Source organism: Pseudomonas mucoides (assembly GCF_015461845.1).
In the GTDB taxonomy this organism is placed as follows: domain Bacteria; phylum Pseudomonadota; class Gammaproteobacteria; order Pseudomonadales; family Pseudomonadaceae; genus Aquipseudomonas; species Aquipseudomonas mucoides.
On record NZ_JACOPW010000012.1, the window covers coordinates 1 to 54,507 of the forward strand.

General features: G+C 53.5%; 64 protein-coding genes and 1 pseudogene. 7 read left to right on the forward strand and 58 right to left on the reverse strand.

Annotation, left to right across the window (positions count from 1 at the left end; genetic code table 11):
• The 7 genes and pseudogenes from H8F22_RS32780 to H8F22_RS30790 all read right to left on the reverse strand — a co-directional run.
• A pseudogene (locus H8F22_RS32780) lies at positions 1-473 on the reverse strand (hypothetical protein); the annotation flags it as partial.
• Positions 474-754: 281 nt separating this feature from the next.
• The gene (gene ssb / locus H8F22_RS30765) at positions 755-1,306 is read right to left on the reverse strand and encodes a single-stranded DNA-binding protein (RefSeq protein WP_169904124.1); all 552 of its coding nucleotides are present in this window, start codon (positions 1,304-1,306) and stop codon (positions 755-757) included.
• Between the two features lie 102 nt (positions 1,307-1,408).
• Positions 1,409-1,822, reverse strand: a complete 414-nt coding sequence (locus tag H8F22_RS30770) for a hypothetical protein (protein WP_169904123.1) — start codon at positions 1,820-1,822, stop codon at positions 1,409-1,411.
• Positions 1,823-1,878: 56 nt separating this feature from the next.
• Positions 1,879-2,406 (reverse strand): HD domain-containing protein, encoded by a 528-nt coding sequence (locus H8F22_RS30775; protein WP_169904122.1) that lies wholly within the window; start codon positions 2,404-2,406, stop codon positions 1,879-1,881.
• Positions 2,399-2,974, reverse strand: a complete 576-nt coding sequence (locus H8F22_RS30780) for a hypothetical protein (protein ID WP_169904121.1) — start codon at positions 2,972-2,974, stop codon at positions 2,399-2,401. The genes H8F22_RS30775 and H8F22_RS30780 overlap by 8 nt, the downstream gene beginning before the upstream one ends.
• A 436-nt stretch (positions 2,975-3,410) precedes the next feature.
• On the reverse strand, positions 3,411-3,641 hold the full coding sequence (locus H8F22_RS30785; RefSeq protein ID WP_169904120.1) for a hypothetical protein: 231 nt from the start codon (positions 3,639-3,641) through the stop codon (positions 3,411-3,413).
• Between the two features lie 557 nt (positions 3,642-4,198).
• Positions 4,199-4,732, reverse strand: coding sequence for a hypothetical protein (locus tag H8F22_RS30790; protein WP_078465916.1), 534 nt, complete (start codon positions 4,730-4,732; stop codon positions 4,199-4,201).
• 1,008 nt (positions 4,733-5,740) lie between these two features.
• Between H8F22_RS30790 and H8F22_RS30795 the strand changes: the two genes are divergently transcribed.
• Positions 5,741-6,214, forward strand: coding sequence for a hypothetical protein (locus H8F22_RS30795; protein WP_078465917.1), 474 nt, complete (start codon positions 5,741-5,743; stop codon positions 6,212-6,214).
• A 62-nt stretch (positions 6,215-6,276) separates the two neighbouring features.
• Here the strand turns inward: H8F22_RS30795 and H8F22_RS30800 are convergent, their stop codons facing one another.
• Positions 6,277-7,650, reverse strand: a complete 1,374-nt coding sequence (locus tag H8F22_RS30800) for a hypothetical protein (protein WP_169904119.1) — start codon at positions 7,648-7,650, stop codon at positions 6,277-6,279.
• A gap of 81 nt (positions 7,651-7,731) precedes the next feature.
• On the reverse strand, positions 7,732-8,379 hold the full coding sequence (locus H8F22_RS30805; protein ID WP_169904118.1) for a hypothetical protein: 648 nt from the start codon (positions 8,377-8,379) through the stop codon (positions 7,732-7,734).
• 170 nt (positions 8,380-8,549) lie between these two features.
• Between H8F22_RS30805 and H8F22_RS30810 the strand changes: the two genes are divergently transcribed.
• Entirely contained in the window at positions 8,550-9,242 is a 693-nt protein-coding gene (locus tag H8F22_RS30810) for a YcbK family protein (RefSeq protein ID WP_228759025.1), read from the forward strand.
• Between the two features lie 3 nt (positions 9,243-9,245).
• Here H8F22_RS30810 and H8F22_RS30815 read toward each other — a convergent pair whose 3' ends face one another.
• The 11 genes from H8F22_RS30815 to H8F22_RS30865 all read right to left on the reverse strand — a co-directional run bounded on the left by H8F22_RS30815 (position 9,246) and on the right by H8F22_RS30865 (position 18,894).
• A complete protein-coding gene (locus H8F22_RS30815; protein ID WP_078465920.1) occupies positions 9,246-9,908 on the reverse strand; it encodes an OmpA family protein in 663 nt (220 codons plus the stop codon).
• Between the two features lie 130 nt (positions 9,909-10,038).
• Positions 10,039-11,640: a DUF4942 domain-containing protein gene (locus H8F22_RS30820; RefSeq protein WP_169904117.1), complete on the reverse strand. Its 1,602-nt coding sequence runs from the start codon at positions 11,638-11,640 to the stop codon at positions 10,039-10,041.
• 59 nt (positions 11,641-11,699) lie between these two features.
• A complete protein-coding gene (locus tag H8F22_RS30825; RefSeq protein ID WP_228759026.1) occupies positions 11,700-12,197 on the reverse strand; it encodes a hypothetical protein in 498 nt (165 codons plus the stop codon).
• A 481-nt stretch (positions 12,198-12,678) separates the two neighbouring features.
• Positions 12,679-14,172, reverse strand: coding sequence for a UvrD-helicase domain-containing protein (locus H8F22_RS30830; RefSeq protein WP_169904115.1), 1,494 nt, complete (start codon positions 14,170-14,172; stop codon positions 12,679-12,681).
• A 109-nt stretch (positions 14,173-14,281) separates the two neighbouring features.
• Positions 14,282-15,160 carry a hypothetical protein gene (locus H8F22_RS30835; RefSeq protein WP_169904114.1) on the reverse strand — a complete coding sequence of 293 codons (879 nt, stop codon included), beginning with the start codon at positions 15,158-15,160 and terminating at the stop codon, positions 14,282-14,284.
• Positions 15,161-15,220: 60 nt separating this feature from the next.
• Positions 15,221-15,595 carry a hypothetical protein gene (locus H8F22_RS30840; RefSeq protein WP_169904113.1) on the reverse strand — a complete coding sequence of 125 codons (375 nt, stop codon included), beginning with the start codon at positions 15,593-15,595 and terminating at the stop codon, positions 15,221-15,223.
• 52 nt (positions 15,596-15,647) lie between these two features.
• Positions 15,648-16,298: a hypothetical protein gene (locus H8F22_RS30845; RefSeq protein ID WP_169904112.1), complete on the reverse strand. Its 651-nt coding sequence runs from the start codon at positions 16,296-16,298 to the stop codon at positions 15,648-15,650.
• A gap of 381 nt (positions 16,299-16,679) precedes the next feature.
• Entirely contained in the window at positions 16,680-17,504 is an 825-nt protein-coding gene (locus H8F22_RS30850) for a hypothetical protein (protein ID WP_169904111.1), read from the reverse strand.
• A 12-nt stretch (positions 17,505-17,516) separates the two neighbouring features.
• On the reverse strand, positions 17,517-18,125 hold the full coding sequence (locus H8F22_RS30855; RefSeq protein WP_169904110.1) for a hypothetical protein: 609 nt from the start codon (positions 18,123-18,125) through the stop codon (positions 17,517-17,519).
• Positions 18,126-18,188: 63 nt separating this feature from the next.
• On the reverse strand, positions 18,189-18,521 hold the full coding sequence (locus H8F22_RS30860; protein WP_078465926.1) for a hypothetical protein: 333 nt from the start codon (positions 18,519-18,521) through the stop codon (positions 18,189-18,191).
• Positions 18,522-18,588: 67 nt separating this feature from the next.
• The gene (locus tag H8F22_RS30865; protein WP_194941083.1) at positions 18,589-18,894 is read right to left on the reverse strand and encodes a hypothetical protein; all 306 of its coding nucleotides are present in this window, start codon (positions 18,892-18,894) and stop codon (positions 18,589-18,591) included.
• 870 nt (positions 18,895-19,764) lie between these two features.
• Between H8F22_RS30865 and H8F22_RS30870 the strand changes: the two genes are divergently transcribed.
• Positions 19,765-20,220 (forward strand): type 2 periplasmic-binding domain-containing protein, encoded by a 456-nt coding sequence (locus H8F22_RS30870; protein ID WP_169904108.1) that lies wholly within the window; start codon positions 19,765-19,767, stop codon positions 20,218-20,220.
• An 80-nt stretch (positions 20,221-20,300) separates the two neighbouring features.
• Here H8F22_RS30870 and H8F22_RS30875 read toward each other — a convergent pair whose 3' ends face one another.
• The 7 genes from H8F22_RS30875 to H8F22_RS30905 all read right to left on the reverse strand — a co-directional run bounded on the left by H8F22_RS30875 (position 20,301) and on the right by H8F22_RS30905 (position 26,247).
• Positions 20,301-21,389, reverse strand: a complete 1,089-nt coding sequence (locus tag H8F22_RS30875; protein ID WP_078465931.1) for a COG3904 family protein — start codon at positions 21,387-21,389, stop codon at positions 20,301-20,303.
• Positions 21,386-21,700, reverse strand: coding sequence for a hypothetical protein (locus H8F22_RS30880; RefSeq protein WP_011923197.1), 315 nt, complete (start codon positions 21,698-21,700; stop codon positions 21,386-21,388). The genes H8F22_RS30875 and H8F22_RS30880 overlap by 4 nt, the downstream gene beginning before the upstream one ends.
• A 1,082-nt stretch (positions 21,701-22,782) precedes the next feature.
• Positions 22,783-23,946 (reverse strand): phosphoadenosine phosphosulfate reductase domain-containing protein, encoded by a 1,164-nt coding sequence (locus tag H8F22_RS30885; protein ID WP_078465932.1) that lies wholly within the window; start codon positions 23,944-23,946, stop codon positions 22,783-22,785.
• A 182-nt stretch (positions 23,947-24,128) separates the two neighbouring features.
• Positions 24,129-24,497, reverse strand: a complete 369-nt coding sequence (locus H8F22_RS30890) for a hypothetical protein (RefSeq protein WP_078465933.1) — start codon at positions 24,495-24,497, stop codon at positions 24,129-24,131.
• A gap of 250 nt (positions 24,498-24,747) precedes the next feature.
• A complete protein-coding gene (locus tag H8F22_RS30895) occupies positions 24,748-25,503 on the reverse strand; it encodes a hypothetical protein (protein WP_011923192.1) in 756 nt (251 codons plus the stop codon).
• 76 nt (positions 25,504-25,579) lie between these two features.
• Complete coding sequence (locus H8F22_RS30900) at positions 25,580-25,969, reverse strand: hypothetical protein (RefSeq protein ID WP_078465934.1); 390 nt, start codon at positions 25,967-25,969, stop codon at positions 25,580-25,582.
• Positions 25,957-26,247: a hypothetical protein gene (locus H8F22_RS30905; RefSeq protein WP_078465935.1), complete on the reverse strand. Its 291-nt coding sequence runs from the start codon at positions 26,245-26,247 to the stop codon at positions 25,957-25,959. The genes H8F22_RS30900 and H8F22_RS30905 overlap by 13 nt, the downstream gene beginning before the upstream one ends.
• 219 nt (positions 26,248-26,466) lie before the next feature.
• On the opposite strand from H8F22_RS30905, the gene H8F22_RS30910 reads away from it, so the two are divergent.
• Positions 26,467-27,624, forward strand: a complete 1,158-nt coding sequence (locus tag H8F22_RS30910) for a replication protein (protein WP_078465936.1) — start codon at positions 26,467-26,469, stop codon at positions 27,622-27,624.
• A 1,485-nt stretch (positions 27,625-29,109) separates the two neighbouring features.
• Here H8F22_RS30910 and H8F22_RS30915 read toward each other — a convergent pair.
• The gene (locus H8F22_RS30915; RefSeq protein WP_011923188.1) at positions 29,110-29,508 is read right to left on the reverse strand and encodes a hypothetical protein; all 399 of its coding nucleotides are present in this window, start codon (positions 29,506-29,508) and stop codon (positions 29,110-29,112) included.
• Positions 29,509-29,527: 19 nt separating this feature from the next.
• Entirely contained in the window at positions 29,528-29,785 is a 258-nt protein-coding gene (locus tag H8F22_RS30920; protein WP_169904106.1) for a hypothetical protein, read from the reverse strand.
• A gap of 396 nt (positions 29,786-30,181) precedes the next feature.
• On the opposite strand from H8F22_RS30920, the gene H8F22_RS30925 reads away from it, so the two are divergent.
• Positions 30,182-30,445, forward strand: coding sequence for a sulfurtransferase TusA family protein (locus H8F22_RS30925; RefSeq protein ID WP_078465938.1), 264 nt, complete (start codon positions 30,182-30,184; stop codon positions 30,443-30,445).
• 80 nt (positions 30,446-30,525) lie between these two features.
• On the opposite strand, the gene istB is transcribed toward H8F22_RS30925, so the two are convergent.
• The 4 genes from istB to H8F22_RS30945 all read right to left on the reverse strand — a co-directional run bounded on the left by istB (position 30,526) and on the right by H8F22_RS30945 (position 34,028).
• Complete coding sequence (gene istB / locus H8F22_RS30930; RefSeq protein ID WP_194941084.1) at positions 30,526-31,269, reverse strand: IS21-like element helper ATPase IstB; 744 nt, start codon at positions 31,267-31,269, stop codon at positions 30,526-30,528.
• A complete protein-coding gene (istA, locus tag H8F22_RS30935) occupies positions 31,259-32,764 on the reverse strand; it encodes an IS21 family transposase (RefSeq protein ID WP_100226550.1) in 1,506 nt (501 codons plus the stop codon). The genes istB and istA overlap by 11 nt, the downstream gene beginning before the upstream one ends.
• Positions 32,765-32,891: 127 nt before the next feature.
• Complete coding sequence (locus H8F22_RS30940) at positions 32,892-33,152, reverse strand: YebG family protein (protein WP_078465939.1); 261 nt, start codon at positions 33,150-33,152, stop codon at positions 32,892-32,894.
• 69 nt (positions 33,153-33,221) lie between these two features.
• Positions 33,222-34,028: an N-6 DNA methylase gene (locus H8F22_RS30945; protein ID WP_169904105.1), complete on the reverse strand. Its 807-nt coding sequence runs from the start codon at positions 34,026-34,028 to the stop codon at positions 33,222-33,224.
• Between the two features lie 193 nt (positions 34,029-34,221).
• Here H8F22_RS30945 and H8F22_RS30950 point away from each other — a divergent pair, with 193 nt between their 5' ends.
• Positions 34,222-34,602 (forward strand): hypothetical protein, encoded by a 381-nt coding sequence (locus tag H8F22_RS30950; RefSeq protein ID WP_078466155.1) that lies wholly within the window; start codon positions 34,222-34,224, stop codon positions 34,600-34,602.
• A gap of 220 nt (positions 34,603-34,822) precedes the next feature.
• On the opposite strand, the gene H8F22_RS30955 is transcribed toward H8F22_RS30950, so the two are convergent.
• From H8F22_RS30955 to H8F22_RS31020, 14 genes are all read right to left on the reverse strand, one after another.
• Positions 34,823-35,311, reverse strand: coding sequence for an Arc family DNA-binding protein (locus H8F22_RS30955; RefSeq protein ID WP_078465940.1), 489 nt, complete (start codon positions 35,309-35,311; stop codon positions 34,823-34,825).
• Positions 35,312-35,475: 164 nt separating this feature from the next.
• Positions 35,476-35,973 (reverse strand): hypothetical protein, encoded by a 498-nt coding sequence (locus H8F22_RS30960; protein ID WP_194941085.1) that lies wholly within the window; start codon positions 35,971-35,973, stop codon positions 35,476-35,478.
• A gap of 648 nt (positions 35,974-36,621) precedes the next feature.
• Positions 36,622-37,149, reverse strand: a complete 528-nt coding sequence (locus tag H8F22_RS30965) for a DUF262 domain-containing protein (RefSeq protein WP_078465942.1) — start codon at positions 37,147-37,149, stop codon at positions 36,622-36,624.
• Positions 37,150-37,209: 60 nt separating this feature from the next.
• On the reverse strand, positions 37,210-37,533 hold the full coding sequence (locus tag H8F22_RS30970) for a hypothetical protein (protein WP_078465943.1): 324 nt from the start codon (positions 37,531-37,533) through the stop codon (positions 37,210-37,212).
• 238 nt (positions 37,534-37,771) lie between these two features.
• Positions 37,772-38,506 (reverse strand): hypothetical protein, encoded by a 735-nt coding sequence (locus tag H8F22_RS30975; RefSeq protein WP_169904103.1) that lies wholly within the window; start codon positions 38,504-38,506, stop codon positions 37,772-37,774.
• A 90-nt stretch (positions 38,507-38,596) separates the two neighbouring features.
• Positions 38,597-39,124, reverse strand: coding sequence for a hypothetical protein (locus H8F22_RS30980; protein ID WP_078465944.1), 528 nt, complete (start codon positions 39,122-39,124; stop codon positions 38,597-38,599).
• A 59-nt stretch (positions 39,125-39,183) separates the two neighbouring features.
• A complete protein-coding gene (locus tag H8F22_RS30985; RefSeq protein ID WP_011923178.1) occupies positions 39,184-40,848 on the reverse strand; it encodes an SNF2-related protein in 1,665 nt (554 codons plus the stop codon).
• A complete protein-coding gene (locus H8F22_RS30990; RefSeq protein ID WP_153045973.1) occupies positions 40,845-41,201 on the reverse strand; it encodes a hypothetical protein in 357 nt (118 codons plus the stop codon). The genes H8F22_RS30985 and H8F22_RS30990 overlap by 4 nt, the downstream gene beginning before the upstream one ends.
• Before the next feature lie 170 nt (positions 41,202-41,371).
• Positions 41,372-41,791 (reverse strand): hypothetical protein, encoded by a 420-nt coding sequence (locus H8F22_RS30995; protein ID WP_169904102.1) that lies wholly within the window; start codon positions 41,789-41,791, stop codon positions 41,372-41,374.
• Positions 41,792-41,861: 70 nt separating this feature from the next.
• A complete protein-coding gene (locus H8F22_RS31000; RefSeq protein WP_078465947.1) occupies positions 41,862-42,845 on the reverse strand; it encodes a hypothetical protein in 984 nt (327 codons plus the stop codon).
• A 68-nt stretch (positions 42,846-42,913) separates the two neighbouring features.
• Positions 42,914-43,414 (reverse strand): J domain-containing protein, encoded by a 501-nt coding sequence (locus H8F22_RS31005; RefSeq protein WP_161952147.1) that lies wholly within the window; start codon positions 43,412-43,414, stop codon positions 42,914-42,916.
• Between the two features lie 35 nt (positions 43,415-43,449).
• Positions 43,450-43,704 carry a hypothetical protein gene (locus H8F22_RS31010; protein WP_078465949.1) on the reverse strand — a complete coding sequence of 85 codons (255 nt, stop codon included), beginning with the start codon at positions 43,702-43,704 and terminating at the stop codon, positions 43,450-43,452.
• A 170-nt stretch (positions 43,705-43,874) separates the two neighbouring features.
• A complete protein-coding gene (locus tag H8F22_RS31015; RefSeq protein ID WP_194941086.1) occupies positions 43,875-44,252 on the reverse strand; it encodes a hypothetical protein in 378 nt (125 codons plus the stop codon).
• A gap of 45 nt (positions 44,253-44,297) precedes the next feature.
• On the reverse strand, positions 44,298-44,759 hold the full coding sequence (locus H8F22_RS31020) for a hypothetical protein (RefSeq protein WP_011923172.1): 462 nt from the start codon (positions 44,757-44,759) through the stop codon (positions 44,298-44,300).
• Between the two features lie 143 nt (positions 44,760-44,902).
• Between H8F22_RS31020 and H8F22_RS31025 the strand changes: the two genes are divergently transcribed.
• Positions 44,903-45,709 carry a cold-shock protein gene (locus H8F22_RS31025; RefSeq protein ID WP_194941087.1) on the forward strand — a complete coding sequence of 269 codons (807 nt, stop codon included), beginning with the start codon at positions 44,903-44,905 and terminating at the stop codon, positions 45,707-45,709.
• Between the two features lie 162 nt (positions 45,710-45,871).
• Here H8F22_RS31025 and H8F22_RS31030 read toward each other — a convergent pair whose 3' ends face one another.
• The 11 genes from H8F22_RS31030 to H8F22_RS31080 all read right to left on the reverse strand — a co-directional run bounded on the left by H8F22_RS31030 (position 45,872) and on the right by H8F22_RS31080 (position 53,829).
• Positions 45,872-46,846, reverse strand: coding sequence for a hypothetical protein (locus H8F22_RS31030; RefSeq protein WP_194941088.1), 975 nt, complete (start codon positions 46,844-46,846; stop codon positions 45,872-45,874).
• A 254-nt stretch (positions 46,847-47,100) separates the two neighbouring features.
• Positions 47,101-47,628 carry a hypothetical protein gene (locus tag H8F22_RS31035; protein WP_153045975.1) on the reverse strand — a complete coding sequence of 176 codons (528 nt, stop codon included), beginning with the start codon at positions 47,626-47,628 and terminating at the stop codon, positions 47,101-47,103.
• A gap of 100 nt (positions 47,629-47,728) precedes the next feature.
• A complete protein-coding gene (locus H8F22_RS31040) occupies positions 47,729-49,669 on the reverse strand; it encodes an AAA family ATPase (RefSeq protein ID WP_194941089.1) in 1,941 nt (646 codons plus the stop codon).
• A complete protein-coding gene (locus H8F22_RS31045; RefSeq protein WP_153045976.1) occupies positions 49,666-50,082 on the reverse strand; it encodes a hypothetical protein in 417 nt (138 codons plus the stop codon). The genes H8F22_RS31040 and H8F22_RS31045 overlap by 4 nt, the downstream gene beginning before the upstream one ends.
• 83 nt (positions 50,083-50,165) lie before the next feature.
• Positions 50,166-50,537, reverse strand: a complete 372-nt coding sequence (locus tag H8F22_RS31050; RefSeq protein ID WP_078465956.1) for a hypothetical protein — start codon at positions 50,535-50,537, stop codon at positions 50,166-50,168.
• A 2-nt stretch (positions 50,538-50,539) separates the two neighbouring features.
• Positions 50,540-51,022 carry a DUF2968 domain-containing protein gene (locus tag H8F22_RS31055; protein ID WP_078465957.1) on the reverse strand — a complete coding sequence of 161 codons (483 nt, stop codon included), beginning with the start codon at positions 51,020-51,022 and terminating at the stop codon, positions 50,540-50,542.
• Between the two features lie 86 nt (positions 51,023-51,108).
• Entirely contained in the window at positions 51,109-51,648 is a 540-nt protein-coding gene (locus H8F22_RS31060; protein WP_078465958.1) for a hypothetical protein, read from the reverse strand.
• 30 nt (positions 51,649-51,678) lie between these two features.
• Entirely contained in the window at positions 51,679-51,924 is a 246-nt protein-coding gene (locus tag H8F22_RS31065; protein ID WP_078465959.1) for a hypothetical protein, read from the reverse strand.
• A 586-nt stretch (positions 51,925-52,510) separates the two neighbouring features.
• Positions 52,511-52,825: a hypothetical protein gene (locus H8F22_RS31070; RefSeq protein ID WP_078465961.1), complete on the reverse strand. Its 315-nt coding sequence runs from the start codon at positions 52,823-52,825 to the stop codon at positions 52,511-52,513.
• 214 nt (positions 52,826-53,039) lie between these two features.
• Positions 53,040-53,483, reverse strand: coding sequence for a hypothetical protein (locus H8F22_RS31075; RefSeq protein ID WP_078465962.1), 444 nt, complete (start codon positions 53,481-53,483; stop codon positions 53,040-53,042).
• Between the two features lie 25 nt (positions 53,484-53,508).
• Positions 53,509-53,829: a hypothetical protein gene (locus H8F22_RS31080; protein ID WP_078465963.1), complete on the reverse strand. Its 321-nt coding sequence runs from the start codon at positions 53,827-53,829 to the stop codon at positions 53,509-53,511.
• Positions 53,830-54,507: the final 678 nt, after the last annotated feature.

Genomic DNA, 54,507 nt, shown 5'->3' on the forward strand with positions numbered 1-54,507 from the left:
GACGCCGGGCACCTCAGACTAACAATGCCACCCCTGCGTCGCTGCGCTCCGACTGCCTGTCCGAATGATCGTGGAACAGGTGTCCGGATCAGCGTGGGCTGAGTGTCCGAATGGCGTGGAATCCGCACTTGGAGAAGAGCTTCTTCAATGCTGCCTCCAAAATCCGATGCCCTGAAGCATTTATTTGGGCGCTCGCCATCCGAGCCATGCCCTTGCTGGATCATGGGCCGGTACCCAATCAGTTCTTTTGACTTGTTGTGAAGCTTTGAGATCCTGCGCATCTCAAAGGCATCCTGATGCTGCCAGCGCTTGGATCGCTCGTGAATAGGGGGACCGCATTCGGCTTCTACTGCCGGCGGATCGTCCACGTCGACTGTATCCGCCAACGGCAGGCAGGCTCGACGACGCATGAAAATGAGGTCGAAACTCGTGGCTGATTGGATTTCAGGCACAGCAGAAGTGGGTTGACGCAATTTTCCAGAATCCATTGGTACTTAGCGGCTCATAACGATCTGGGGTGCCAGGTCGACGGCTCATTTTTGCATGGCGCGATCCTGGTGCCCGGTCGTACCCTTCGTGTAGGGGCACATGAAAATTCTATGGTGAAGCAAGTAGCGTATGTGGCTTGCAAGGCCTTGCACGCCGAATGTTACTGAGACGATACAGCAAACCTGCAGCTATTTTAAGATGGAAAATTCCATAACGGCCACATCCACATCCGGCTTTAAGCAGGTGCAGTATCCACATCAGGACTTTAAACGGGAACGTTTCTAAAGAAACTTTCATCATAGTCAGGCATGTCCTCCATCTGTAGGGGCGGCGGGGTAAAGTCCGCATGCTCAGGTGGGGATTGGTAAGACTGACGATTAGGGGCGGGGTGTCGTTGGCCTTGGGGTTGGGAACCCTGCTGAGGTCTGGACTCTCTCTGAGCCGGCGCGGATGAGGTTCGAATAGAAGCACTCGCACTTTCCACAAAATGGCACTGTCCGTCGAAGTCATCAACGATGATCTCCGTAATCGACTTCTCAACGGAGCCAACAGTGTATTTACGAGATTTAAGCTTGCCCACGACGTAGAGATCTCGGCCCTTGCGGCCACCCTGCGCCACTACGTCAGCGTGCCTGCCCTTCAAAACGATGCGATGCCACTCAGTTTCTTCAACCTTCGAACCACTTTGTTTGTCAGTCCACGACTCGCTTGTAGCCAGGGAAACTACGGTGGTGGAGCCGTTATTGAACTGCTGAACCTTCGGGTCAGAGCCCATTGTTCCGATGATAGTGACAGTGTTAACGCCGCGCTTTGCCATTGTTCGGGAAGACCTTTGAAGACTGATTTAACGCCGAGCGAACCCAGCAATACCCGCTATTCAACCATCGAATAGATCGCAGACGTACTCAAAACGCACCTCTCAAACCAGAATTGGCTGATCAGCCAGCTCGACCAATAACCGGTGTAGAAGGTTGGCGAGATCTCGACGGCGGTCGGCAGTCAAAACCGAACCATCGCCATAAAGCCCTTTGGAGATATGTCGAAGGCGAACAAGCTGTTCAGCTTCAACAAAGAACCCTTCATCTGAAGATTCGTCGGTTGGTGGTTTATAGCAGTCCCTCCAGTGCGTAACACTATCGGTCAGATCAAGGCTGTCCGGACATTCACTAATCCAGCGGCCGGACCACATGTCACCGTCATCGTCATAACGGACGAAACGGGCTACCCGTTGTGAACCCCATTCGAGGAAAACCATGACAGGTACAGATCTCGCGTATAGAAACTCTCTGTCGGGCAGAACCGGCAAGGCGCGAGTTACTTTGTGCCAGGGCATGGGATGAACCTCAAATAAGATGAGATCATCATGCTGCCTATCGACTCGTGCCAGAATCACCCATCCAGAATATTTTGTATCATTTGACTCAGGCGCTCGTGTAGGACTGGGGAGCCCTGGGTTGTCAAAGGCAGGATCAGCTTTTTCTCGCCCGCGTAGGTGAGAGCAAAGGCAGGGGAGCGCTGCTGCAGGTCTGAGAAATTGTGGATGGCATCGGCAAGCCTTAATGACTGCCCATCAGGCGACGCCTTGGACAGGTGCTGGCGGTCGATCGCCTTTCGAACCGCCCTGCTACCATCATTCATTCGACTCGGGTTTGTGACTTCTTTCACGAGCTGAAGGACGGCAGACCCAAGAAGGTCGAGAATCACTCGCTCACGCTGAATGCGAATTTCTTCAGGGCACTCAAGGGTGTCATGGAGATAGCCTGCCGCGATCAGTTCCCAACTGTCTGAGATCTCCGCCAACAAGTTTGCTACCGCAGTAGGGTGTGTGATGTATGGCACATCGGTAGTGTAGTTGCGCAACTCACCCAAATGCCATTCTGTGGCCAGTCCCATCGCAACCTTCAACCGCTCATCCATGGAGGTGAGTGCCTGAAGCATCCAGCACTGGATGGACCCAGTACGCCAGGCAAGGGTAGACCGGTAGATCTGAAGGGTGGTGAGCTTTTACCTTGCAGAAGCCTGCGTTCGCCAGGCCGTTGATGCCCAAGTAGTTATTGGTTTTAAGGCCAAGTCGAATTAGTGAACCTTCCCCACTATATTCGTCGTTGCGGATGATCCGGAACTCAGGAATGCCAATCTGTATGCCGGCGGCCCACCCCCAGGCAGTTGCCTCGCCGTCACCGATCTGGACAACTGCGCGGTCCAGTGGAGAGCCAGGGAAGACATCAATGCCGGAGACCGCGTTGAAAACAGCTCTCTGACCTGCCCCGACATTTCCAGAGAATAAGTGTCGGAACTGTTCAGGAACGGTAGCCAAATGTCCCGCCTCATGCAGGAGAGCAGAAGCTCGGCAGCGAGGATCAACGTTGATTGATCCCGCAGAAATCTCGCAGTGCTGGGCAAACCCAGTAGCTCCAGGTACTAGCCTGACAGTGATGCCAACTTCGTTGAGGAAGTCCATGGTTCGCGTGAGGTACTTGTCCATCTGAAATCCAATGCGCTAGCTAATGAGGCGGGTAAATAGCAACCGCCGTGTTTGACTATAGCGTGGCATGACCTTTGATGTGGCACCACCCTAGTGGGTCAGTGGCACGATGAGGCGATTAAACGGATCAATGCCTCCTCAGGGGGAATAACTTCCCAACGCCGGCCAAGCTTTTGGCCCGCGGTGAACGAGGTGCCCGCGTAGTGCCCTTCCAACCGAGTGATTGTTGTGTAGCGGCGGTGAGCCACGTCCTCGACGCGAAGGAGGGCGTTTTCACCGGGCTGCATAATGTATTCACCGGGACGAAGCTGATTGGTGGATTTGGTCTGTCGCTGAGAGAGGTCTAGGGACATCGATTGAGCACCTGCAGATAACCACGTTATCTAGAGCTTAACTATCAAGTCCCATATTGCACTCCAAAAGAGGGTGCCAAAAATCAGGAGGCTACTGGGGTAACAATGAAATGAAGGCTGGCATAGGCAGAATTACAACTCCAAACCTCCACTCCGGATTTGCTGAAGTAGGCCCACCCATCACGAATCGTCAGGTCAGCTTCAGGCCACACAGAGCTGTGACCATTGATGCCTGCCTTGAGAAATGTAGCCTCTTTGCAGCGGGCCAGGTAGACACCGGCCTTCAGCTTGGTTGGTTCATTGAGTCGACTCATCTTTGGGCTCCACAATCATGCGCTGAATCATACCAGCCGGCGCATGACTGCACAGGGAACGCAATTACAGACAGAACCGCCACTGGAGAAATAAAAGGATGTTGCTTTCGATGATGGCTCACTGGACTCTGCGCCAGAACCAAGGCCGTCCTCAGTAGCTGTACGCTCTTGAGCCTGTGCAGCCAGCTGGGCCATTACCTGATCGGCGAGGTACTCGAGCAACCCCTTGTGAGGCTGGGTATGAGAACCAATTTGATTGGTTGGGTACAAGCTAAATCCTCCATCCGGGCTTTAGACGCTAATGAGAGCATTTGAAACACCAAAGCTGAGTCACCACCTTCCCGATGCCAGGGTATCGGCCGCACAAAGGCATGCCTTAGAAAGTATGATCTAACCTGAAGCAGCTCAGGTTCAGAGCTAGTCTGATAGGCATCAAGGTGTGCCAGAAGCAAAAAACCCCCACAACCTGAATAAGGCTGTGAGGGTCCTCCCTGCTAGATCAATCAATCTCAGTGCTCGGAACTAAACCGTTCAAGGGCCAGAACATTGCACCAATATCAAGCGGCCAGCTTTGTCGGCTGGCTATGCTTGGTTTCAATCTTTTGAAACTCTGCAAGCATCTCGCTATACGTCAAAGACCCACGTTGATGGGCTTCGATGTGCGCTAGGCGCTCGCAACCTTTTTTCCACTCCAGGGTGGCTGACAGTTTGTCGAGAGTGTCTCGTGGCGCGACCCGGGTGAACCCAGATTTAAACGCCTCAAGGACTGCTTCGTCGAGGGTGTCAGTTGAATAATGGGACATCCATCCTATGTCACGGAACGCAGAGTAACGAAAGCGTCCCGCTTCTGAAGCATCCGGCAAGATCAAAGCCCACGAATCCCCCGATTCGTTTTGCAAGATCATGCCGAGGCCAAGCTCATCGAGCTCGACATACACCGCCTGTAAATTCTCGTGTCGAACCTCAATTTCCCGGATTAAGGATTTCTCGAGCGCACAAGGGGTGTCTTTGTTCGATTGGATTGGACGTAACAGTTCGCGCGTAGCCTCGATTTGGTCGAAGTAGTAGTTACGAAAGCTGAATGTGGTCATGGGTACATCTCCGAGGAGGGGCATCCATGCCAGAGCATGAGAATGCCCTGGTGGGGTGGTAGGTACGACTCTGCTTGCCTAGGGCGCGCAGCTTGTTACGGCGCGCAGCGGCCTGATTAAGCAATAGCTGTGGAGCACCCCAACTCATGAGTTTTCATAGGGTTTCTCTCGCCAGTAGAACGGTGGGCACATTACATATACCCGGTGCTCTAAGGCCAGGTTCGGAAGGTGGGAACCAACATTACCTGGCCAAAACCTGGGGATGTCAGGCCTTACCGGAAGGATCCGCTTTTGCGGAAAGGGTGATCTGTATCGCGTAGCCAGCCACAAAAAGAGCATTAGGCGGAAGCCGATCAGATCAGACATTGCGACGGGTCAAGGAGGAACTCAACGGCAAGCCGTTGGGGTCCGCACAGCTGGTGAGCTGTGTTCTGCGCAATGGATTTCTCGTTACCGAGGATTTACCCAAAAGCAATGCAATGAGCAAAGCTCCAAGCTAGGCGCTCATACCTGAAGGAAATGAAAACACCAAGCCTGACGGCAGGATGTGATCTCTACCGTCTGGGGGAAGCACCTTCAAAGAAGGGCAATGCGATCATCACCAACAAAAGTCGATGCGATCTGGATGCGTAGGAAGGTCGAAACCTTGCTACGAATTTAGATTGATCTAGCAGTATCTACGCAAAGGAATGGCAGAAATAACTGACAGTCCAATGAGTCCCTGCAAACCTGACGGATTAACGTCGAGATAGGTAGGGTGCGCAATCAAGGATTGGGCATAGAACGTGATCTTTTTAGCACCGCTCGCTCAGGGCCACAAGTCAAAAAACCACCCCAAAATTCAGTGTAGCGGTGGAATGGCATTCGTTGTCGCACCTGGGGCATGAAGATATTGATATGAAGTTTGACAGGGATACACGGCATTTTGGCGACCATTGCTTGGGTTGGGATAAGGCGCCAATGGGGTTACGCTAGCTCAGCTGCAGCACAATTTCTCAAGGAGCTATCATGGATACATTCAGTGCCGAACCAAAGCCGCCAAAGACAAAGCAATCGATCGCTTGGCTGGTTGCCATCGTAGCTTTCGCTTTGGCGGGATTGGTGCCCATGCCTGTTGGGGCTCAGAATCTTCTGACTCTACTGGGACTCGGAGTCTTTGGCTTTGGGGCTGTGATCGGCATTAAGCACGATAGGGCCCACGCGAAGTGGCTATCAACTCAACCAGCCTCAGTAGATCCAATGCGTGGATCTCCGAAGCTTCCTCACGTCCCCCAACTCATCGCTTTTTTGATTGGGATAGGCTCAATAGGAGCCCTCTGTTATCTGGGGCTCCCACTGAAGGATGGCGGTTTCACCAGCGCAGATTGGTGGCTTCTGCTGCTTAGCATCACTGCCTTGGGAGGGTTTGGTTATGCCTCGAAAATCCAGAAAAAACACAACAAAGCCTATATGGAATGGCGGAATACCAAACATCCCCTCTAAGTGCGGTATCCCTTCGCGAACACATTCAGCTAAGCCCCGCTGGTATACAGCGGGAGCCTTCTTCACGCCGCCACTGACTCAATCATTCCAATAGTTGCCTTGGCGTCTTCCAGCTGCTGGATGATGCGCTCCACGGTGTCGGCTGTGGTCCGATCAGGTCGAAGCTCGCCGAATCGTGGCAGAAACAGGCTGTAGAGGTTTGTTTTCTTGTTGGGCTTGGTGACGTCGTTGAATGTCACCTTGATGATCGAGTCAATGTAGCGCTCAGGATTGTTGAAAATCTCAAGTCGCAATTCGTCCGAAAAGCCTGAAATGTTGACCTCCAGCATTCCGCACTCACTCACGCACTCAAGTGCGCCGAACGTCTTCGCATTTTTACCCTTCCCTTTACTCAACCCCTTCACCCGCAGCTCAGCTGGTGCTTCCATTTTGATCTTGACGCTGAACGGCGAACCACTGGAACCGGTGTCGCGCCAAGGGCCGTCAGGGTGCTTGATGACCGCGCCTTCTTTGCCATTACGGATATACACACCAGAGGCGGCATAGGCCTCGTCCAGCGAGTAAACGACCTGTGTGTGAATCAGCCTCACCTTACCGCCGCCCAGATCCTCGACCACTTTACCGACTTGCGAGAAGCGCTCTGAGTATGGCGTCAGACAGCTACCTCGTCGGGTCAGGGACTCCAACGGCACAACGTCCCAGAGGTACGGCACAGGCACGCAACCAGCTTGGAACGGGGTGCCCTTGTTGACTGACGTAAGCATGCCATTGCCAATCTCACGCGGCAGGATTGCCCCATCTTTTTCCACGAGCATTTCGCCGTGGTACTGGCCGTCAGGCCAGCTGGCAAAGACCTCACCCAGATCACCGTACAGCTCAAGGGGCCACTCGAAACCAGAACGGCTGATGACGGTTGCGCCACCGTTTTTAACGGTGAGGGCAAAAAAGGTACCGTCCGCCTTTTCTTGTAGATAGATTCCTCGCGCCCATGGCCAGCTTTCCAGATCCACATCTGAAGGCAGGCTGCAACGCATGTACGGTACTTCGGGAATGGTAAGCGGCAGAATCTTATTGATTGAGCCCTCAGAGAAACCTGCCCTCGGATCTCGGTGGAGCACTCGCCACAGCAGCTCCGAGGATTCTGGAGTGAGGGTATTCAAAGCCGATTGCACTTCACGATTTGCGGCGTCCCCTGAGAGTTGGCGGGTAGCCAAGCGGTCAAGCATCAGCCAAGTGTCATCGGTGAATACCCCGGTACCGAACACCTCGGAGCGAGCTGGACGCTTGTAGAAGCTGATCAGTGGATTGAGCATGAGCTTCATCACGCGTTGGAATGTTGGGTCAACCATATAAGTTGTCAGAAGCGCCGACTTCTCGAGCTTGCCGCTTACAGCAGCAACGGTATCAAGGGCACGCAGGATTTCGCAGGAGTTCATTTAGGCAGTCTCTTTAGATGATGGGATAGATTTTACGGGTGGCTAGCTGTGCCACCAGCGGGAACAGGGCGTCAAAATTCACTAGGCAGCTCGTGCCAGCAGGCCTGTGTTGATCCCAGTTACTTCAACTTCAGTTCCTACCTGGTGGATTGAACGCAGATGGGCCTTCGCAAACTCCAATCCCGTATCACAGTCAATCGCTCGAACAAAAAGGACGGTGTCGTCGCAATCACCTGGGTAGCGAAGCTGATAGTGGTAAATATCACCCGTAGCATCAGCTATAAGAATGCACTTTTGGTTCAAGCTGAATAATTCAGCATTGGGAGCGAGCAAAGCCGCGATCGCTTCGGCTTCATCCTTGGGGTAATACCCGAGCGTCACTCGAGACTGCCTGCCTGCTGCGTCCTGAAGAGCCACTTCGGTTACACAGCCATACCACTCAACCTGCTCACCACTTGCATGCTCAGCAACCCAGTCCATTGCCGAACAGCTATAAGGCCCATTGGCAATATGGTCCAAGCAACCTTGGTAATCATGGTCTGCGATCAGTAAGAAGCTATCGGTATCGGCAACCAATCTGAAGCCGGGAGCTGTCCCTACATCCATGGCATGGGCATCCAGCAAGGCTTGATCTTGCTCGGGGTGGGCTGACAGGTAGGCGAAATGATTCGGGCCAGCAGGTGTAAGTAGCTGGCCGAGGGTGCGCAGAACTGGATATGGGCGGGACATGAAAAACTCCATATAGGTGGTGGAGCCATCTTATGGATGCCGCCGCGTGCCAGAAGCCCAGCTCAAGCAGAGCAAGGGGAGCTTTGAAAAAGGGCAGGGGGTTTTGAGTCGCGATGTGAAGGATCAAACCATACACTCGCCCCAGAATAAGCCACATGTTGCCTGTTGGTATGAGCCAGAACATCCTCATGAGCCGCCGTAGCATCGTCACTGCGGCGATTGCAGCGCCTCTAGCCATGGCTGCACTACCAGCCTTCGCAAACAATCCAGGTCAACGCGACTGGCGTGCCGTGCTCCTAGACCACGACCGATTCTTGGACCTAGAGCGGCCACAGTCAGGAGAAAAAGCCAGGTTTTACTACTACCGAAAAGGGCAGGGATGGGACCCCCGCGGCTATGCCATCGCTTGCACCATCCTGAGAGACGTTGTCTCGAAGAAAACGGTGCAGATCGATGCCAAGCTCCTTGATCTGTTATGGATCGCAACTGCTTACCTCAGGGTCAAGCAGCTGCCTGCGAAGATCATAGTGACCAGCGGATATCGAACGCCTGAGTTCAACTCGTCCCTAGAGGGCGCCGCCCTCAATTCGATGCATGTGAAAGCAAAAGCAGCTGATATCAGAATTCCGGGTGTGGGAACTGAAGCTCTGGCCAACCTGATCAAGGTGATTGGTGTTGGCGGAGTGGGGACCTACATCTCGAAAAACTTTGTTCACCTAGATGTTGGATCTGTCAGAACGTGGAGGCAGGCATACTATTCGCCCTACGAAGAAAGCTGGCTTGCGGGTTATTCAGCGTTGGATCTTGAAAGCGTGCTGGCCTCGTCAGATACACCTGAACAAGGCCGGATCGTTTACGCCTGATTTTCAGCCTTGCTTGATCTGGATCTCTACCCGGCGGTTTTGTGCGCGGCCTTGAGCAGTAGCATCGGTAGCCACCGGCATGGAAGGGCCGACGCCTCGCACTGCAATAACTTGAGCGGGTACACCAGCGGCATAGAGATACTGGGCTACTGCTTGAGCGCGGGCATAGCTCAGGACATTATTGAACTGACGGCTGCCCGTACCATCTGTGTGGCCAGTGATCTCCAACCGCAGATCTTTCTGGTCTTTCAACGCAGTGGCAATTGCACTAAGGCCTTGGAACGCTGCTGGCTGTAGGTCGGCGGATGCAGTGGCGAAGGCAATGTCTGCTGGGGCTTCAATGGTCATCATTTGACGGCCAGTGACTGGGTCGAGACTGGTCGTTGCATCCATACCCTTCTGGCGAAGCTCTTCTTTCAGCTTCGCCGATCGCTTATCCATCCAGTAGCCCGTACCGCCACCGAGCGCTGCGCCAGCTGCAATGCCCACCAAAGCACCACGTTCGCCCCCTACTGCTGCACCCAGGATGCCACCGGCCACCCCGCCTATGGTTGTACCAATCGCGGTGCGGTTGAATTCCCGTTCGCCTGTCTGAGGGTTCACTGAGCAGCCGGTAACGATGGCGAAGCACAGGGCAAGGGCGGCAGCTTTGATAACGTTTTGCATGGGTTAACTCCTTAGTAAGTGGACCCATGTTCATTGCAGATAGGGTGTGCCAGAACCCCTAGATAAAAACAAAAAGGCAGAGTGTGCCTAACTACCAGAACAGTCAGGATTGGCGCACGATTCTGAATGCTCAAGTTGAGACCCTATCCGCTCGAAGGATAGCCACCGAAGCGCCTGTACCCTTGAACTCTCCCTCATAGACCTTCGACCATTGGTGCTCCCAGCCTGGCAAGATGTCCTTACCCCGCAGGCTGGCTGGGAGAATCGCAACGATGCGCCGACGTGCGATCAATGAGGCTGACTCAAGGTGAGCAATGGCCCGCCCACTTGAATAGGGTGGGTTCATAGCGACGACATCAAAAGATGAAGCGTTCAAAGCCCAGGTAAGGAAGTCAGCTTGGACGACCAGGTTGAAATCAAATTTACGGAGGATTCCACAGTTAACCTCGGAGACCTCGACGCAAGTGGTCCGGCTTGCGGGCAGATATTGAGCGATTCCAGCCTGGCCAGCGCTAGGCTCGCATACCGTCTCGCCAGGCCGGATATCTGCAATTGCTACTACCTCCTTTGCCAAGGTTTCACCCGTACCATAGAACTGGTGTGTCTTTTGCTCCGGCAGACGCCCAAGGGAAACAACAAGGTCGACTACCTCATTCACCTCCGGGTAGGGAAAGGCATACTCCTGGTAGTCAACTTTCGCGCCGCCGATGGCCTGGATGATCATTTCTGCTTCAGGCATGAACTTCATTTCAAAACGTGAAACGTCAAGGGTCCAGACGCCAGTAGGCTTGATGCTTTGGCGCTTCAGTTTGGAAACGATTGCAAGAGCACCGAAGCTCAATGGGACTTCCATCAGGGGCCAGTCTTTGTGAACAGCCCGCTTTTTGGTCGGGCGACGAAACCTGTCAGGGATGGCGTTGGGGTAAATCGAGGCCAGGATTTGGTTGAGCTGCCAAACCATTTCAGGGTGAATTTCGACATGCACTGTCCCGCTAAGGTGAAAGCGAACCCGCAGAGCCCCGCCGTCAAGAAGGATCCACTTGCCAGGGTTATTGCACCCATAGCTCATCGCTCTTGGGTTCGAGCCAACTGTACGGTCCCGGCCCATCAACATGGCGATCACATAGCGAAGGTCGGCAATCAGGCGAGTCTTCTCAGACTCGGGATTGCCTGTGGCCTTGCAGCGGGCGTACTCGAGGATCATGCGCTTTCCGAATCCTGCAGGTGAATTCGAAACATGGTTAGGTGACAAAGCATGGAACACGCCATCGACTTGCTCGGCTAGGAATCGAGATCTGCTAGCCAGTAAGGATTGCAGTGTGTCTCGAACTGCCAGCTTCTCGAATGGCAAGCACGTTCGGTTTTCGATCTGTTGATCCCACTCCTTCTGACGTGCGGATGGCATGAAAACGCGGACATCCGTAAGGCTCAAAGCACGATTCCAGTATTCAGCATCTAGTGCTTTTACCGCGGCCACAGCATCGAATAGCTCGGGTGTTGCCCGCATGCGCAAAGCCAGTTCGCCATCAGCGCCGGCGAGGAAATACCCCAAGATTTCGTGGTACCCACTCCCGGCCATCAATTCGCTGACACGCTCAATGAGAGCCTTTTGGTACCGGTGTTGGGAAACCAAGCTCTCGATAAGATCGTATTCATTAAGGTCTTTAAGGCCTTCGGCAGAATCAACCAAGTGACCCTCTGGGGTGGCCGGGTTCGCTAGAGGCGTTGCCATGTGATAAATCCTGTATTTGATGGGCACAGGATGTAGGCAGTATTAGAGTGGCAGAACCCTTACGGCTCTCTAGATACACGCCATCTCGCAGTGGGCAATAAGGCAGTGGCCACTGCCAATCGCTTGCTCACCTTGATGTGGAACTGAGTGATTGGTTGTTGGCGAAACTCTAGATCGTTGATAGCCAACCTGTCCTGTACTGCACTGCAAACGCTGCAGCTATTCAGCACCACTGAAGCCTTGGACGGTTGGTGGTAACGTTTGCGGATGTCACCCACTTTGAAGGACCGAAGATCCTTGGGCAGCAGCTCGCCCAGTAGATGAGCAGGTATCTGCTCAAGGCCGTAGAGAGCAAATGTCGACTCACGGTAGGGAGAGATGATCTCGATAGCAGAGCAGAGATTGGTCCATGCGCGGCACGTGGTGCATTTGGTGAACCCGCCATCAACCCGGACAATTGCCGATTTCCCCTCACGTAGCGTTCCAAACCACAATGCGCCATTCAGCGCCGAGGTGATGAAATCTTGAAGAGGTAATATCTGGGCCCAGTCACTCAATCGGTTAAAACTCCGAGTGCCGGAAGGAGTACCCGACCCGGCAAGCAAGGCAGTGTATCCGCTCGCTTCTGACCAGGTCACATGGGCGGCTGGTAGATCAGCCACCGGAGTGAAAGCAGGGAAAGGTAAAAGCCACATACCTCTAATGCCGGCACCGCGTAACTCTCTCTGCTTGGCTAATACCGATTCGGTGCTCGATCCAGCACTAGGTACCTCAACTGCGATTGTCACCTTGCCTCTTCTAGCGCGTACTGACGCCCACCCTGGTCCCGATTTACTGAACAGGACCTGCCAGCCACACAGTGCAACCGCAGATGAAATGACCTGCACCAATGAGGCTTGCTGGGAGAGGCGGGAAGAAGGCATGGGCAGGACATTGCCAATTCGTGGGTTTGGTTCCGATGATGACCCAGCGACCGATAACCTGCTATCCAAAATGGGCTAGTGAAACCATCAGGTGGATGCTGAATTAGCAGTGACTTCAATTCAATCCTGCGCGGCGATCCTTGGCATGCTTCATCATCGAAATGACCATCGTGTTTAAAGCAAGCATCTTCATCCCTCTGGTCGAGACCACGTAGTAGAGGTTGAGCTCGTCATTGCGGCGATCAGGATCATCTTTCGCAGCCTGCTCATCCAAAGGATCGTAGGTAAAGTCATCACCGAGCTGAACGTAAGGCCATTCAAGACCTTTGGAGCCATGCCCTGTTGAAAGTGTGACTGTCGCTGCCATTTCCTGCTCAACAGTGATCTGTTCCAAGCGCTTGATCAGATCAGGAAGCGAATCACCATAGCTCTTGAGGATTTTGATGATCCGAACCATTTCTGGATCTTCGGTTTGGTCCGCAATCTCGGCGTATTCCTGAAAGCTCTTATAGTCACGTGTGAGCTGGAAATTCTTGATCTTTGAAGTCTGGTTCAACGAAAACCAGTACATGTCCAGGATGGTCTGGATTTGGTATTTTTTGATTCCTCCGACCCAATACACACGCTCCCCGTTGTCAGGCTCCTGCGGGGCGGGCAGGCACATTAGCGCCCGGTCGATAACACCAGCCACTGTCCGATAAAGGTAGGTGCGGTGCTCAAGCCCATCCGGTAACTTCGACTTGATCTGGGTCTGCTGCCCGAAACCCTGCAGTAGCGTTCTTTCGCCCTTGAGGGCCAGGATTGTATTGGCGACATGACTCGCTCCCCAGCCAAAGCGGAAGCTTTTTGAAAGTGTGTGAACCTCGGCATCCTCGAGCCACGGCTCATCTAGGGCATTCTCCGCACCGCGGAACCGGTAGAGTTGCTGGTGGCGATCGCCAACAAAAATGACTTTGCAGCCATTCAGATACTGCTGCCTCACGAATTGAGTTAGCAGCTTCGTGGTGTCCTGCGCCTCATCAAGCAAAATGGTCTTGTATCGACGGCTCATGTCAGGGTTAGTGAGTAGCCATGCCTTCAAATACCCGTCGTGCGGCATCTGAGCTTCAAGATCCTGAAGGTTGCACATCCGGCTCCAGTAAACATTGGCATGCCTGATAACGAGTTGGGCGTGCTGGACTTGACGGCTGTTGAGTGAGATCCCTCGGAATCTCACCAAGTGATGATGCGCAATTTCAGTGTCAGGGCTACTCATAAACGAATTGAGCATCCCAACAACATCCTTAGCCATCGACCAATCAGACGTATTCATCGCCTTGGCCACGTCAGTGAGCCGAATATTGTTGCAGCGCTTGTGGTTGTACTGGCTGCCCAGGGGGCCGTAAGCAAGGCCGTGGGACGTCATAGAAGTCACGTTGCGAGGAAAACGGCGCCGAGCTTCAGCGGCCACCTCGGTGTTGTAAGCGATGTAGAGGATCTTCTCGTCTGGGTGGTTCTCAGCGTAACCAATCAAAGTCGTCGTTTTGCCGGTGCCAGCGAACGCATTGACTTTAACCAACCGAGCTAGTGTGGTGATGATTGGGTACTGCTCTTCAGTCCACTGGCGCATGGCCTGTCGTCCTTCTGAAAATTGTGTCAGCCATGCCGAAGTGGACCAGCCTATCCGACGACTGCTCTCTATGCCCGCCATAATGGAGGCACAAAAAGTGTGCCACCACCTACCGAGCTAGATCTGTTGGCCATGCACAGTCGAAAGGGGCCACATCGAAAGCGAGTCCGTTCGGTGATAGGAAGTCAGCTTGTGCTTCGCCGTAGTTCACCGCGGCGGTGAGTGGAGCGCAGGTCTTCTCATAGACGCTCACCGAAGTCCCATCCACAGAGTGAGCACCAGCGGCCGCTGAGCAAAGCAGAATGCGCTTAGCGCTATTCACCCTGCCAATATGGAGGTGGCATCGCCGACGACGCGCCAAGAGGCCCCAGCTATGTGCAGTTTTCAGCTTCCACCCTGTCGACCCCCCAACAAAGATACCAACTCCAGGATTTAGAAGGTCACGTACGTCATCGGGAACCATCCCGTCTTGAACTGCCAACAGCGCCACGCCTGGAATCCCTTGGATTCGGTTGAGCCACTTGAGTGAGAACTCAAGGGACTTCAGGCCGCCAGCGACGATATCTGGCACGACTACCATTTTGGCATTCTCACCGAGTAGATCAAAAGCCTTCCCAAAAGCTCGCTCGTCGAATACCTCCCCCTGTGTGAAGGCAGTCCAAGCACCGTTGTCCAGCATGTACGGAAAGCCTTCAGTGCGCAGGACACCTTTTGCAGACACCAAAAGCCCCCATCCATTTGCTCGCATAGCGTCAAGATTGCGCTTTGTGCCAGTTCGGCTGGCATATGGGATCATTGGGGTTCTGGAGCTACCAATCAGCTCTTCGATCGCGCCATCAGTGTCAGCAGAACCATCAGTGCAGTACATCTCACCATAGGCCTGCAGGGCTTGTGACCGTCCGATGCGGGTACCGTCCCGGTAGGGTTGCAACCAACGCGGGGCGGTATAAGCGGGCGCTTTAGCAATGGGTAGTTGGTGAGTATGCATTCGATGGTCTCCGAAGTTGTGGAGACCATACTCGGCCGGGGAATCGCGTGGCAGAAGCCTCTACCTCAGGTTTTTCAAGGCCGGTAGAAGACTCCCAGGGATTTTGCAGAAGGCAGCCAGATCGTCAATTGAAAGTTGTTTAGTGAAACGCTTCATGCGCCAACCCTCGCTCGGGTATGAAGCCGAGGTGTAGCTCGGCTTCAGCCAGTTCAGAGCCTGTGCAAGGGATTGAAAACGATGAATGCCTTGGTATCCAAGGTCGGGACCAATATTCACGCAAGTGATTCGGCTCCGAAGTCTGACAGGAACAGACTCAATAAGAGTGATTAGTGGGCTGGCCGGTGTGTACACCTGGGGCAGTCTCCCATTGATGGCAAACTCCATCATGGCTTTCGGGCTGCGCAGCATCAGCTGATTTCGTCGTTGGTCGATCATAAGTTCTCCTAAGAAAACACAATGATCAGCGGCCCCGGGTTGTGCCAGAAGCCTAGGCAGCTTGTGAGGATGCATCCTTTGCAATGGCTACGTCAGCCATATGAGCCTCCCAGTCGCCGCGAGAAAGCTTCAGGCGACGTGCTGGAGCGTCATTACGACTGAAGGGATAACGTGCGTCAGGGCGCATGCGATAACGACTCAGGTTGATACAGTCGCTGTTCCAATCCACCGAGGTAACCCACCAAACCTGCAGGTCATCGGAGCGGGGCAACATCTCGTCATCATCTTTACCATCGAGCAGCACAGCTACGCCGGTGGCCACACGGATGTTGCTCTGGATTTCACCATGCTGGCCCGCCAGCACAGCCTTGAACGGTTTTAAGCCTTGAACCTTCTCCCACATGCGAGCGAAGGTGCCACCAGAGATGCAGGACTGGGCATAGAAATGTTCGTCGAAGGGGCGAAAGACTCCCACGCAGGTACACATACTGAGCGCATTGAGACGGTTGGCGTCATCAGGGTTAAAACCCATTTTGAGACGGATCGCGGACATCAGGAATTCGTTAAGCGCAGCGCTTTTTTGTCGATCGCCAATGGACTTTGCAATGCCGGCGGCGGCGGCAAGCATGAAAGCCAGGCCGGTAGACTGGGCTTCGTTAGTTGTCTTCATCGGGCTAGCCTCAAGCAATAGCAGGTTGAGCATCGGGATTCAATGCGCCGTGGACTTTGAACGTCCCGAGGTTTGAGTAGACATTGGCAGACACCCCGTGTGGGAAAAGTCCACCTTCACGCACAATGCGAACGCGCCAGTTGCCGAGGTTGGTATCGAGAGCCTGGAACACAGTCCCGCTGATCACCGGTGCGAGTTCGGAGATTTCGTTTGGTGTGAAGGTCACGCGGTCGAGCGGGCTGACCGGGCAATTGGGCAATTGGGCAGAGTGGTGGCAGGGGCTGAGGTATTTTGAACATTGATCACGGGGGAAAGTCCGGTTGGCTGTATTGATGCCATGTTCCCCCAAGGCCGAGCGTGCCACGAGCAGGCAGAGAGGATTATTTCGAACAGCCCAGGATCACCGAATCCTCGTCAGCTCGCACCCGCCAGGTAGTGTTCAGGACCTAGCACAGCAGGCGTAATCCGCTGGATCTGCCAGCCACGATGAAATAGCTGCCCGTCTTTGACCAACCATGTATCACCAAGCAGGCTCAGCATGTCCGCAGCTACCCGGGCTTCGATCTCTTCAGCCGTGAATTCGACCGATTCACCTTTGGCTTGCCGTTCATTGGACAAGAATCTGAGATGTGCAACTTGCTGATCGGCAACGATCGATGTGAAGCGACAGCCTGCCTTTCCAGCCTGGCCTGAGGCGATGAAAGCGGCCTTCAAATCCTCGTTGCTCATCTGACCGGCTCGAGATAACCAGCTAGCATCTCGCTCCGCACGCCAACGGCACTCAGCTTCGACCAGATCTGGAGTTGTGAGCTTGGTGATGTCTTCTCGGTGCCAGCATACAAGATGCGCCGTAGTGGTCTCAGCACCCTCATCGGCCTGCCAAATGCGCCAAACAAAACCAAGCGCGTCCCAGCCCGGGAATGTCACGGAGAAATCAGTGTCATTACCACCAGGAAGCCGGTCCCAAACATCCTGACAGATCGCAACGCCATGGCGTGTATCCCACTCAGGTGTCCAATCAGTTGGTCCGAAAGGCAGGGGGACTGGCGTGTCAGACTCGACAACGCTGTACCAGGGATAGCTATGGTTTAGCGGGGGGCGAATAGCCAATGGCTGCAAACCTTTTAATAGCCGTTGGTACAGAGAGGACTTGGCAAGGATGTGATTTTCCAAGCACCCCTGTGCTGACACTAATTCGCGGTACCGAGCCAGTACGCGCTCTTCATTCGGGATTTCCATCTCGGATGTTCCTCAACGGCAGTGGCGGCAGATGCCGCTCGGAGCTTGATCAGCAGTGACAAATTGGCCACAGCCTCCACACTTGGGCGTCATTCGGCGCTGGGGAAGGGGGCGCTGTAGCGTGATGCCAGTTCCAGCAAGAGCTTCATCAACCGACATGGTCACCGCCGAGGCAACAGGGCGTGCAGTTGCATCGACGTAAGCCTTAGGCCAGATCTGCCGAGTGAATGCGGAGGCTTCGCTACCAAAATGGGAAAAAGCTTCATCCAAGGTAAAGACGGAGGCTTTCGTCAGATCAGTGGTCAGAGCATCACCGCTAAGCCAGAAGATGTCGTTCCCGTCAAAGTGGAACCTGGCCGCGACATAGCAAAGTTCAGTTCCGCCCCTTGGGACCCAATGGATAGTGACGTACTGGAAGTCCACTGCCATCTCGTGTCGTGGTCTGACAAAGCCCAGCGGCCAAGGGATATCGCTCCAACGTGATGCGTGCTGACTCATCGCATCGTCACGTGTGAAAACCTCAGCTTGATTGAGGTCAGTGGTATATGAGCCACCCTCGCGCCACCAGCTTATCCGGCTACCGATCAGCCCGCGGGAGTCTTGCAAGATGAACTGTTCCATTTCCTTCAACCCATTCAACCCAATCATTGATTGGTGTGACGATCGTGAAAATCATAAGTAGAGTCAGAACGGCGACACTAGGTCGCCGTCCAGGTTGTAGAAGACTCGGTTGTCTATGGTGTTGTGCTGTGAGTCAAGATAAGCAGCTCGCCACATGACATCGGGTATTTGGATGGAGAGCTTCGAAGCAATCGCTTTGAAGTGGGCAAGGTCTGATGGATGCCCGACGTCGTCAAGGTTGCTGTAAACGATACCTTCATCGAACTCATCCAAACCTTCCTCGCCATCCTTCTCGACAACCATGTAAAAGCCTTGGAGAGGCCGGTCCCAGCCCAGTTGGACGCGAACTAAGCAGCTGCTTTGAGCGTGGTAGACCTTAACGTAGTGCTGGCTCATGCAACCTCCTGATTTGCTATGCCGCACAGGCTACATCCCTGTACGACCGTCACATATCCAAAACAGGCTAGGGTTTTTCACCAGCAGCCAAGGCGGTGAGGGTGCCACCAGAGATAAACGCCAGCACTATCGAGATCCAGCCGAAGCTGTCACGGATGAAGCCTTCAACCACTGCGCCATAGGTAAACGAGAGATATTGCATACCCATGGCCACTAACAGAATAACAACGGCGCCGAGGCTATAGATGAAGCTGCGCATGATGATGTTCCCTTGTTGAGTGAGCCCATTATCAATGCGTTCTAGGCGTGCCAGACCCCTCTGCGCGCACACGGATTGCGAAGACATCAACTGGCAGATCACCAAAGTGTTCATGCTCAATTGTCTGCTCTTCAAACCCCAGCCATGGGATTAATATCTCTCGCTCTGCATCCCCCTTTTTGGGGTATCCCCAGCAGACCCGAACCATGTCGTAAGTGCGCCCTTCCAGTCGAGTTCGCCAGTAGGGAGTCCGCAGTCGGAATTCAAAGGTTTTGGTGCCCGCCGTGATCTGATGGAAGTAGGTGCCGATCAGGTTGAGAGTCAGGATCCTCAAAGGGCAACCTCTGACGGAGCTAAATGGAACCCGCAGGGTGTCATGCCGCAAGTGCACAGGGCGGTGATCATTTGGAAGGGCGTTTTGAGGGTCATGTCGAACATTCGGTACACCTCCAGGGCGGGCTATATCCGGGCAGAGTTAAGGGCGGCCAACTGAAACTGGTGGCCAGATATCTACACCTTAACGTGCCCGAAAGGAGTCAACACCTTCGCGCGCGGGATTCACAAGCTAATCTGATCCATCACCCCAGCGCATCCATGCTAGCTGCCGTATTGCAGCGATCCCAATTCCCACCAGTAGAGCCAGAAAATCAGAAGTATTCCCAAGCCAAGTCGCTATGGCCAGGGTTGGCAAAATCAATGCGAAGGCAATGATGGCAAGTCCGGCCGGGCTTCTCAGCCAGAAATACGTGGTACCCATCGTGATCTCTCCATAGTCATTCGGGCTGATCGCCCCTTATTAGCTAAGACAAGATATTAGTCGAAAGGTCGATTTTTGAGTTGTGACTGATGCCCGCGGCATGGCATGGCTATGTCATAGCCCAGAACCATTTTGGCTTCCAGGTTTTGGGTTGCAGACCATTATCGACGTGGCATTGTGCAAATTCGATTCCGGTAATACTTGCCGGAATGGTTATGGAGTTCACCATGCGCAAGAAAATCATCGCTCTGCTGCTCGTTGCAGCGGCGACCCCCACTCTGGTAATGGCAGGCGACAAGCACGGTTCTGACTGCTGCCCTAAGGGTTCGCACGGCCACTTCGAAGCTGGCCCCCAAGGTCCAGTCCGTGACTTTGCTGGCGGTCCAGGTCTCCTGGGCATTGATCTGAATAGGGATCAGCGCAAAGCAGTTCGTGAGGCCGACCGCGATGAGCGCCTGGCTGTCAGCAAGATAAATCGCGACTATCTGGACAAGCTCTCTGAGGCTGATAAGGCTGCTATGAAAGGGGCTATCCAGACGGCACGATCCGATTCAGAAGGCAAGGTTCGTATGGCGCTGAATGCTGATCAAATCAAGCAATTCGATGCAAATCTGAAGCGCGAGGCCGATCAACGCGCAGAATGGGAAGAATTCCAGAAGTGGAAGGCAGCCAAGAAAGGCTGAATGGAAGCGTCAACCGGTCCACGCAACCGGCTGACGTTCACTTTAGATTCCGCATGGGGAATGCTTTTGCGTCTTCTCCGTCAGATCTTCTCGGCAAAGCTGGGCCGCGCACCAGAACAGAACTGAGCAAAGCTATCGATCATCTCGCGTGAATCGTTGACGTCGATAGTGAACTGAGCTTTCAAATCCGTAGCATCTTTCTCATACGAAAAACCGACCGTTCGACCTCCTCTGAATGCTGCCAGCTGCTCTGGGGTGGGATCGAAGGTGATGTAAGAAAATCCATTCTTCAAACTGGGACCGACCTTTCCGTTACGGACTGAGAACCGCTTGTTGTCAACGATCAACGACAGCTTATCCATCAGCCCAAGCACGCTTGTGTCGTACCACGCCTTGTAAAAGGCCCCCATCGATACTCCACCCTGAGAGTTGCACGAAATCCCGATCCTGCCGGTACCGGTGATCTTTGTCTGCTCACCCATCAAGTACACAAGCCCGTGCTCACCGCGAATGGTCCAGGTTGCTGTTAGCGATCCTGCATTCACCAGATCCAACTCATAGGCTTCGAGCGGAGTAAGATAATTCATGTCTGCCGGACCGGCTTTAGAGGCAACCTCAAGCAAGCGAAGATCGATTCCAAGGTTGCTGAGGTGGTTAGCAAGCAGGGTAGAGGTGATCTGGCCCGTGGCTATGTCCGTATCCCCAGCTACGCCGCTGGCCTTGAAGAACTGGTGGACACCCATCTTGGATTCACCGTCCATCAACCGAAACACGCCGCCGGCGAAAGCAAATGGGCAGGCACTCTCACAGTAACCCGCACTGGGGTTGGTATGAGGGCCATTCCAGACTCCAATGCGCGTTGAATAGCCGCGCTCCCGGATCAGTTGGCCAAGCTCCATAGCCGCAACCAAATCCCCACCATGAGAATTGAAATACACAAATCCAACCTGCCGGTCTTTCAGGAAGCCGTTCTTGCGAAATGCTTCGACCGTAGGCCGGTGGATGTAGCCATCGATGTAGACCTCAGGTATGTCCTGCGGGGTCTTAGGGGGAACGAAATTGATCTGTGCTGGGATTAACCGCTTATCAACGTGATCATGGGCCACTGGCGCGGCTGCTACAGAGCAGCAGAGAAGCAAGGAAGCAACCGCAAGCAACGGGCGAATCACGAGCGCTCCTCGACCTGCTTAAGGAAAACGAGACCTGATTGGGCTGACAGAAACTCAGCGAGTTCCGAGCCCGCGGCCAGTACAACCCCAAGGTCGGTTCCCTTGAGCCGAATGCCTTCTTCGCTAATAGCCCCAGCGGGGTCCAGCTCCAGACCCAAGGCAGCACAGAGTCGATCTGCCTCTGCCTCGATGCGTGACCAAACATCAGAGTGAAAGCCTTCATCAGCAATGCGGTCAGCAGCCCATGTGAACGGTATTTCGATGTAATGCTGAACGTGGAGCGCGGGGGTTGTTACGCGTGTCATGGTCATAATGCTTGCCTCATCAATACACAATGATTGCATGGTGAGGCAGGATTGCGTGTGCCAAAACCTGTGTACCAAAATTAGTCGGTAGGCACCAACATGCCCGGTTTACCTGCAAGCTCACTGACACCTAGGACAATGCGCTGGACCTCTTCCTCCAAGCTTTCACGTGGGACAACCCACCGCAGCCCCACGTAATCAACGCTACAGGCCGAGTGCGGCCGCAGCCATGTCAGCGGCCCGGGGCGCTCACTGAAGAGTGTGCCTCGGAAGATGCCGATCTCTCGCATGCTGCCATTGTGATCATCGATCGCTGAAAATGAGTGATCAGCATGGACTGCGAGATGAATCTCGACGGTAGCCGCGTCACTCTCCTGCCGATCGGGCCAGAGCTCAGAACATACCAACCAACTGGTAGCCGTACTCAAGATGCCTGGAAGGTCACTGATACTCTCCGTTGGGTGTCGGGGTTCGTGAGAGTCATCAGAGGACAACACAGCAACACTCGCCGCGCTTTCCAAGGCTCGGCTCGGTTCGCAAACAAGTAAAGGATCACTGCGTTTCCTCTCCAATGCTGGCTTTCCAAGCGCTCTGGATCGCTGGAACCTTGGTCGACCGAACCCCAATGGCAGCCAGCCCCTTCCTAATCTCCCGATAGGTCTTCACGAAGTCCGATTTAGGTATCGTCCACTGAACGCACAGAAAGCCGTCATCACCCTGCGGACGCAGCCAGTGATGCTTGAGTGGCGAAAACGCAAACACATCGCCCGGGCGGACCGTCATCGATGTAACGAGCCCAGGAGCCACCATAACTTCAAATAGGTGGTTAGCTTGAACAGCCAGGGTGAGGAAGATCGACTCACCCCAAGATGGATCGGTGTGTGGGTGGGCCTGGACACAGCCAAGCCAGTCGGCAAGATCAGTCCTAGGAAGGGGAAGGTCATCCAACGCGACAACCTCAATATCCCAGGATGCAGCGCATTCTAGGGCAGCCTCTGGTATCTCCAGCCTCTCAATGCTGGCTGCGTCTATTCGCATGCGGCGCAGCGCGCGAGGAAGGGCGCATTGAGTATTCATCACACTCGATCTCATAAAAAGGACAGCTGTTGAGGTTGGATCTGTAGAGCCGGGATCAACTGGATAGCGCTCTCACCCTCTTCAGCAGCAACCCCGCCCTTCAGTCTCATCTGTTCCATCAGTTCCTCGTAGCGTTGAATGATGCTCTCGGGTGTGGAGCATTTGATGGTAAGCCCCACGCCCGCCGCTACCTCGCTGCGAATTTCTGCCAGCAATGTAGCCTCCTCAAATGTTGGGATGCAGGTTGGCCAGCCTTTGGTGTAGAGCAGATGTTTAGGGATTGCGGCTTCTAATGCCTTGCGGCGTAAGGATACCTGCTTCGCCATAGCCAGGCGGCCCAAGGTTTCTGAGGACAGAAGGGAAGGGTTTACATCTCCGAGCCATTTGTTGCTCTGGAAGGCGAAAGTGGAATCAATCTCCAGATCAACCATCTGCCGGTATAGGGGATGTCCGGCCTCATCCAAAGTGGCGTTATAAGCGTCGCCAGCACTCGACATAATGCACCACCGGCAACTTACCCTTGTCATGTTGAACCGTGTATATGCCTCATGTGGCTCAAGTCCCACGCTGGCGATTGCGCCCCATACAGCCCCCACATCCCACTCAATGATCGGGTTCCACTGATAAGCATCAAAGCCGCGGCGCGCGGCCACAGGTTCATGCTTGGCAATGGGCATTTTGGCTCGATTGGGCGATTCCTGGCGGCGAACCCCAGTGGCATTGAGAATATTAAAATCAGGGTAAGTGCGCTTAAGGTGGCTGCGTATTACGGCGCTCTTGAGCTCGGATGTGCAGAACCGCATCGAGGGCGTTGACCACGGCAGGATCAGTTGGACACAACTCAGATCAATGTAACGCTCAACGTTATTTTCCCAGCGCTTCAGCCATCGCTCCATCATTCCACCGGCGGCACGTTTAACAACCTCAAGCTTCCAGCCAAGCTTGTCGGCAACCTCCTGGCACTTGAACAAGCTCTGTTCCCATTCAACCGAGCCCAAGTCCGCATGCACGGCGCACCTCGGCCCTTCGAACCCAATGCTGTCCAAGTAGCGATGGACCGCAATCAGGCACGCTACGCTATCTTTTCCTCCGCTGACGCCGACGGCTACAACCGTCTTCTGCTTCAGGAGAATGTCGATTTCAGGTGTAGTGGCTACTGGGGGAAGGGCGAGCATGGTGTGGATTCCTGGCTTGGATTCGATGATCCATGGTGAGGTCGGCCAGAGAGTGGCAGAAGCCTTTAGGCTGATGTTTCAGCGCAAGGTCGGTTGTCCAGGTAGAGAATGAATACAGGTAGGATAAGGGGCAGGATCATTGAGGCCGAGCACCAACGATCCTGCGAATCAGCTAGGGTCGGCTACTGGTTGTAATGATTTTGTTCTGAAAGCGAGTTATCCAGCAGTGATGAAAGGCGCATGCCTCCAATCTCCGCAATCAGGTTCTCGACAGTGATAAGCGCGCAGACACGTATCTGGTGCTTGTCGATTGAACCTGTTCCACCGCCCAGCACCACTGAAGCGTTGCAAGCCGACAGGCTAGCGATTCTACAGCCAGTCTCATACAGGCTCACAACCAATGGCCGATCACCCTGAGAGCAGACCGATCTCGGCTCCGCATGGACTGATATGTTGAAATCCGTTTCGTTAATACGGTGCTTGAACAGATCAATCTGCTCTACCTCTACCATCTCACCTTTGCGTCCAGCAACGAGAATCGAGTGCGACATGTTGTATTTCCTTCTACAGGTCCTAAGACCTCATCCATTTCACGTGCGCCCTTGGGCACAACAGTTGGCCTTAACTGGCTCTGACTCCCTTTTCGGCAGAAGTACCGAGTTATTAAGACCGTTCGTCGGTTCTGTGAAGGGTTTCACAAAATTGAAGTGATGCCTCGCCACTCAGACTTTTTCGTAGTGCCGGCAGTTCCTGGCCAAAATGGGAGATGTACGGGAAAATTGTTTGAGATCGGATCAGCCTTTATTGGCCATTCACGGTTTCGTCGGTTGCCAGAAACACGTGCGGTGCTCTGGCCTGCGCAATCGCTTCCCCCTGCTTTGCTAGCTGGAAAATGCCCATGTCCCTACTCTCTGGAGTTTGAGGCATTGGATCAATGAGGTTGTAGGCAACCCGAATACGGCGCGCGTCGTCTTCAGGCCTAGTGCTGAGGATCAAGTCACGATTCTGTAGAGTCAGGCCAATGTCAGTCCATGTGACGACCTGGTACTTCAACCCAGCATGAGCCGGCACCCCGGAAGGCATAGCCTCGTCCCAGGCAATACACCGGGCTTCCCACTCAGAGAACGGTATGTCATCGGGGCCGTCAGTAGCGTTCTGATAGTGAAAGTCCGCAAACCCCGCTTGGGTGAGCATCTGCGTGAACCCTGGGTTGTTTTCAAGGTAATAGAGCGCAAGTACATGCTCATGGTGGGGGATTAGAATTACTTGGAATGTAAAGTCCCAGTCCACGCTGCGTATCCCTTCACCCTCGACCTTGATGCGCTGCTGCTTGAGGATGTCAAGGACTCTCCAGTAGAAGCTGCCGTACTCCTTACGTGGAATGGGGATGAAGTTCTGGTCCATGTCAGCCCAGTAGTACCGCTTTGCAGCTATGAGCTGTGCCACTGCAGCTTGTGCCCTTGTCACTGCCTCGGGGCGCAAATCCTTAAGCCTGGCCAGCGCATCGCTGAGAGTTGCATTCCTCAGAATACGGCCGTTGTATAAATTGGTGCTCATCCACGTCTCCTCAATCCGATGAGCACATAATCAAGCAGACGGTGTCGTGCCACTACCCGAATTGATGTATCGCTTTTCAAAGCGCCAGATGGATGCCCGACAGAGCTAGGGTGAAGACAATCATCAGGATGAAGGTCAACTTTACCATCAGTATTCGACCACCACAGACCAGCAGGGCAGGGGAAAATCCTGCAAGTTGGGCTTGTGTCTTTGACGACGTGGAGGCGAACCGGAGAATGCCGGCAGTCATGACCACGACCAGGGAATGAATGATCACAAAAATCACTGCAGCCTTTGGACTAACTTGGGAGAAACAGCTCGCGAGCACACCACCGAGCCAGTAGGGGAAATAGTCAAACACTTTGCCTATGCTGAGGGGCGGAACGTTGAGCTCAGCAGATGGAAGCAATCCTTCAGCAACGGTTCCAAAACCGGCGGCCGCAAGTATGCAAATCAAAGGGACCATGACTTCGCCTCGGTAATAGGGAAAAGGGCACCTACTGACGTGAGATCTTGAAGCATCGCTTTCACTTCTGAACTGTCTTCGTTGACTTCTGATCGCAGGGATCGGCTACTACCTTGCTTGAGCTTGAGGCAAGCATTCCCTACCTTCACCAAGTGGACGATGGTACCGAAAGCCTCTGCCCGAGAGGTCGAGGTGTAGCCCTTGTCGAGCTGCTTGAGGCGCGAAAACCAGCCTGAGGATTCGATATTCGACTGGGGTTTCATGCGGACCTGAATCATGGATCAATCCTGCCTAAAAATTGGGAAGCCATGGTGGAGGCAGAGAATGTGTGGCAGAAGCTGAATACAGGGGGGGTTAAGGTCATTCAGGCGATCGGCCAGGCCTTGAGTGCGGGCAAGAGCTGCACCGGGTAGAATGGAAAAATTCAACTCGTAAACCGAGGTTCTACTCAACGAATCTGGGCAAATCGTATTTTGCAGAATGCTGAGGAGCAATTGATGGCTAGCACCGGAAAAAAGGGTATTGCGAAGACTGGGAGCAAAGCTACAGACAAAACACCCCAGCTCGCCCTTTTTGAGCTTCTAGACTCCTCGGAATCTGACTACAGCAATACGATCGAGCTTTATGACGCCTTACCGAAATACGTTTGGGCGAATACTGAACTCGACCTTAGAGAAAACAGCGTTATCACCCGGCAGTTAAAATCTCGCGGGGCGGTGTACACGATCAAGATCAAGCCGGCCGTTGTTGAGCGGACGAACGATAACGGCGAGACGGTCAGCGTCATGCTCTATCCTGGGTCAAGAGAGGAGATCGTCGAGGAAGCACTGCGGAAGATTGCGGTGAACGGTAATTCCTTCGAGTCGCCAGACGATAAAGAGGTAGGAGTTTACTTCACCATCAGCCAGCTTAGGAAAGAGCTGGCCAGAACGAAGCACTCTTACAGCGCCCAGGAAGTACAAGAGGCTCTTGATGTCATGAGTTCATCACTACTCGAGTGCTCAACAGGCTCGGGTAAGGGGCGGAACAGTTACCGGGGCAACCTGCTGCCAAAACTCGCTATCACAACACGCGAAGACTATCTGAGCGATGGGTCGGCAAGGTGCTTTGCTACTTTTCACCCGCTGGTGACCTTGGGGGTAAAAACGCAGGCGTTCAGGATGTATGACTACAGCATTTCGATGGGGCTGAAGTCCGACCTTGCTCGCTACATTTACAAGCGCATCTCCCATTACTGGACCCAGGCATCGCTGAACCATCCTTACCAGCCAAAGTTGGTCAGCTTCCTAGAGCAGAGCCCTCGTGGTCTCTCAGAGCGTATGAAGGACAACATGCGGGCCATGCGCACAGCGCTGAAAAGCCTCGCCGAACAGAATGTGATCCTGCCTGGGTGGAACGAAGTGATGATCAAAGACGATCATGACAAGAGGGTCACCAAGGATATTCAATTTGAAATCCTACCCCACGACAATTTCATCAAACACATGATGAAGGCCAACAAGAAGGCTAGCGATATCAAGGGCAAGATAGGCATCGCTGAGGCTAAAGAAGCGGTTAAGGGGAAAAATGTCATTGAAGGTTCCGCTGAGGCTCCGCAGAACATTGGCGCAGAGGGCTCATTCCCTGAGGACGGATCCGACCAAGTGTTCGACTGATCGGGCCCACCAAACCTACAACATCGTGAACGAATGCAGGGTCGGACTAGGTCAGGCCCACTGAACCTACAACATTGTGTTGCCATCTAGAGCGCACCAAACCTACAACCTACAGTGATGTGGCCAAGTCTCGATGAGATAGGGCCCCACAAACCTACAACCCTATTCCTGCTTACACCCGCCGGCGCTACCTCATAAATGCAGCGCATCAAACCTACAACCCACGGCGGTCAATCCAACCTGCAGCATTCCCCCAACACCCCACCTGCGTCCAGGACAAACTCAAACCTAGACCACGTAGGCTGATGTCATGTCTGGTCTACAGCCCCTCAGGGGTAACGGCTTGAGCCCAATTTATGTGGCCGTGGTGGGAGTGATGGTGAAGAAATAGGGCACATCAAACCTACAACGTGGGCTGAGTTTTCTGAGATTGGGCGCAGCAAACCTACAACGGTCGATTTGCATAGGCACTAATATCAGATGCTTAGGAATGATACATACCTTGAGATCGAGCTATGTACCGTAACCCACTGAATCCTGGCTAATTAGTGAAAACTGAGAATTTCATTGAAATTGCACGCTTGGTTGCAATTTAGGGCGCAGTAAACCTCCAACCCCAGCACTTGCGAGAAGATAGGGCGCATCAAACCTCCAACCCGTACATGCCGGCCAACGAATGCGGGCGGGAGAATCAACAGCCGAGCTGGCATTAAGACAATAACGTAAGCCACTGGAATTGAACGGTTAAACCTATGATTGGTGCAGTCAAAGCCCTCACCTGGGCGGTGAAAAGTAGAGCGCAGCATACCTACAACCTTGAAAGCCATAGGACGGTCCAACAAGGGCTCACCAAACCTACAACACCACACGCTGGAACTGCCCAGATAAAGAGCGCACCAAACCTACAACTCAGGCCAGATATAGCTTGATACTGTTCCTCATGGGAGGGCTGTGGCTAAGCCTGTGTGTAACTGAGAAAAAGTTGTAGGTTTGCAGGGCCCGAAACGCAACAGGTTGTAGGTTTGATGCGCCCAACCGATTTCGAGGCGACAGACACCAGAAGAAAAACCTCCTGAATTGCTGCAGAGTTGTAGGTTTGGTGCGCTGCACAGGTGAGAGCCTTTCCAGATCCACCAATTAACTTCAATCGGGTTGTAGGTTTGGTGGGCTCAACTGGTCATTGGAAGTGCTGGAAGGGGGTAAATGTGGATAAACTTGTGGATAAAAGCAGGCCAAAAATAAGCGTTGTAGGTCTGGAGGGCCCTAAGTAGTAGGTCTGTTCCGCTCCATGATGTAGGTATGCAGGGCCTGAATTTTAGCTGAGATCCACGTAGCACAAGGGCCGTAGGCTGAAATCCATCGACCTATCCGTTCTTAATCGCTCTTAGCCTTTTAACCAAAAAAACAACAACACGCTTCGCAACCGGTGAACAGGAAAAGCCCGAAAAAATCAGAAAATGGACCTAGGCAGGAAAACATCGGACACTATCTTCCAGTAAAAATAGGATTGGTTTCGTTCTCATCGCGAATCGCATTCATAAGATTGTAGAGCGCTTCACGCACCTTTGGGGATCGACCACCTCCTGTGACCGAGGTGCAAAATTCTAGAGCTAGTGATTCACCCTCTGTGCTGATCACCTCGATGATCACGTCAGCGTCACCATCCATGATCATCCGGAGCCGGCCCAGGCCCATGTCATCTTTCCTCTCGAAGAACTCAAGCAGAGGAATGGGGGGGCTCGACTGACGTTCCAATGTGACTAAATGCGCTTCTGCAGCAGCAATTACTTGGTGACCAAAATAATCTGTCTCGAGACGCCCACCATTGTCATCGATAACGTAATCACGAACAGCCTGGATTGCCGATTTACTGATTAATGACATCGCGTTGTCTCCACACTGGTTAGATCGTTGAAGTCTGCTTGATCCAAGTGGCCCAACCTAGGCCTTTGACCAAGCACGACGGATCAAGGTTACCTGGGATCTCATGCAGAACATCAGCACTGATTGCATGCTTGAGGGCCATGGCCATGCCGGCATCAGAAGTGAGCAAATGTACTGCTCCATGACGTAAATCCAATCCTGTGACTTCGAGATCAAGCTTATCCTCACCAGCTTCAAAGGCGCACTGGTACCGTCGGTATAAGCGATTGGCCATCATTTCAACGGGGCCCCTGTGACAGATCGGTAAGCCTCACTGAGGCCAGCCAGCGCCTCACGCATTTGATCTCGCTCGGTACGAGTGAAATGATCGGTATGGGCTGAGCGCCAAAGCTTGTGTTTAAGGTCACTGTGCTGAGCGTAAAGCTGGGCAGCATCACACGTAGGAGTCAACAAGGGGGGTAAAAGAGTGGTTTGAAGTTTCATGCATATATCCATCAGATTTCATCTCGGGAAATCATTCATACCGAGTGGTGATAAAAAAACGATGTGGACGGCGAAGTCGCCTTGGCCACTAACCGAGTCATCATCATTTTGAAGGGGGCGTGCCAGAAGCCCCCCCCGGGCGAATGCGGGTTACACTGGGCGCACTATCAAGTACTAAGGACTCGGCGCAATGGCTGCCACAAATCCAGACCCATACCAGGACCCTGACGGCATCGTGGATGCAAGAGGACTTCAATGTCCCATACCGATCCTGAAGGCTCGGCTCGAATGCAATCGAATGTCACAAGGGCAGGTACTGCAGGTCTTGTCGACCGACGCTGGGAGCAAGAGGGACTTCAAAACCTTTGCTCAACAGACTGGCCACGAATTGATAGGAGAGGCAGAAGAAGGTGGAGTGTTCGGATTTTGGTTGAGGATCCAGCGCAGGGAATGAAGCGGTACGGGCAGTCCTTCAGCCCTGTCAAACAGCGTTGAAAAGTTTCCAGGTAACAGCGTCCAAAAGTTTCCAGTTGCTCAAGCTTTTTTCACGGCCTTTTTCCGTTGTTTGAAGCGGAAAGAGTCATTACCCGTCTCAAGGATTTCGCAGTGGTGAGTCAGACGGTCCAATAGCGCCGTTGTCATCTTGGCGTCACCAAACACACTGACCCACTCTCCGAAGGACAAATTGGTCGTCACGATCAACGAAGTCTTCTCGTAGAGCTGGCTGATCAAGTGAAACAACAGCGCCCCACCCGAGTCAGGGAACGGCAGATAGCCCAGCTCATCCAGGATCACGGCGTCGATATGCTGCAGTTGTTTGGCAAGGTTGCCGGTCTTGCCTTGTTGCTTTTCCCGCTCCAGGTGATTGACTAGGTCTACAGCGTTGTAAAAGCGCACCCGCTTGCCTTGATGGATGGCCCCAACTCCCAAGGCGGTGGCCAGGTGGGTTTTGCCAGTGCCGGTGCCTCCCACCAAAATCAGGTTGTGCGCACCGTCCATGAACGTTCCCTCGGCCAGTTGCTCGATGGATTCACGGATCAATGGTGTTTCTTGCCAGTCGAAGCCGCCCAGGTCACGGTGGATTGGGAAGCGAGCCGCTTTGAGCTGATAGCTCAAACGGCGCACTTGGCGGTCCGCCTGTTCGGCTTCGATCAATCGATCGAGCCAAAGCTCTGGCCGCGCAGGCCGACGTGAGGCTTCAGCAAGCAGCTCTTGTAAAGCACTCGCCATACCATGCAGGTGCAGGTTTTTGAGTTCAGAAATACGATCAGTAGGCATGCTGAGTACCTCGCAGTTGCTCATAGCGCTGGCAATCAGCAAGGGGCTCAATGCGCAATTGCAGGGCCTCGGGCAAGGTCAACTCTACGGGACGTGCTACTGAGGTAAGCCGACGCAGCTCGTTCATCACGTGCGAACCATTGATCACTCCAGACTCTAATGCCAGCTCGCAGGCCACTTGCAGGGCCTCCAGGCCAACGTCGCGAGCCAGTAACAAGAGATCGACAAAGGCTCGGTCGCCGCGACTCTGCTTGAGCAAGTACTCACGCACCTGCTTGATCGGCTCTGGCAAGTCCCACGTCACAAAAGGGGCGCCGTTTCGCAAAGCTCCGGGTTTCTTGTCCAGTACCGCCAGATAATGCCAGGGGTCATACACCAGCTGGTCGCGCCCAAAGCGGCGAGCATGGCGGGCAATCAGCTGATCGTCAGCCACGATGCGTATTTCATCGGCCGTACACCGTACGGAAGTCACTTTTCCTGCCCATTGAGCGGGTACGCTGTACTGGTTACGGTCAACGCGTACCAAGCAGGTACTGGAAACACTGCGCATTTGCTCAACATAACCATCGAAAGGGGCATCAATAACCCGTAGATGCGCTTGCTCCTGAACAAAACACTCGGCGATGCTGCGGCTGCGTTCAGTCGGGTGTTTACGCTGAGCCAGCTCCTGGCACCGTGTGGCCAACCAATGATTCAAGTCCGCAAAGCTGGCAAATCGTGCCAGGGGAGTGAACAGCCATTCGCGTATGTTGCCGACTTGATTCTCAACTTGGCCCTTCTCCCAGCCAGCAGCAGGCGTACAGGCTACAGGTTCAAACAGGTAATGATTAGCCAACGCCAGGAAGCGCCGGTTGAAGATTCGATCCTTGCCGACCAAGATCGCATCCACTGCGGTTTTAAGGTTGTCGTAGATAACCCGCTGCGGTACGCCGCCAAAGAACGCAAAGGCGCGGTTATGCGCATCGAGCACCATCTCCTGGGTCTCTCGCGGGTAGGCCACCACAAACATTTTTCGACTATGGCAGAGGCGAAATTGCGCCACCTTGATCGTTTGCATGACGCCGGCGATCTCGGCCTGTTCGTGGCTCCAGTCGAACTGACAAGCCTCCCCAGGTGCAAACAGCAAGGGGATAAACGCTTGTGCGGCCCCTGGACGCGTTTTCAGAGCTTTCCACTGCTTCACCAGCCGCTGCACGCTGTCATAGGCGCCGCGATAGCCTTCTACCTGTAGGTCTTCATACAGACGTCGAGCTGTTCGTCGCTGTGATCGTGGCAAGTGACGTTCTGTATTGAGCCAGGCCTCAAGGGTTGATTGGAACTGACCAAGCTTGGGCGCAGGTTGCTGTTGGCGCTGGTAGACCTGAGCGGTAGTACTGCGCAGGTGCTTGCGAACAGTAGGTCGGGAAAGATTAAGGCTACGAGCTATGACACTGATGGTCTCGCCACTGACCAGATGTCGGCGCCGAATTTCGGCAATGATGTCCATTGATATCACCCCAGATTCTCCAGCCAAAAGACCGGATGGTTGCACACACCGGGGTGGAAACTATTGGACGCTGTTTACCCCGGGAATCTGGAAACTTTTGCACGCTGTTTAACACTTCAGCCCGTACCGAACTCGATCAACCCTCAGCTTCTCGACCAATCTCAAGCAATGCAGCCGGATTATTCTTGAAAGCTGAAGCAAAGGCCGAGCGATTTTTCGCCATGAAAATACCTACTTCTTCACCCATTTTTTCATCTAACCCAGGCACATTCTGAATCAGTGCCGCAGTGAGTGCTTCGCCAAGCTCAAGCATCGCATCATGTTGATCTGCCAGCTTTTTTTCCACGAAGATTGTCTCCAGGTCTCGGGTACTGCGATACAAGGTTTCTACAGCCATGATCGGCCTCGTTTATGTGATGACTTTTAGTCGGAAACTGATTCAGCAGGTAGGGTTCTCTGCTCAACGCTACAGGTTGCTAGCCTGTACAAAATTATTGTCTACGGCTGTGTGTGCCAAAACCCCACAAGTGAATTCAGAAAGCTGCGTAGCTGAATCCTCTTTCAGATAGGCGATTCCCATCTCGCTTTCAAGTGAAAAACCGCGCTTGAGCTTGTAGTCAAAGAGATTCATGGCATGTGAGGGGGTATGCCAATGAGAATACTCAGCTAGCGTCAGGGTATTGCCGTGTACCACAACGGCCGGGATGTGAAGCAAGCTCAACTGAATGAAGGCCATGTGAACGGCGCGTATGTCGAGATCGATCAAGGTGGCGTGCAGGTGTTGCTGGTAATTGATACCCAGTTCGAGCATTGAATTAGCAAACCCGATGACCATGGCACCAGATCCGCTTGCGGGTTCCGAAAGCGTCACGAAACCTCTGCGCTTCACCTGTGCTTGAATATGCTCGCTATCCATCGCGAGCTTTGAAAGCACGGTTGAAATAGAGGGTGGGGTGAAAAATTGCCCCATATCGGCATTCGATACCCCGAGGCGCATGTAGAGCTCGCCGAGTAGATCACCAGCCTGTAAATCAAGGGCTTGAACGAGATGCTGCAGTAGCTCACCGAATTTGGGCTGATCTTGTGGTTTGTACTTGCCAATGAGGGTTAGATAGCGGGCTTCCCGAACATCACGCGCAGATTGGTCGCACGAATTGCGTATCGCGATTGCGGCCATCTCAACAAAATCGGCGAATACGCTCCTGGCTGGGTAGTAGCCTACAGAGCTGATGATGCTAGACATCGTCGCAAGGCTTTCTTTGGTACTGGGCATTGAAGCACTCCATGATTGAGCTATAGGAGTGAGTCTCTAGCGAGTGGCTGAGTGCCAGAACCACCATTTTGCTTACGGCATTTTGGCTCGCCGTATTCACAAGGTGCCGTTATCGTGAGTAGTGGGCGTCATCCATGCCTGCTACCTGGCCGCAATGAAGCGGCCAGGTACCGATCTGAACAGGAATCTATTCGTGAAGAAAGTTGCACTAATTGCCGCTGCTGTATTGTCCTTGGCCGTCCTGGGCGGTTGCGCTAACGGAAAGTCACCTCTTGACTACGAAACTGGGACTTTCGTCGCGCCAGAGAAAGTTCAACAACTTAAAACTGCTCGCGCATCTCAAGAGCAAGTTGTTAAAGAAATCGGTTATCCATCTTCAAAAGGTGAAATCTCTTCCAAGGAAATTTGGCGATACGAATATAACCTCATTACCGCGATTCCTTTCGTAGGTAAAAACAAAGCCGAAGCGACCGTCTTTGAATGGTCGAAGAGTGGTAAGTTGCTGGACGCTTACAAAACCAATGGTGGGAATGGTAGCTCCAGTAACCCACTCCTGAAAGCCGCTGGTATGTGATTTCAGTCAGATCAAAGAGGGGCTCAGATTGAGCCCCTTTTTTGTTCTTTGCTCATGATAGTCGCAAGGGTCAGGTCGGTGCTCACAGATGGCTGCAGATGGCGCTAATGACATTGTCATAGCTTGAGGCCGGCAAGAGTGAGAAAGGCGGGAGGCAGTTCGTAGAGAGGCAAGGACGGTCAAAGGAGATGAGAGGCGGGCCGCATTTAGCCCGCGCGGATCAGTGTTTGACAACTGCCGAGGGGAATTGAATGTCAGGATCTTCACATCGCTTCAAAAGTGCTTCAATTTGTTGGCTGTAGTAGACCCAGTCAGCACAAGCATTGGCAATCGCAATCTTCATGGTGTCGGCCGATGATGCTTTAACCTCATCCCGCAAGCCTTCTGGAAAGCGAATGTTGAAACCCTGTACGGTGCCTTCCTCAGGATCAATCCGCTGGAACCTTAAAAGCACCTCGTCAGCCACATCTGAGCCCAGCCGGGTGGCCAGGGAGTTGCGCATTGTGATCAGCCGGCGATGACTCTCAAATTGGCTGATAACTGCGAGTGCCACTTCACTGTTGAAACTGCGGAACTGGCGTCGAGCCACCTCTTCGATAGCTTCTTTGAGCACGATCGGAATACGAAGTACGAATTTTTCAGCCGTCCGCGACGGGGCCGCAGGGAATGCGGAATCCGGGGTTGATGTCAGGCTGGTCGAGCTATTCATGGTGTCAGACTCAGGTCGGTAGTCAATAAAACTGGGCGCATTCTCCGCTGAACCTTATCATTTTTCCAGTCAAGAACATGACGCCAAATTGCCTGTTGTCGGATTTCTACGGCAGTTTGGCGCTTTGTTCATGTGGGGAATAGGTTTCAGCAGATGTTTTGCATTCAGAGGCCTTTGAGTGTCTCGTTCAGGAACTCGATTTCTGATTCACCATAGGCCTCAATCAAACCTTTCTTCACCTCAGGGGTGAAGATGTAAGGGAAGACCTCAACTTTTCCTGGAGTTGAGTGGAACACTACCAGTGTCGACTTTGCAGTGGCCTCACGCAATTCACGCACGATGTCCATTTCATCGGCTATTTGGGCAATGGCCAGGCGCATGAAGTCAGTTGGATTTGTGGGGCGGATTGCATTCTTGGGGATCTGCGTGAGATCCAAGCTGAAACCATGCTTCACTAGATTCTCAATGATCTGTTCTTGAAGCCCCTTGTTCAGTACCAAGGTGAATTCTCGATTGCGCTCAGAACCTGATGCAGAGCCTACAATTGCACCAAAGAAAAGGAGTGAGCACGACCACTCTCGGTTTCCAGGACTGGATGACGGTCCCTTAAGATTTCCGAGGGTGAGTTTTGCATCTTTTGCCGCGCGCAATGATTCGAACATGATCAGGTGCTCTGCTGTTAGGAAGCACCAGAATCAGTGGCTTTAGGGTGTGCCAGAAGGGGGTCATTTGAGAGATTCAATAACTGTGAAATACAACGAAAGCGCCTATTCACTAATTCCACGGACATCCATAAGGCTTAGCTCATAGCCAGCTCGATCCTTATTGCATAGTTCAATGCCTATGGAGATTAAAGCTCTGCGCGTGCGATATGAAGCACGCGCAAATTGCCCGCGGTTGTGGTCGATCTTGTTCTATTCACGTGGCAACCAAACGGTACTCGCATCAAGATCTACGGTGAATCCTCATGCTGCTATTTCTGCGGCTGCCAAGGCGTAGTCGTCGCCCCATGACTATGTGAGGAAACGAAGTCATCAAGTATTAGCAGTTCGATAAAGGGCTTCTTGCGATCTCGGCCGTTCCAGTCGCTACCATGTCCAGCTACCAGGTGCTGATGTGAATCTCGCAACCGGGGCATAGCTAACGGATGTCCACAGTTAGGTTGATTGAGGCATAGCCCTTACAGCTTGAAGGAGACCTCCACTAGGCATGCAGGTTTCGAAGTAGCAAAGAGCTTATGAGGTCATGGGGGCTCGCTTGATCTTCTTGCTGTGGCGTCCTGAGCCGCACTGAGGTGATGTGACAGCAAACTACTGGTCCACGCGCGCCATGTCGGCTTCGGTGTGAGGAACTCCGCCTTTGTTCAGCCGTTTGTAGAGCGACTTCAAGGTCAGTTCGTCACCGATGTACTCGATCTCCATTTGAGGGAATGGATGGTGTAGAAAACGTCGCATCTGATCGGCGCGGGGAATATCTGACCAGTAGATGTCACCAAAGATTGGGAACTCGCCGGCAAGGAAGTCACGCACGGCCGATACTCGCTGCTGACCATCCAGCAACCATCCAGCCATGGGAGCCGGCTTAGCAGAATCTCCCTCCCACTCACGGCCGTTTACAACGAGAAAACCGGTTCCGAAGCCTAAAAAAACACCTTCGATGAAGCTAACCTTCTTCTCACGGTCCCAGCATTCAGCACGCTGCCAGTCGGGCAACACGAAGCGCATGATTTGGCGGCTTTCTGGAAGAAGGGTGAGGTCGCGATTTATTGAAGCCGTAGGGATCAGGCATTCGATCGTAAAAGCGCGGGTCGTACCATTGAGCAGTCGAGGGGGAAGCATTGCGGTATCTCCATAACGGTTATACCGCACATCTTCTGGTGGTTTATATCGTGCCAGAAGCTACCTATGTATGACTCCACTGATAGCGTCACTAGGCATAAAGCCAGCGACCATCTCAAGACCAACATCGCCTCCGGAAGTCATCAGCAGGGCTGCCATTGGGTGCTGACGCGCCTCTTTTGCGTTCATCCCGAAAGCGTTAAACACTGGGATGCCAAAGTAGATCTGATCTGTCGGTGCAATGCCTACCTGTTCGGAAACCGCAGCCAGGGCACCACTCAGAGCGGCTTTACGCTCACGCCATGGCAGCTCAGAGATAATTCTGGCAGATCGGTTAAATGGTTTACCTACATTGTCCAACGCTTCATAGGGCACTGATTTCATCGACGGTTCTCTGTATTCAGAAGTTGAGTGCACCCATTGTCTTGCTATTAGCGTGTGCCTCAAGCCTGGTCATCCATCTGGATCGAAACTCGCAGACCGAGGCCCTTAATCAGTAGCGCGGCTTGCGTAGGGTTGATCAGCGAATTCTTGAATTGGCGTGGGTCAGACATGAGAATGAGAGTTGAGTACAATCCAAAATGGGGCATGGAATGCATGCCCCTTGGGATGTGCTTTGGGATCAGAAGCAGAAACCATGCTGCATAGGAGCGCTCGATTCAGGGGCAGAATGGGCTGGCTCATTTGTTGGCTTTGGCTCCGACACTGGTGCGACTACCGAGACAGCTGTAGGTGGCTGGTATTCGGGTTCAGTGATCTCACCCTTCTGGACGCGAAGCGCTTGAAGGGATAGGTAGGCTTCAAGGTATGGTCGAAACTTAGATCCGTGAAGACCGCGCGTTGAAAGGTCGCGTCCCTGGGTCTGAGCACGATTCGCGATGTAGTTGCGCTTGTTTTGAGACATCAGCAGGACGTAACCAGCGCTATACCAGCCTTCGATCATTGTGATGATCGCCGGCATGTTCTCCTTGAACACCCGCTGCGCAGATTTGAGCTCGTGATCAAGCCGGGCTTTCGCTTTCGTCAGATCGTCGTCCAATTCACTTACACCACACCATGCTCGGAGGGCTTCGCGTGAAGCTCCTTGGGCCTTAGGAAGTTTCAGGCCTGCAACTGTGCAGAACACTTCTTTGCCAACTGAATTCAGTCCATTGCAGATGTGCTCAAGGCCGTAGAAATCTTTATTCAAAACCTTCTCTGCAAAGCCGATGTGGTACTCGCGGACGTCCGCAGGCTGGCCGGCGCACTTCGCGTGCATGCTCTGCATGTAAAGGGTCGCGATCGAGGTGATCAGTTCAGCCCGGGGCAGACCGGACTGCAACAGGGTAGAGGTGGCATGGCTGGAAGTGCTGATCATCTGAATGAAGCCTCAATGTAGTGAATGAGGCTATTTTCAGATCGGAAATGATGTGGCAGAACCCCTGGAAGAGTAGGCGTACGAGGTAAATCAGGATGCTTGTATGTCTTCAGTAAAGTGTTCCTGGATAGCACTCTCACAGCTAACCCGGTGAGGGCCTGGCCAGTCTTTTACCCATTGCGGCGCCTCCACTGCTAGCCTCAGGTCGTCGGAGTGGTCGTCGTTGTCCTTCAGCTTCAGCGCTTGGAGCATACCCATGTCAAGTATGGCGGCCGTGACATCGATCTGCGTTTCACCCGGGTCCGCCACAGTGGCATTGTCTTGAATCCAGACCTCTGGGTAGAACGTTACGAAAACACGTTGCGATTCTGAGGCTGACGCCAAGTACCAGGTGCGGAATTGAACTGCGGTCGCACCATCGGATGCCGCGGGAAATCGGTCAATGATGTAACCACTGACCTCGATGTTGTGGGACGGTTCGCCGTCGCGTGAACAGGCGAGAAGACCGAACTGGCCTTTGAGATGTGACGGTTGGAAGCAGACCAGTTGCTTCATGCTGTCTTTGTAGTAGACCCGGCAGTTGCCGTTATCGGTGTGGTGGAAAGTCAGAAGTTTCATGGGCGCTCCCAATGATTGGACGCGCCCATGATTAGACCTGGCCCAGCGTGGCAGAACCCTTAGGCTGCCTGTTGAGCGTTTTTAGGCAGATAGCGCTCTACCAACAGTCGCATGCGGCCTGTATCCGGCACATTCGCCTCAAAGACTCGGCCGGGGTCAGTGATACCTGTGCCTTGTGCAGCCTTAACTCCCAAAAGTTCGATGATCGGAGGATCTGATCCATCCTCTGACACAAGGAATATGGATAGCACAGGGTTGGGCTGACCTTCGCGGTCTAGCCTTCCTGTGACCTGCTCGTGCACTTTGGGCGACCAGTCCAGTTCACCGTGCAGCACAACACTGCATCGAGCCTGTAGCCCGTCGAGGCCTGCCCCGGAGCGCAGTGACAGAATCAGAACATTCGACTCTCCCGCTAGGAAGCGACGTTTGGATTCTTCCTTCTGCTTGGGCGACTCACTCCCCGTGTACATAACGGGGTTCCACTGGGCCAGCTCTTCATTCCAGATGTCGTAGACGGCCCGATGCCAGCCTGCAAGAACAATGGGCACATTGTCCTCCAGAAACATGCGCGCGTATTGAGCAATAAATCGAGCCTTCGAGATGCCAGTGGCCTGGCGCACGAGCATGTCGAGCTCTCTGCCGGCCTGACCACGCTCTTCGAAAGTGCCAGTTTGGTACCTAAGGGCTAGCTTTCGAGCTATCTCTTCGATCGACTTCAGAGCCTTCTGATCATGGGCAATGTCCTCAACCATCGTGCTGACCTGGGGCAGCTGTCGTCCTACATCCTCTCGCGTGCGCCGCAGGAAAACCTTCTGTTCCCTAAGGTAAGATCCCAACGCCTCTGGGTCTGATACGTGCTGGCCATCGCTACACCACTCTCGAATGAATTCTCCACGAGTACCTAACACATCGGTCTGAAGGATCTCGAAAATATTAAAGATCTCAATCCCAAAGTTGTACACCGGTGTTGCTGATAGGCCCAATCGAAAGTCCACATTCTGGGCGAGCACGTTCGATGCTTCGCCTTTGACGCTCTCCAGGCCTTTGCGAAGGCCGCCGATCTCATCCCAGCAAGCTGATTTGAAAAAACGACTTCTGAACATATCAACCCACCCGGCCAATTTACCGTATGTGATGATGTAGACGTCGCTGGGCGGGAGGTCGTAGGGCGTTCCGGTCCGGATTATGTGCGCCGACAGATCAGAGAATTCCTCTACCTTGTTCAGCCATTGTTTTTGAAGGTGAGTGTCCACAACCACTAACCCGGGTCTACATGCCGGATTCAGCAGCCACATCACGGTAGCCGCCGTTTTCCCGAGTCCGATGTCGTCCCCCAGCAGAAGTGTGCCGGTAGCGTGGGCGAGTGCAGCAGCTTGCATTTGGTAAAGCCGTGACTGGCATGCGGGCTTCAATCCTGAGCATGGGGACGGAACGAAGCTGGGAAGGAGGATCTGTTCGAGTTCAGCCTTCCGAGCCTGAAAGCCTTTGCGGCCCTTTTTCAAAGCCCTGGCTGCAGAATCCGAAATGTCGAGAGGGTAGCGACTGGCAAACCATTCAAGATCGCTGCAATGCTCCAGATCATTAGGGAACGTGAAGCAATCAACCTGAGTTTTCGATACTCGCGGGAAAATCTGCTTGAGACGGATCGCTACGTGCGGAGCTAACCCCTCAAGCAGCCACTGACGTTTACTGTCTGTCAGGGTCAACTTGCCATAGGTATTCATCGCAGCCACCCCCGGCCCATTGAAGCGAAGATGGCGGGGGTGTCACTGATCTGCGGTGGAATGGCAATTGCTGTAGCGCTGAGCAGGATGATCCCGTCCACGCTTTGGTGCTTTGAATAGCGCTCTAGTTGGCGGAGGATCTTCATCCGTTGGCACCGGGTTTTCATTTCGAGAACGATTGAGAAGCCCGATTCTGAGATAAGAAAATCGGGGATGTCCTGGGCTGAAAGTCTGTGTTCGCGTTTGATGTCAAAACCTGCGCCGAGAAGTAGAGTCTCCATTTGGGCTTGGGCGACCTTCTCATCTTTCATCGCAACGCGTTGACTGGAGCAGAACCTGACAATCTTGGACATGGCTAGTCGAAGAGCCGTTATCCGCTCGTCATTGTCGATAGCCGTGCCCACAACGGAGTGTGTTGGCATATGTGGTAACCATGGGAGATAGTCGTTCAAGTACACCTTAACGACGGGCATCCGGCTATCCAAAACCCATGCATGAAAATTCGCCAATGCTTTGTGACTACTTAACAGATTTCGGCAGCCTGCTCTCGCGAGGAACTGAAATTACGGGTCAGAGCATTGCGTTTCCTCGCTGCAATGCGTTCTTGGATACGGGAGCGGGCGGCCAGCCGTTCTTCACCAAAAGACGGCAACGCTAAGCCCAGCAGGTGGAAGCGCAAGCGTTCTGCTGCAGTCATCCAGTCCAATACTGTGCATCCTGCAGAATCACCCGCCATGTAGTGCCCTGAAGGTTCGGCCAGTCCTGCGCGGTCACCCGTCTCGTACCTGGATTTGGATATCTCAGATAAGGAATGGCGCTCAGCCGTAATAGCGTCGACACTCAGTGATGAACGGATTTCTTGGGCATGGGCCTCATCGCTGGTTACCGCGGTAGAAGGCTGCGGTTTAACTTCCAGCACAGAAGTTGTAGGTATGGATTTCATGATGAGCCCCGATCAGTGAGTGATTGATAATCGGGGTGTAATGGTTGTGGCAGAAGCCCATGTGGGGTTATCAGTGCATCAATGCCCGGTCCATATCCACTTTGACGCCCGCCCAAGCTTCGAGCTCCCATCCTGATCCGAGCTTCACTCGATAGCTTGCCTCAACCTCGCCGCTTGTGAATACGGCCCGACCATCACCAAAGTGAATGCAGGTGAACCCTTTGTACGGCACCAGGTTTAAGCAGTGTTTTTTCATGTCGACATCTGAGGGAACGTAGTGCTGCTCAACCTTCACCATTTCACCGTCAACCTCACGCTGCCAGACGACCACGGAGCCCTCTTCGACAACCACCTGTAGCGTTTCCTCCTCATCACGATAGAGGACGCCGTATTCCTCACCAAAGGCTAGAGTGCTGCCGGGCATCCAAGGTCTGTGTTGAGGGGCTGCCGTTGTAAGGCTTTGGCGCGTACTGCCTGACTTCAGCTCCATGAGTGCATCCGTGGACCATGCCTGAAGGCCGATACCCCGGCGAGCAAGCAGGTCAACCAAGGCCAAGTGAAGGGCAGATGCAGCATCAGCTACTACGGAGTCATCGTTGTCTGAGCTCATGACCTTGTTCAAGCTACTACCAAGTTCATTAAGATGTTGACGAACACTCTCAACCGAACTGTATGCGGTCGGTACCGCAGCTTTGCGGAACCGGTTAAACAGAGCATGCACACTCGCCTCAAATGAGGTTGGGAGTGGTGCCAGACCGACGTACGCGTCCTCCCGGCGGGTCACGGCTCCCGAGTCGACATCCCCAATCAGGACATACTCACGCTCGCCTGGGTATTGGGCGATGGTGAATAGAGGATCACCCGCCAGGTTGTCTCCGGAAGACGTTTGGTAGGACAGGCTGAGCAGCTCAATAACAAGCGCTGTAGGCCGGCCGATGAAATCCTTCATCAGGGAATAGAACAAGATCTCAGGGTCTTGGCTGTCGTGACTGGAATTGGAGTAGAGAGTGGCCGCGGCCGGGTGGCCAATCTCATAGATGATCCGTTTGCCCATAAGTTGAAGCTCCATCTGGTGAACGTTTAGCCATGATCAATTTTGTGCTCGGAAGCCGACAGACCTGGTTAGAAAATGACGTCTTTGAATAGGTAGGCAGCTACGATAACTTGGAGCATAACAACGAGGTGTACCGGCCGGTTTAGCAGCCACCTGATTGTCGGTGGGGTGTTCTGATTGTCCGCTACTCGTCTCATCATCCGACGCAGCTTCTGCCCCATCTGAGTGTTCGCCACGAGGTCTAGAAGTCCGGCGGGGTTCGCAGAGATCGGTGCTACGCGTTCGGGAATATGTGGGGCGGGACGCGGCTCTTGCTCAGTTCTGTGTGATTTCGCTGCCAGTGCAGACTTGCGTGCTGCCTTCAGTTTTGCATCGTAAACCGAGCGTTTATCCGGTTCAGAGAGTATTTCATAAGCATCTGTGATGATCAGAAATATCCGGCTGGCTTCCTCAGCGTTGTCTGAGTTCCTGTCAGGATGATAGCGCTGAGCGAGGACCTTGTAAGAAGCCTTGATGATTGCCTGATCTGCGTTCTCTTGGACCTGCAGGTTGTGATAATGGGTACGCATATTCGAAATCATGTCTTCTTGGAGAGTGCAGGCGGCTACTGACCACCCATCGCGGGCAAAAGGATCCAATGATAGATGCCGTTCATGTTTGTCAGCAGGAAGCAGGCTTGCAAGGTGAGCAGCCAGCGAGCTTTTATTCTACCGGCATGACCAGCAAGCATCGCGCTGCTCACCAAGAACAACACGTAACCGTAAGAGGAGTAGGTGACATTCAACGACAAGAGCACAGCCCCGGAGATTCCTGCGACAGTGCCAGCTTTTTCCAGAAACCGCGTCAGGTCGAATGTCATTGTCCTGCCCTCATGAGTTGGTAATTGGATTGTGTGTGGAAAGGCTTTGTGCCACCAGCCAAAACGAGGCAGCATTTTCAGGACTTCTGGTTGTGTGGCGTGGTCTTGAGGGATTGAGCTCCCCTCGAACCGTCTGGCGTGGCGAAGCGATAAGCAAGAGGGGAGGTCGGTCAGGTTGGGATTCGAGCGATCTTGAAGAAACACTGGTAGCTATCCCACTGCCTGGCGCTGGCGTATGTGTCGGCCAACACTTCAAGTGCGACGGTGGGAAGAGACTGCACGTTTTCAAATTGCAGAGAACCGGGTTCCTGGAACTCACCGTGCCCTTCAGCGGCAAGTCGTGCAGCGCATGAATCAAACAGCGATTGATCTGCAGTGATATGTGGGAGGGCATACCCAACAAACCGCATCAATGCCGCGTGGGCCGAAGGGTAGAACTCTGGGCCAATCAATCCATCCGAAATGTTACCAAGATCGTGAACATCAGCAAAAATCAGGACATGAGCTGTAGATGCTGGCTCATTTTGTAGTGTTGAAGTAGGAGTCATGTTTCCTCCGGATGAACGGAGCCCGCAGGCTCCACAGCAGTCTGTTTATTCAGCGTCCGGCTCGAACTCTTCCCACAGGCCGAGTTTCACAAGCAGGGCTTTCAGCGCGATGGTAGATGCCTCTGGATCAGTCCCCTGCTCAACGTCAAGCACAGCTTCACGAGCGGAGCTTGCGAGCTCCCGAAGTTGATCTCGAAGGGAGTTCGCACACACCACTGAGGTGTGAGTGCCGGGGGTTTCAATAGCGATGCTATCTCCCTCAATCTCACTCCAAACTGCTTCGCTAAGAAGGCACTCGGTGCCATCAGAGTCCGCGAGGTAGACATCATCACCCACCTGCTGAGTTTCAGATGCGTCCCAGTTCAGCTGCGAGCCGCCGGTAAACTCGAACTGCGTCTTGCCGGCCTCTTTGAAGATTTGCTGAGGTACGCCAGCTGGAATGAACTCGATGGTCTTTTCCAGGCGCAGGCCTGTAGTTGGGTGATATGGGAAGAGTGTGGTGGACATGGTGACAGCTCCAGTGCGTGTTTGGTGGAGCCATACACCTCCTCGGATGTGCCAGAACCCCCCAGCAAAAGAACAACCACGGTTAGAGTTGTGTCAGCTCAATGCCGGTAGAATCCCCCACATCGGATTTAAAGGATGTGTTTGTGGATCAGGAAAATATCGCTGCCGGCAGTATTGAAGGTGAGGTGATCAGTTTTGTTGCCTCGAAAGGCTACGGTTTCATCAGCGGTGATGATGGCGAGCGATATTTCGTCCATCAGAAGGACGTCAAGGGTGGCGAGCCTCTGACATCCGGCCAGCGAGTGACCTTCGTTCCTACTCCGTCCCCCAAAGGGTCGAAGGCCAGGCATGTTCTTCCAGGAATCGGACCAACCCTGATTTATACCAATCCCGACAATTTTGTTTGGTCGAAATCCGGTGCTCCGAAAGGGATGGAGGTCATGATGACCACCGGGGATGGCTGGGCACAGTCGAACGATCCCAATCAAGCCCGCGGGATGTTGGTGGCTCAGGCTCAGGAGAATGGCGCGAATGCTGTGATCTTTGCTTCGCTTGAGAAGTACACCGACTCAGCCGCATGCAGTAATTACCGCTTCACCATGCACCGCTTTACAGGTCAGTACGCCATTGTGAAAGTCGTCAGCCTCAGCTCAGATCCAGCGGCCATCATGGAGTCTCAAGCGCAGATGCAGGATCTTCACGACTGGTGGCAAAGCAAGACAGTCCCTCGAAGCGAAACGTGGGAGCTGTCGGCAAACGAAACTAGATTGATAGAACCCGCAAAGGTTAAGTTTATCCTGGGACTAATTTGGTCTTGGTCACTAACCCTACTCAAGATACTTGGGCTCTCTTGTCTGTTTTTTTACCGGCAAGGGGTGAAGTTCATCAAGGGGCGGTTGGCTGCTGACCGAATTGAAGACAAAAAAAGGCCGGATGACCCAGGGGAGTAGGTCATCCGGCTCAGGACCGCGGAGGGGACGCGGATTACTTAACACGATGAGACTGGGTGTCATCCTTGGCACCTGTTCTACAGAGTAACGGCTTGTTCTTGAATGACCACCCAAAACACCCATTTCTTTTTCGTCGCGCGTCTGCCGCTGTACGGGCATGGTTCAACCAACTTTCGCCGAATCGCCAGAAGCTTCGCGCGCCTTCTTCACTTCAATCCCCAGTTCAGTAAGGTGGGAAGCGTTGTCTCCACTACGGCACCCGCTAACCAGACCAAGATTTGATAATCCAGCCATGACCATGCCGTCACGATGACTGGCTGCGTCTATTGCGTAAAACAGCGCTTGGGCTTCTCGTGAGTCTAGTAGGCCAGCCACTCGAACTGGATCCGGGTAGCTGCCAGATCCGTCGCATGCACGGCACTTATAACGATTCGTCCAACCGATCCGCTTGTCCCCAGCACCATTGCACACTGGACACGTCTCGACCTGAGGATCTGAATCAGTCTTTCCAGCAAGGTGCTCGCTATAAGCCCCATTAAAGGTAAGTGACACGATTTCGCATAGTTCGCTATAGGTGTCGGCCTGAAGTGTCCCTAGGTTAGCAGGAAGGATTGTAGGGCCGCCGCCCCACCGGTCGCCGATCTTGAAAGTGATCTGTGCCTGGCACGCCTGCAAATCCAAGTGAATTTCGCTGTAGAAAGAATCCCCGGAAGATCCCAGCGGCCGGAACACATAGGCGGTGATCCTGCGACTACCTCGTTGTGCAACTTGAAGTACGCTTGCGTCGACGTCGTAGCCGATAACGTGGCCCCGCGGAAGCATCAGTGAGTTCTTCAGTCTGGGGAAGACTTCATTCGCGACCTGGCGGGTGCTATCTGCGATATTCGAGCGGATGGTATTGAGCAGCACCTCTTTCGAGAAACGACCCATCATAGATGCAACCGTAAAGCCACTGTGCTTGGCCTTAGTAAAGCGTCCGTCCTGCTCAAACGAAACGCCCGCCCGGGCGTACGACATATCAGCGCAACCCAGTGATTCAAAACACGCAGCGCGGACACGGGTCGCTAGCATTTCGGTCTCGCGCTCATCTAATTTAGTTGGAATGGTGCAACTCGATTTGCTGGTGGCAGTGTTCATGACCTGGATCCTGATGGCTAATTGACTGAGGCAAATGATCAAGCTAGTTGCGGCGTGCCAGAATCGCAGGCCAAAAAAAACCCACGCCTGGGGGTGTAGGCGTGGGCCGATAAATTTAGGGGATGCCCGAAGGCTTCGAAATCTCCAGCAACGTGCTCAAGGCCGTGAAGCTGGTGACTTGCATGCCCACCCCTGGGCAAATTGATTAAAACATCACTGTGCCAGCACAACTACCCAAAACACGTTGCCAAAATTCAATGGGCATGAGCCCTGCTGCGAGGTCTATCACTAGGGTGGCGTGCAAGGTGAGCTTCCATCGCAAGTTGGGCTGCGTTGGTGACTTGATGTGGTGTCATTAACTCAGCTTGGATTGCACCTGCTTGAACGAGAACGTGTCCGTTGGAGCGGGTGTTCCAGTCGACCACAACAACATGTACGCCTGGAACCATGGTGTACGAGGGAAGTGTGCCCCAGAGACGTGTTCCACGGGTGAAGTTGAACATGTGAGCCAACAGGTTTTGCTTGTCTTCTTCTGTAGCACCTGATGAACGGGTATCGAAAATCGCTAATTTGTTAGCGTACTCATCACCGGCGTTCAGGGTGAGAGAGGACAGGAAATCCTGTGGTAGGCCATTTTCATAGATAGCTTTCAACATTTGGCCGTGGAGCCTGCAACCAGCCTCGTAACCGTACGAGTAAATCCATACGGGCACAAATTCGAGATTTTCTGCTGGTAGGTTTTCATCAGGGGCCCACCCTTTTGCCAGCACTTGTTGCATCATCTCCGCGGTCTTTGGTGTGCTTCGTTCCGTCATACAGATGCCTCAGTGATTAGGTGAGTGCCTATGATGGAGTCCTCCACGTAGTGCCAGAACCGGGGGGTCAGGATTTTTTGGATTTCGCAGACAGATCCGTAGCCCAATCACGAACCTCTCCAGGCACGATTAACTTGAAGCGTGCCCGAGTGCCGCCGGTGTAAATGGCAGCCAGCGCTTTAGCAGCGCCCATTCGGTCGCCGGACTCAATCCTCGATAAGAGGTCGGGTGCGAGCATTACAGTGTCGACCTCTGTGTTTCGAGCATCCGCAACTCGTCCGAGTTTGATAGGGGCGCGGCCAGTAGCATCGAGCCACAACAGCGATGCTTCGAAATCGGTGGCTTTGTAACCCTTCTTGAGCATGCGTTCTATACGGATAAAGGCCAGGTCATCCTTGGCCATGTCCTTCACAAGGGACGCCCAGCTTGTGTACTTGAACAGTGCACTGTGCGACGGCCGAACGCTTTTGTTGAACAGCTCGATGCAATCAAGCACGAACAGCCTGAACGCTTTGTCTGCGCCTGGTAGAAGACTGAATTTTGCCCCGGCATTGCCTAAGCGCTGGAACCACTCGAATAGGCCCCATTCGGAGTTGCAGAGTATCGTGGCCGGCTCGGTTGGGATCTCGGCGTTGTCGTAGTAGATGACTTTGGTGTCACGCTCTCGACTGCCCTCCATGTGGGCAACTCGAACCACTGGATTCTGGTCGATCAGGGTATTCACTACACCCTCAATCTGCCTACCTGCCCTTATGGAGTGAACGACCTCGCGGCTTCGGGTAGCCGGCGAGCGTTTGCTCAGGTTTCCATCCAGCCTCTGGCATGCGTCGCCGAGAGTGATCACGGGCTGTGGGCAGCGATCCAGGAATGCGCACATGGGCCACGTGAGGTCATGACTCTCGTCAATGATGATGTGGGTGTAGCCCGGGTCTATGAACGTATCGAGCGCCAGCGCCAGGTGCTTGATTCGGTGGTAACCACGCAGAGGCATTTCAATCCGAGGATCCGTAGGCTCTATAGTTTGTTGCCAGAACACTTGGGCATATTGAGCTAAGGCGATTTTATCCAACTCGGATAGTTTGGTATCCAATGGGGGGATGTGGCGAGTATCTAGCGTTGTGTCCCGACTAAAACAGAACCTCATCACCATGCGGTTGCATGTCTGGGCCACTTGCCAGGGTGCCATTGAACCTACTGGCCCAAACCCAAGGCGCTCAGCAGCCAGTGAGGGTGCGAGCTGGTGGGTAGACCATGCGCGCTTACCTGCCCGGCGATATGGCTTGCTCTGGTCTCGCTCAAGACACTCGGTAGCTAGTTGCCCGAAAGTCATCCCAGTTACACGATTTGGACCAATGCGAGCCATCAGGGCTTGGAGCTGAACCTGAGTGTACGCTAGGAGAAGAGGGCGATACCTGCTTAGGCTATCGACCATCCGCTCGATCAGATAGGTTTTCCCTGTCCCCGCCAGTGCCTGGACGTCCATGCTCTCATCAAGCTCACCTCGAAAAACGCTGAAGGTGCGGGCCTGCTGGTTAGTCAGGGTGAACTCTTTCCCGTCATTAGTAACAAATTTCTCAGTGAAGGGATTTAACTGGGCTGACAGCTGGCGCTTAAATTCAAAATTCCACTCCCCATTGGGGAAAACAAAACCGCCCTTTGAAATCAGCTCGGGATCTAGAAGACGTGCGGGGATTCGTTTAAGGTCATTTAGGCCTGTATTGAAGTTATCTCGGTTGAAGCGCGCGGCCATAAGCCGACCAAACTCACCCTGGCCGTTGGATCGCTCAACCTGAATGCCGATGCTGATGAGTTCGGCTAGAGCCTTCTCGGTTTTGTCAGCTCTGAGGTTGTGGCCAGCAAAAGCAGTTGAGTTCTGGATTACAGCCGCACTAGCGATTTCATGAACTGACCATTGGAGGAATAACTCAGCCGACCGTGAGTCCACAGCAGCAAGTTGCTCGGCTTTGTCGATTTCCAGCGGTAGGAAAAGAGTAAGTTTCGGTGTCATTGTGCTGAGCTATTTGACAGCGTCGATTGTGTGTTCAGATTCATATCTTGGCCTTCAATCGTTAGTGAGACCAAGCTGAAGGGACCATTCAGTGCTGTGGCTTCCAATACCGCGGTCCAGTACCCAGGTGTATCAGCTGGTAGCGAAGCCAACTGGTGCACTGAATTATGGTCCGGAGAGTGTACAACTTGTAGGCGTAACAGGGCATCCGGGCCTTTTTCAAAGATTGAAACCTGGAAAATGTCCATTCTTTCGTTGAATGGGCTTGCCACGTAATTCTTTGACCCAGCAAGCGCCTCAAGAGCGCGAATCAGACGCGCGCCCGCACCGAGATATCCATAAAGACTGAAAACTGCCATTACGGCCGCTTCGCGCACTATGTGAATTTCGGAATGATTGAGCCGGTTATGCATGGGAAATGCCTCTAAATTGATGAGACACATTGCCCCTGATCACAGTGTGGCAGAAGCCGTGCTTGTCGATCATGGGTAAAGCTTCAGGGAATGAGCTTTATCTCAGCATCGTCAGCCCAATCAAGCAGCTTGGCTAGCTGCTCGTTCAGATCATCAAGGGCTAAACCTGGTGGATCCTCTGGGTAGCCAAATGGCTTGATTGCATCAAGGCCGTCGATGATGGCAGCCAGATCAAAATCGAAACTGTCACCACCCTCAAGCAGCCATTGGACAGGCAGCTGCTGGCGCAGAGTCAGGGCAATGTCGGATGCAGCTGCGGAGCACTCCCGATCTGTGACCGCCCGGCTGTGCCGGGTGAACACCGAACGGATCTTCAGGGTGCGCGGGGCGGTGCGAGTTTGCACCTTCACACCGAAGGTGATGCTATTGCGTGTCTGAGCGGCAAACGTACCCATTTTCAGATCCAAATGTAGGTTTTGGGGGATTCGGGCTTACCGATTGCGGCCAGGCGACAACGCACGGCGTGTAACTGAACATTCAAGGATGCCAGATCAGCGTTTTCAGCTGAACCTCGAACCAGAACCGCTTTTTGGATGACGGGATCGGCTTCCATCTCAGCCGCTCGCCGACAGAGGTCTTGCCGCAGCATTACGAGGTGTCCTTCTGAAAGGTCAGCAATTGGTGTTGCCAGGGCCTTCTCAAGATCTTGCTGCCCTATCCGGGCACAGCTACGCACAAAGTGGTGGCTGTGACTCATCATCTCAGCCCGTGCGTTAGAAGAGATCATTCCCCAGAAATCACTCGCCAGGCGGGTCAGAATGTTCTTGTTGATGCCCTGAATGTCTTGGGCAGAAATGACCATTTGCTGAGTCAGGTTCTGAATGAGCTCTTCGTTGCTTTCGTACAGGGCTTGGAGTTGGGGCGGGCTTGGGTATTTCATGTCAGGCTCCGTTGAATATGAAGCCAGCATGCGGCAACTTGGTGCGTGCCAGAACCGGGTGGTGCGTTGAAGCCCTACTGTTGCTCTCAACCAACTAGCCGAAGTCCTTGGGTGACTCTCTCAGCCCTTACAAAGGTCTGGTGAGGGTGCTCCCCCGCGTCCACAGAACGAATCAGCACTTGAAATGCGGCCTCGATTGACCCGATGTCAGTAATCGCTTTCGCGGATTGAAGGTCCGAGCGGACACGATCCATCAGCCCCCAAAGTACGGGCTGGAGCTCTGGGAGTGAATCCACCCAGTCATCTTCCATAAGCATAGAGTCGACGTCATACCCTAACGAGGCGCCCAGAGACTTCATCCATCGGCTGAAACGTCGGACAAACAGGATGATCCCCAGGAACTCCCGGCTACCAACGCTGCGGTACCAGCCCGCTCCGCGCTCGGGGAACATGGCCAAGTCACTTGTGAGCATGGCGGCGATGTGTTCGGGCGGGTGTGCTGCCCGCGCGGGCATCGGCAGGGCATTATGGATTGCCTGTGTGAGCATGTTGACGTCGATGAAGTAGTAAGTGACCAGCTTCTGAGACCAGACGGCACGGTCGTACTGGCTGTTGAATTCGGTCATTTGTTGGTACCTCAGCTATGTGTTCTACGCTTATGCCGGCAGAGTTGCTAAAGGGCCTGCAGACGGATAGTCATGCTGGACCATATGGAACAGTGGGTTTTGGCCCACATCAATACCGGTAGCGTTGACATGCGCCTCAAGCGCCAGCATATCGTTGCGAACCATCTTCGCCGTGGCCAGAATTACGTCAGTGCCCTGAGCCTGGGTCTTCGCGATCAGCTTTAATGTTGCAGCTGACGCGACTGCGGCAAGCAGCAGAGTGGTGGTGCGGTTCATTGGTGAAGCTCCTGAAATCTGAATTCCATCTTTGCCGGTGTGCTGAAACAGTAAGGATTGGTGCACGATAGGTGCCGGGTTTCTATGCTGTTTCCTTGGAGTTAAAGCACCGCTTGTGATACCACTGCCCATTGATCTTGAGCTGTTCGCCATGGACATCCTGGACCAATCCGCAGCCAGGTATATTGTCGCCAGCTGCGTACTCCCGTGTAGGCAAGGGCATTCCGAAGAGAGCATTCCCGCCTATCAAGTCCTGGGGCCGGCTCGTGGACCACTTACGGCGTAGCTCAGCAACGCCGCTGGTATCCCCAAACTGGGTATCGGCAACATACTCAGCGTTCTTGAGCCACATCCCCCGGGACAAACCATCGAATGTGTGGCGGATCGATTGGTGGCTGTCCCTTAATACCCTCTCCGTGGCCCTGAGCAGGCCAGATAGGGTCTTGTAGGCGGTTGGGTGTCCCATTACGCATTACTCGTTCTGAATTTGAGCGGTAAGTCTTAACCGTAAACAGATGTGCCCCAACCCTCACAGAAAGATTCTGCATGCGGAATCTTTTTATCCGCCCCCAGTGTGTTCGCTGACCTATTCCCGGACGTAAAGGGTGAGGTTGCTCTCTTTCGGAATCGGGAAGGTGTTGATTGGAGCCAGGGCTTCAACCTTTGCCATCGTCATATCCCCACGCGCCGACTTTAGGCAGACGCGCTGATCAGCTTTTACGACCCATCTCTCATTCGGTTGGCCGGCTGCTATTTGAACCAGCTTCCCCATATAGGTACAGGAAGATGCTGACCCCACTACCTTGAGGACAACAATTCCATTCATTCCCGAGGTTATTGGCTGGAGGTTCTGTACCTCCAACGTTTTAGCTGTTGCATAGGCCGGGAGGGCAATCATCATGGCGGAGAGTGCTACTCGCCTCCATGGCAGGCGAGCTTTGTTAAGGGTGGGGCTTCTCATTAATACGTACCTGACGTTAGGGCCGACGCATGATGAGGTTCGGAGGGGCAAGGACAAACCCAAAATGGGGTCGCGGTTTTCAGGATAGGTAAGGCGGTTGTGCCTAACCTTCCCCCAAAAACAGGGCGAGCCCTGCTAGTGCGGTCTTCGCGTTCTATTTAGCGATGGGATACCAAGTGTAAGGGTCGTTCTGCTTCATGCCGGCTCGGACAGCTTCAAGTTCTTGATGCGCCTGCCAGGCTTCATGAAGCTCTGGCTCAGGCAGGGTGTTGGTTGTATGACTCACAGTCCCCCAGACATGCTTCACAGGGTCGTAGCCCACCAGGCGCGCCACCTGTAGGTCAGGGTAACTATCCGGCAGCTGGACTCGCTTAGCCCCACGCTTTTTGCTTTCAACCTTGAGCTTTACGACTAGGCGAACCTGAGCCACCATGTCATCAACATACACCGTCGTTTGCTCGCGGTAGGTGATGGAGCGCTTATTGATCTGCGGCTGCAGGTCAAAGGATAGGCTGACAATCTTCGACAGATCTGTGATGCCGGCACTCACCAGTAGGGAAGAGGAGAACAGTGGGGTTTGCTGTGCTGCTGACTTCATGGGGTCACCTGTTTGGTTGATGGGCCTATTGTTTGGCCTTACCAGGTGTGGCAGAACCCCTGTTGCGGATATTCTCCAGCGCCATATCCATCAGTTTGGAGAGTGTCATTCCTTTTGAAACCAGATGTTCAAGATCTGCTGTTCCGATTCCCTGAGTCAGGTTCCAAAGTGCGGCGATCCGCCTTGCGACCATCTCTTTGGTCTCATCCAGTTGTTGGTAATTGTACGTGGCCGTGCAAAGAGGTATTTTCCCCCCGTTCAAACGAACCGTACGGTATCGATGGCCGCCCACTTCTGCCGTGTGGTTGACCATCCGCTCGATGGTTTGGTCCGGATCGTATGACATCGCAGCAATTCCTAGAAGTGATTTACTCCATTGAACCGCCGATGTTGACGTGCCAGAACCGGGGACAATCAACCTATGGTTTTATGTGGACTTGGTAGGTCGCGCTGGGAGTCTGAAACGTAACGTTCGTCTCGACGGGTTCGCCTTTAGCCCGCATGGTTACGCGGTTATAGGGTGGTACAAGCTTGCCTTCCCAAGCTTGGGAGTTACCGACGCTGACCGAACTTATGGCCTTCCCGTCGCGGGTGCAAAGATCTTTTGACGATAAATCCTTGGCTGTGACTACGTTGGGCTGAACAGGGTTAAGCAGAACGCAACCCCGTGCTGGGTTCTGGGCAAGTGCGGGCGTGCAGGTAAGCAAGAGGCATAGCGCGGCTGCTACGGCTGGATCGGACATGAGGTATTCCTGACTTCTGTCTTGGCACATGGCCTTAGCTTACACGCGTGCAGCGAAGGACTTTGCATTAAAGCCTGGCTTGAACCTGGGGCTACCAACATGAAGCTAGAGCTGTCAGAGCGTGGCCTTACATAGGTTGGCCGCTTCCTCGGCGCATTACCCTTTGAGTAGCAGGCTGAGGAATTCATCGCTCGCCGTTCGCCTCAAGCTCGCGCCAGGTGTCACCGTCGATCTCTTCATGACCTTCGGAACATTTTGATCCTGATAGGTGAAAGTTGACC

Excerpts from the sequence above, each read along its gene's own strand:
- H8F22_RS31000 (WP_078465947.1), bottom strand. The coding sequence starts at position 42,845 with ATGGGCAAACGGATCATCTATGAGATTGGCCACCCGGCCGCGGCCACT.
- ssb (WP_169904124.1), bottom strand. The coding sequence starts at position 1,306 with ATGGCAAAGCGCGGCGTTAACACTGTCACTATCATCGGAACAATGGGC.
- H8F22_RS30995 (WP_169904102.1), bottom strand. The coding sequence starts at position 41,791 with ATGAAATCCATACCTACAACTTCTGTGCTGGAAGTTAAACCGCAGCCT.
- H8F22_RS30895 (WP_011923192.1), bottom strand. The coding sequence starts at position 25,503 with ATGAGCACCAATTTATACAACGGCCGTATTCTGAGGAATGCAACTCTC.
- H8F22_RS30885 (WP_078465932.1), bottom strand. The coding sequence starts at position 23,946 with ATGCTCGCCCTTCCCCCAGTAGCCACTACACCTGAAATCGACATTCTC.
- H8F22_RS30870 (WP_169904108.1), top strand. The coding sequence starts at position 19,765 with ATGCGCAAGAAAATCATCGCTCTGCTGCTCGTTGCAGCGGCGACCCCC.
- H8F22_RS30855 (WP_169904110.1), bottom strand. The coding sequence starts at position 18,125 with ATGGAACAGTTCATCTTGCAAGACTCCCGCGGGCTGATCGGTAGCCGG.
- H8F22_RS30970 (WP_078465943.1), bottom strand. The coding sequence starts at position 37,533 with ATGAAATCAGTGCCCTATGAAGCGTTGGACAATGTAGGTAAACCATTT.
- H8F22_RS30845 (WP_169904112.1), bottom strand. The coding sequence starts at position 16,298 with ATGCTCAACCTGCTATTGCTTGAGGCTAGCCCGATGAAGACAACTAAC.
- H8F22_RS30985 (WP_011923178.1), bottom strand. The coding sequence starts at position 40,848 with ATGAATACCTATGGCAAGTTGACCCTGACAGACAGTAAACGTCAGTGG.
- H8F22_RS31055 (WP_078465957.1), bottom strand. The coding sequence starts at position 51,022 with ATGAAATACCCAAGCCCGCCCCAACTCCAAGCCCTGTACGAAAGCAAC.
- H8F22_RS31060 (WP_078465958.1), bottom strand. The coding sequence starts at position 51,648 with ATGACCGAATTCAACAGCCAGTACGACCGTGCCGTCTGGTCTCAGAAG.
- H8F22_RS31015 (WP_194941086.1), bottom strand. The coding sequence starts at position 44,252 with ATGACTCCTACTTCAACACTACAAAATGAGCCAGCATCTACAGCTCAT.
- H8F22_RS30905 (WP_078465935.1), bottom strand. The coding sequence starts at position 26,247 with ATGATTCAGGTCCGCATGAAACCCCAGTCGAATATCGAATCCTCAGGC.
- H8F22_RS30850 (WP_169904111.1), bottom strand. The coding sequence starts at position 17,504 with ATGGAAATCCCGAATGAAGAGCGCGTACTGGCTCGGTACCGCGAATTA.
- H8F22_RS31040 (WP_194941089.1), bottom strand. The coding sequence starts at position 49,669 with ATGACACCGAAACTTACTCTTTTCCTACCGCTGGAAATCGACAAAGCC.
- H8F22_RS31030 (WP_194941088.1), bottom strand. The coding sequence starts at position 46,846 with ATGAACACTGCCACCAGCAAATCGAGTTGCACCATTCCAACTAAATTA.
- H8F22_RS30835 (WP_169904114.1), bottom strand. The coding sequence starts at position 15,160 with ATGCATACTCACCAACTACCCATTGCTAAAGCGCCCGCTTATACCGCC.
- H8F22_RS30965 (WP_078465942.1), bottom strand. The coding sequence starts at position 37,149 with ATGCTTCCCCCTCGACTGCTCAATGGTACGACCCGCGCTTTTACGATC.
- istB (WP_194941084.1), bottom strand. The coding sequence starts at position 31,269 with ATGCCTACTGATCGTATTTCTGAACTCAAAAACCTGCACCTGCATGGT.
- H8F22_RS30925 (WP_078465938.1), top strand. The coding sequence starts at position 30,182 with ATGGCTGCCACAAATCCAGACCCATACCAGGACCCTGACGGCATCGTG.
- H8F22_RS30940 (WP_078465939.1), bottom strand. The coding sequence starts at position 33,152 with ATGGCTGTAGAAACCTTGTATCGCAGTACCCGAGACCTGGAGACAATC.
- H8F22_RS30785 (WP_169904120.1), bottom strand. The coding sequence starts at position 3,641 with ATGAGTCGACTCAATGAACCAACCAAGCTGAAGGCCGGTGTCTACCTG.
- H8F22_RS30880 (WP_011923197.1), bottom strand. The coding sequence starts at position 21,700 with ATGACCATGACACGCGTAACAACCCCCGCGCTCCACGTTCAGCATTAC.
- H8F22_RS31020 (WP_011923172.1), bottom strand. The coding sequence starts at position 44,759 with ATGTCCACCACACTCTTCCCATATCACCCAACTACAGGCCTGCGCCTG.
- H8F22_RS30815 (WP_078465920.1), bottom strand. The coding sequence starts at position 9,908 with ATGCAAAACGTTATCAAAGCTGCCGCCCTTGCCCTGTGCTTCGCCATC.
- H8F22_RS31010 (WP_078465949.1), bottom strand. The coding sequence starts at position 43,704 with ATGACATTCGACCTGACGCGGTTTCTGGAAAAAGCTGGCACTGTCGCA.
- H8F22_RS30860 (WP_078465926.1), bottom strand. The coding sequence starts at position 18,521 with ATGAGCCAGCACTACGTTAAGGTCTACCACGCTCAAAGCAGCTGCTTA.
- H8F22_RS30945 (WP_169904105.1), bottom strand. The coding sequence starts at position 34,028 with ATGCCCAGTACCAAAGAAAGCCTTGCGACGATGTCTAGCATCATCAGC.
- H8F22_RS30975 (WP_169904103.1), bottom strand. The coding sequence starts at position 38,506 with ATGATCAGCACTTCCAGCCATGCCACCTCTACCCTGTTGCAGTCCGGT.
- H8F22_RS30865 (WP_194941083.1), bottom strand. The coding sequence starts at position 18,894 with ATGAACACTTTGGTGATCTGCCAGTTGATGTCTTCGCAATCCGTGTGC.
- H8F22_RS30840 (WP_169904113.1), bottom strand. The coding sequence starts at position 15,595 with ATGATCGACCAACGACGAAATCAGCTGATGCTGCGCAGCCCGAAAGCC.
- H8F22_RS31070 (WP_078465961.1), bottom strand. The coding sequence starts at position 52,825 with ATGATGATTGCCCTCCCGGCCTATGCAACAGCTAAAACGTTGGAGGTA.
- H8F22_RS30770 (WP_169904123.1), bottom strand. The coding sequence starts at position 1,822 with ATGCCCTGGCACAAAGTAACTCGCGCCTTGCCGGTTCTGCCCGACAGA.
- H8F22_RS30890 (WP_078465933.1), bottom strand. The coding sequence starts at position 24,497 with ATGTCGCACTCGATTCTCGTTGCTGGACGCAAAGGTGAGATGGTAGAG.
- H8F22_RS30920 (WP_169904106.1), bottom strand. The coding sequence starts at position 29,785 with ATGATGGCCAATCGCTTATACCGACGGTACCAGTGCGCCTTTGAAGCT.
- H8F22_RS30805 (WP_169904118.1), bottom strand. The coding sequence starts at position 8,379 with ATGTCCCGCCCATATCCAGTTCTGCGCACCCTCGGCCAGCTACTTACA.
- H8F22_RS30980 (WP_078465944.1), bottom strand. The coding sequence starts at position 39,124 with ATGAAACTTCTGACTTTCCACCACACCGATAACGGCAACTGCCGGGTC.
- H8F22_RS31035 (WP_153045975.1), bottom strand. The coding sequence starts at position 47,628 with ATGATGCAACAAGTGCTGGCAAAAGGGTGGGCCCCTGATGAAAACCTA.
- H8F22_RS30915 (WP_011923188.1), bottom strand. The coding sequence starts at position 29,508 with ATGTCATTAATCAGTAAATCGGCAATCCAGGCTGTTCGTGATTACGTT.
- H8F22_RS31045 (WP_153045976.1), bottom strand. The coding sequence starts at position 50,082 with ATGCATAACCGGCTCAATCATTCCGAAATTCACATAGTGCGCGAAGCG.
- H8F22_RS30960 (WP_194941085.1), bottom strand. The coding sequence starts at position 35,973 with ATGTTCGAATCATTGCGCGCGGCAAAAGATGCAAAACTCACCCTCGGA.
- H8F22_RS30800 (WP_169904119.1), bottom strand. The coding sequence starts at position 7,650 with ATGAACTCCTGCGAAATCCTGCGTGCCCTTGATACCGTTGCTGCTGTA.
- H8F22_RS31005 (WP_161952147.1), bottom strand. The coding sequence starts at position 43,414 with ATGCGTACCCATTATCACAACCTGCAGGTCCAAGAGAACGCAGATCAG.
- H8F22_RS31050 (WP_078465956.1), bottom strand. The coding sequence starts at position 50,537 with ATGGGTACGTTTGCCGCTCAGACACGCAATAGCATCACCTTCGGTGTG.
- H8F22_RS30910 (WP_078465936.1), top strand. The coding sequence starts at position 26,467 with ATGGCTAGCACCGGAAAAAAGGGTATTGCGAAGACTGGGAGCAAAGCT.
- H8F22_RS30790 (WP_078465916.1), bottom strand. The coding sequence starts at position 4,732 with ATGACCACATTCAGCTTTCGTAACTACTACTTCGACCAAATCGAGGCT.
- H8F22_RS30810 (WP_228759025.1), top strand. The coding sequence starts at position 8,550 with ATGAGCCAGAACATCCTCATGAGCCGCCGTAGCATCGTCACTGCGGCG.
- H8F22_RS30955 (WP_078465940.1), bottom strand. The coding sequence starts at position 35,311 with ATGAATAGCTCGACCAGCCTGACATCAACCCCGGATTCCGCATTCCCT.
- H8F22_RS30780 (WP_169904121.1), bottom strand. The coding sequence starts at position 2,974 with ATGGACAAGTACCTCACGCGAACCATGGACTTCCTCAACGAAGTTGGC.
- H8F22_RS31065 (WP_078465959.1), bottom strand. The coding sequence starts at position 51,924 with ATGAACCGCACCACCACTCTGCTGCTTGCCGCAGTCGCGTCAGCTGCA.
- H8F22_RS30900 (WP_078465934.1), bottom strand. The coding sequence starts at position 25,969 with ATGGTCCCTTTGATTTGCATACTTGCGGCCGCCGGTTTTGGAACCGTT.
- H8F22_RS30820 (WP_169904117.1), bottom strand. The coding sequence starts at position 11,640 with ATGGCAACGCCTCTAGCGAACCCGGCCACCCCAGAGGGTCACTTGGTT.
- H8F22_RS31075 (WP_078465962.1), bottom strand. The coding sequence starts at position 53,483 with ATGAAGTCAGCAGCACAGCAAACCCCACTGTTCTCCTCTTCCCTACTG.
- H8F22_RS30990 (WP_153045973.1), bottom strand. The coding sequence starts at position 41,201 with ATGTCCAAGATTGTCAGGTTCTGCTCCAGTCAACGCGTTGCGATGAAA.
- H8F22_RS30795 (WP_078465917.1), top strand. The coding sequence starts at position 5,741 with ATGGATACATTCAGTGCCGAACCAAAGCCGCCAAAGACAAAGCAATCG.
- H8F22_RS30775 (WP_169904122.1), bottom strand. The coding sequence starts at position 2,406 with ATGGATGAGCGGTTGAAGGTTGCGATGGGACTGGCCACAGAATGGCAT.
- H8F22_RS31080 (WP_078465963.1), bottom strand. The coding sequence starts at position 53,829 with ATGTCATACGATCCGGACCAAACCATCGAGCGGATGGTCAACCACACG.
- H8F22_RS30830 (WP_169904115.1), bottom strand. The coding sequence starts at position 14,172 with ATGCGCCAGTGGACTGAAGAGCAGTACCCAATCATCACCACACTAGCT.